Source organism: Saccharothrix sp. NRRL B-16348 (assembly GCF_001280085.1).
Lineage (GTDB): Bacteria > Actinomycetota > Actinomycetes > Mycobacteriales > Pseudonocardiaceae > Actinosynnema.
Genome location: NZ_LGED01000220.1, coordinates 172,053 through 219,117 on the forward strand (window position 1 = coordinate 172,053; position 47,065 = coordinate 219,117).

A 47,065-nucleotide genomic window follows, 5' to 3' on the forward strand; every position below is an offset into this window, starting at 1 on the left:
ACGATGTCCCGCACCCGGTCACCGGCCCGCGGCTCGGCCTGCCGCTCGCGGTCCTCCGCCAGCGCGTTCCGGTAGGCGGGTGACCGGCTGTCCCGCACCTTCAGGCCGAGCACGAGCACGGACACCACCATCAGGGCCGAGGGGATCGCGAACGACCACTCCAGGTGCTCGTCGATCAGGAAGATGCTGATCAGCGCCGCCACGATGGCCGTGACGCTCGACGCGATCTTGACCGCCGCGTTGGCCCGGCTGCGCCGCGCGGGCGCGATGAAGTCCGGCAGCAGCGCTTCGGCGATCGGCTTGAACGAGTTCGCGACCAGCGCGTACGCGAACATCACCGCGACCAGCAGCGGCAGCGAGGACGCGGCGTGCGGGATGGCGAGGAACAGCAGCGCGGCCACCGGCATCCCGACCACGAGGTACGGCATCCGCCTGCCCCACGACGTGCGGGTGTTGTCCGACCGGTTGCCCATCCACGGCTGGACGAAGATGCCGAGCAGGTTGTCCATCCCCATGAGCAGGCCGATGAGCGCGGCGCTGCCGATGTGCTCGCGGAGCAACGGCGGGACCTGCGACTCGTACAGGTTCCACGTCGACTCCTGGGCGAAGACGGCCAAGGCCACGAAGAACGTGATCCGCCCGGTCCGAATGCGCTGCGTGGTCGCCGTCGTCATTGGCGCAACCTTCCCTCCGCCACCGCCGGTGGTGGCGTGCCGCACGGTACTTTTGCTATAGCAAGATAGTCAACCGAGGCATGGTGATCCATGCCATGGCATGATTGGGGTCAGCCGGCGGCGATTTCGGCGGCGATCGCCGTGCCGAGGCCCTCGGTCGTGCCGGTGCCGCCGAGGTCGGGGGTGAGCACGTCCGGCCGCCCGTCGAGCACGCTCTCGATCGCGGCCACCACCCGTGCCGCCGCGGTCGGCTCGCCCAGGTGCTCCAGCATCATGGCGCCGCTCCAGATCTGCCCGACGGGATTGGCGATCCCGCGCCCAGCGATGTCCGGCGCCGAACCGTGCACCGGCTCGAACAGGCTCGGCCACGTGCGGTCCGGGTTGATGTTGGCGCTGGGCGCGATCCCGATCGTCCCGGCGCAGGCCGGGCCGAGGTCGGAGAGGATGTCGCCGAAGAGGTTGCTGGCCACGACCACGTCGTAGTGCTGGGGCTGCAGCACGAACTTGGCGGTCAGGATGTCGATGTGGTCCTTGTCCGCGACCACGTCCGGGTACTGCTCCGCCATCGCCGCCGCGCGCTCGTCCCAGTACGGCATGGTGATGGAGATGCCGTTGCTCTTGGTCGCCCACGTCAGGTGCTTGCGGGGGCGTGCGGCGGCGAGGTCGAAGGCGTACCGCAGCACCCGGTCCACGCCGATCCGGGTCATCACGGTCTCCTGCACCACCGTCTCGCGCTCGGTGCCCTCGAAGATCCGGCCGCCGATGCTGGAGTACTCGCCCTCGGTGTTCTCCCGGACGACGAGGAAGTCGATGTCACCGGGCTCCCGGTCACGCAGCGGGCTGCGCACGCCGCGCAGCAGACGGACCGGTCGCAGGTTGACGTACTGGTCGAACTCGCGGCGGAACCGCAGCAGGCTGCCCCACAGCGAGACGTGGTCGGGAACCACCTCGGGCCACCCCACCGCGCCGAAGAAGATCGCGTCGAAGCCGCCCAGCACCTCCCGCCAGTCCGGCGGCAGCATCTCGCCGTGCCGCAGCCAGTAGTCGGCGCAGGCGAAGTCGAACTCGGTGAACTCCAGCCCGAACCCGTGCGCCTCGGCGGCGGCCCGCAGGCACCGCAACCCCTCCGGGACGACTTCCCGGCCGATGCCGTCACCGGGGATGACCGCGACGCGATAACGTTGTGGCACAAGCGACTCCTTCGACCTCGACACGCCTGCCGTCCCACTCGACCACGAGCGGTCGTTCCACTGTGGTCCGGGCCGAACGGCGCGGCAAGGCCGACCGGGGCAACCTGTCCTTTCGCTCGGGGAAAGGCCCGCGACATGACCACGTCCATGGACGACCTGCGCTTCTTCCACGTGGTCGCGTCCAACGAGACGCTCACCGCCGCCGCCCGCGAGCTGGGCTGGTCGCTCCCGGTCGTCAGCAAGCGGCTGAAGGCCCTGGAGCACCGCCTCGACGCACGGCTGGTGCACCGGGGCACGCGCCGCCTCGTGCTGACCGCCGAGGGCGAGCTCTACGCGTCGCACCTGGACACGATCCTGGCCCAGGTGCGCCAGCTCGAAGACCTGATCACGCACCGCTCCGGCGACCTGCGCGGTTCCATCGTGGTCCAGGCGACGCTCGGCCTCGGGCGCGCGCACATCGCGCCGCTCCTCGGCGAGTTCACCGCGTCGCACCCCCGGCTGAGCGTCGAGCTGCGCACGTCGGCCCTCCCCCTGCGCCCGCACCGCCGCGAGTTCGACCTGGCCGTGCACGTGGGCACGCCACCGGACTCGACGCTGCGGATCCGCCGCCTGGCGAAGAACCGCCGCGTGCCGTGCGCCGCACCGTCCTATGTGGAACGCCACGGGATGCCGGAGCGGATCGAGGACCTGGCCGACCACGACTGCATCGTGCTGCGGGAGAACGAGGGCGACTTCGACCTGTGGCGGTTCGGGGACTCCCGCCACCCGCGCCAGGTGCGCGTGCGCGGCCGGCTGTCGAGCAACGACGGCGACGTGATCACCGACTGGGCGCTCCAAGGCCGGGGCGTGATCATGCGCTCGGAGTGGCACGTCCGGCCGCACCTCGACAGCGGCGCGCTGGTGCGGGTGCTGCCCGGCGTGCCGACGCCACCCGCCGACATCTACGCGCTCGTGTCCGACGACGTCCACGTGCCCCGGCGCGTCAGCGAGCTGGTGAAGCACCTCGCCGCACACCTGCCCGCGCGCATCGCCCCGGATACGCTATAGCACACGTGCCCGCGAGTTGCGTATCCGTTCGCTATGGCCTTCGGTACCATGGTCGGGTGACGGAGGACCTTCTCGCGACGCTGAAGAGCGACACCCTCGCCGACCGCGCGTACGAAGCCATCCGGGAGGCCATCACGACCGGTGGCCTGCGCAGCGGTGAGAAGGTCACCGAGCGTGGCCTGGCCGCGCAGCTCTCCGTCAGCCCGACACCGGTCCGCGAGGCGATCAGGCGCCTGGAGCAGGACGGCCTCCTGGTCCGCAGAGGTCCCCGCACCGTCATGGTCTCGGACATCGGCGACGCGGCGCTGGAGGACCTCGCCGAGGTGGAGGTGGGTCTGCGCGGCATGGTCGCGCGGTTCGCGGCACGCCGGGCGACCCCGGAGCAGCTCGACGGCCTCGACGCGATCCTGGACGACGCCGACGACCTGTTGATCCTCATCGTCCAGCGCAAGCAGTCCGGGCAGATCCCGCAGCGGCACCTCGACCAGTTGCTGGACACCGTGCAGCGGTTCAACGACGCGCTGGAGGCGTGCGCGGGCAACCCGGTGCTGACCCGGCTGCTTGAGCAGGCCCGCGTGTTCTCCCGGGCCGAACGCCGAGCCCGCCGGCTGGAGGTGATCGCGCACGACCCCACCTTCGCCCTCGACCGCTACTCCAGCCACCGGGCGCTGGTCCGCGCCCTGCGCGCGGGCGACGCGGAAGGCGCCGAATCCATCGTCGTCGCGGACGCCCGCGGCGGGATCAGCGACCTGCTCCACGCGCCCCGATCGGTCGACGGCGACTCCGCGGCGACCTGACCCTCGCCCCGCGGTCCATTCGGGTGTCGGGGCGGTTTGTTCGGGCCGTGTGGGTCCGGGTGGTGGGCAGGATGGGGTCATGGACGATCAGTACCCGCCGCCGGCCGCGGACCGCGGTGGTGCGGCGACCGTCGACCAGGTCGGTATCGCGTCCGGGGCGTCGACCGTGGTGCAGGCCGGACGTGACGCCAAGGTCGAGGTCAACTACGGGATCACCCTGCCGGTGCCGCCGCCGGTGGCGCTCGCCGGGCTGCCGCCGGCCGAGACCGCGTTCGCCGGCCGCTCGACCGACCTCGCGGTGCTGGCCGACGTCCTGCGCCCGGGGGCCGACGACCAGCCGACCGTGGCGGTGATCGCCGGTCCGCCCGGGATCGGCAAGACGACCTTGGCGCTGAAAGCGGCACGCGACGCGGTGAACGCCGGGTGGTTCCCCGGCGGTGTGCTGTTCCGGGACTTGCGGGGCTTCGCCCGGCAGGGCCGGGTCGAGCCCGAAGCCGCCCTCGCCGCCCAGCTGCGCGCCCTCGGCGTGGCCGGCGAGCACATCCCGCCCGACCTGGACGGCCGCTCGGCCCTGTACCGGTCGCTGCTGGCCGAGCGCGCGGACCGGGTGTTGGTGGTGCTGGACAACGCCGACCTGGCCGGTCAGGTGGCGCCGCTGCTGCCCGGCGACCGACGGCACCGCGTCCTGGTGACGAGCAGGAACACCCTCGACCTGACCTCCGCCCGGCACCACACCCTGGGCGTGCTCACCGGTGAGGAAGCGGTCGACCTGCTCTCCCGGATGCTGGCCGCGCACTCGGACGACCGGATCGCCAAGGCCGGGGACGCCGCCCTTCGGCTCGCCGAGTTGTGCGGCTTCCTGCCGCACGCGTTGGCGATCGCGGGCGGGTTGCTGGTCGGCGACTGCGATCAACCGGTCGCCGAGCTGGTCGACGTGCTGGCCGATCGAACCGAGCGGTTGGCCGAGCTGGCGACCGGTGAGCGTTCGTTCCGAGCCGCGGTCGACCTGTCCTACGAACGGCTCGACCCGCCGGATGCCCGGATGTTCCGCCTGCTCGCGGTCAACTCCGGACCGACGACGACCACGGGCGCCGCCGCCGCGCTGGCCGACCTCGACGAGCGTTCCGCCCGCCGCTCGCTCGATCTGCTGCGGCGAACGCACCTGATCGAACCCGCCGGGCCACGGGGGCGGTTCCGGTTCCACGACCTGATCAGGCTCTACGCCGAGGACCGCCTGCGCCGCGACGAGCCGGACGAGCTGCGCGACGCGGCCCTTCGCCGGCTGCTCGCCCACTTGAACCGGCTGATGGCCGCGGCCCCGCTCCACGACCTGCCGACGGCGCTGGTCGAGAAGAACGCGTTGACCGGGGTCTTCGAGTCGCGTGCCGACGCGTTGGCGTGGTTCGACGCGGAGCGGTCGAACCTGGTGGCGGTGGTCGGCCAGGCGTTCCGGGCCGGGCACCACGCCGACGTGTGCCTCGTGGCCATCCTCCTCGGCTACTCCCTGCAGACGCGGGGCGACTGGGACGACGCGCTCACCGTCCACCGGTTGGCGGTCGAGGCGGCGCGGCAGGCCGCCGACCCGGCGGCGGAGGGCAAGGCGCTGCTCGGCCTCGGCACCGCTTACCGGACCACGCGCGACTTCGAGCGTGCCGACACCGTCCTGCGGCAGGCGCTCGACGTGTTCGGTCGGACCGGTGACCGGGCAGCGGTCACGGCGGTCTCCCGGGAACTGGAGGGCAGCAGGCTCTCGGCGCACGTCTTCACCTCGTTCACCGAACCGGCCGACGACGAACCCGACGTGCCGGAGAACGCGTCCGAGCCCGCCCCGGAAACGGGTGTGATGGCCGCCGTCGCAGCCCTGGAGACCACGAGCAACGACGCGATGAAGCTCTTCCTCCAACGCAGGTTCGACGAGGCACGTGCCGCGAACGAGAAGTTGCTCGCCGGTTGCCGGAAGATCGGCTTGCGGCAGGGCGAGGGCGTGGCGCTCAGCAACATCGGCGACTGCCACTATCACCTGCGTCAGCTCGACCAGGCCATCGCGTTCTACACCGCGTCGATCGAGGCGTCACGCGAGGTCGGGAACCGCCACGGCGAGGCGCAGACGAGCAACAGCCTCGCCAACGCCCACCTGAGCCGCGGTCGACCGGACCTGGCCGTCGCGCAGTACGAACGCGCCGCGGAACTGTTCCGGGAGTTGCGTGACCGGTACGGCGAAGGGATGACGCTGTGCAACCTCGGCGCCGCCCTCGCCGCTCAGGACGAGCGCGAACGGGCTCGCGACTGCCTGCTGCGCGCGGTGGAGTTGCTCGACGGGCAACAACGGCACAAGGACGCCGCCCGTCCACGTGCGCTGCTCGACACTTTGGACAGGTGATCCCCGCGTGCCTGATGCAGCACGCTGGTGGCCTACAGCGGGTTCAGCCGGGGGTGTTGCAGCGCGCCTGACCGAACACCAAGTAGCCGCGCTGCACGCCGGAACTGTCGACGCTGCCGTCACAGTCGATGGCCAGGAAACCGTTGAACTCGGTGTGCTCCGGGTCGGCGTACCACTGGTACAGGCACGCGTAGCCGCTCTTGCACACCGGGATGGCCTGAGCTGAGGCCGGCACGAGGGCGACGACGCCGAGTGCCGCCACGACAGCGACCAGCAGACGACGGATCACGGTGGACCTCCTTGCTCCGGGAACAGGCCCCGAATGCGCCGTGCAGGACGGCGTTCAGGATGACAGCAGGACAGGAAACCTCAGCACCACCGATCGGCAGAGCGCTTCGGGACAACCGAAGCCGTGGACGGCGCCGGATCTGAACGGGTGGAGTGGCTGCACCGCGGTTCCTCGCAATCGGGCCGTCGTGCCCACGCAGGCCACGAGTACGTGCCGGTGCGGCACCGTAGCGGCCATGAGCGGTGGAACGCAGAGCAGCCGAACCGCGCGAACGGGTCTGTGGCCGGCCTGCTGCCGACGGAGTAACGCGCCGCGTCCATCAGCCGACATGGGCAAGCGAAGCACCTCGGAAGGAAACCCGTGAAGATTCCCTTAGCCGTGATCGTCACCGCTGCCGTGCTCCTCAGCGGCTGCACCCCGGCCACGACCGGCGCACTCGACACGACCCTGGATGCCGCCAGGTCCACGACGGTCATCCCGACCACGACCCCGGTCACCACCACGACCACCACCGCACCGGCCCCAGCCGCTCCCGAGACGTGCACCGTGCCGGACGTAGTCGGCATGGTTCACCAGAACGCCCAGGACACCATGCAAGCCGCCGGGCTGTACAACCTCCGAGAGCAGGACTCCACCGGCCAAGGCCGGGCGCTGGTCCTCGACCGCAACTGGACCACGACTGCGCAGAGCGTGGCTGCCGGCCAGGCCGTGGACTGCATGACCGAGATCCTGCTGTCGGCGAAGAAGACCGGCGAGTAGTGAGCCGACAGCGTCCGGTTGCCGCTGTCGCGGCGTAGCGCCGAGCAGCCGACCCGCGCCGGCTGCTCGGACCTGAGGGCTCAGCCGGTGAAGTCGTTGACGCCGAGGGCGAAGTCCCAGTGGCCGACCCCGTTGCCGGCGAGACCCACGGTGACCACGCCCAGTCCTTCCAGCCAGTGCGCCATTTTCAGGCCGCCGACGTCCAGCGGCCGGAGGTCGAGGCTCTGGATGAAGGCCGCCACGTCCGCCTTGGCTTGCGCGTCGTCGCCGGCGATGAAGACGTCGGGCCGGCCGTTCGCCAGGACGTTGCGGAAGATGGTGTTGAACGCCTTCACCACGCCGGCGCCGGCCGGGGCGACCTTGGCGACTTCCTGCGCGATCGAGGTCTCCTCGCTGTGGGCCAAGCCGTCGAACGTGGCGTTGAAGGGGTTGCTGATATCGACGATGACCTTGCCCGCGAGGGCGTCCCCGTAGTCGACGACGACCGGGACGACACCGTCGTGCAGCAGGGCCGTGATGACGATGTCCCCGGCCGGGACGGCGCCCCACTTGCCCGTCGTCGCGCCGCCGCCCAGCGCCTGGGCCAGGTCATCGGCCTTGGCCTGATCGCGGCCCATGACCTCGACGGTGTTGCCGCCCGCCACCGCGAGCGTGCCGATGGTGCGGGCCATGTTCCCCGTGCCGATGAGGGTGATGCTGCTCATGAGGTGTGCTCTCTCGTTCGTCGTGGGGTGCGCCCGCGGGGTTCAGATGGCGGTGGTGCCGCCGTCGGCGACCAGTTCCAGGCCGTTGACGTAGCTGGAGTCGTCCGAGGCGAGGAACAGGGCGATGGTGGCGACTTCTTCGGGGCGGCCCATCGTGCCGCGGGGGATGAGGGATTCGAAGGCGGCTTTGGTTGCCTCGTCGAACAGTTCTTCCTGTTTCGCGGTGGCGACCTGGCCGGGGGTCAGGACGTTGACCCGGATCCTGCGGTCGCGCAGTTCGTTGAGCCAGACGCGGGCCCAGGCCTGCTGGACGGCCTTGCTCCCCGCGTAGAGGCTCCAGCCGGGGAAGGCGCCGAGGGAGGCGTTGGACCCGGTCATGAAGATCGAGCCGTTGTCGTTGATCAGCGGCAGTGCCTTCTGCACGGTGAACAGGGTGCCGCGCGCGTTGAGCGAGAACGCGCGGTGGAACTGGTCCTCGGTGATCTCGCCGAGGACGGCGGGTTCGCCCATCCCGGCGTTGGCCCACAGCACGTCGATCGAGCCCTTCTCCCGCTTGACGGTGTCGTACAAGCGGTCCAGGTCGTCCAGGTCGGCCGCGTCACCCTGGACGGCGGTGACGTTGCGGCCGATCAGCTCGACCGCGGCGTCCAGTGCTTCCTGCCGCCGTGCCTGGATGAAGACGTGCGCCCCTTCCTCGACGAACAGTTTGGCGCCGGCCAGTGCCATGCCGGTGGATCCGCCGGTGATCACCGCGACCTTGCCGTCGAGCTTTCCCACGATCACTCCGTTGAGTTGAGGGGTATCCGAAGCAGTTCGGCTCTTATATACACCAGACTGTGTACGTAACGTAGCCGACGGCCGGTCGAGGCGCAAGCTAAGTACACCGAGCAGTACCGCACGGGCTATGCTGGAGGCATGGCGGAGTTGGAGAAGGGCCCCCTGGGCCGGCGCCGCGGCAGGGGCGCACGCGAGCGCATCCTCGGCGCGTCACAGCAGCTGTTCCGCGATCAGGGCATCAACCGCACCGGCATGGACCAGCTCTGCGCCGAGGCCCAGGTGTCCAAGCGCACCGCCTACCAGCACTTCCCCAGCAAGGACGAGCTCGTCGCCGAGTACCTGCGCCGATTCGATCCCGACGTCATGCCCGGGGTGTTCGACCGAACGGACCTCACACCCCGCGAACGACTCCTCGCCGCCTTCGACATACCCGCGTCCACACCCCTGTGCCCCTACATCTCGGCGGCCGTCGAACTGCACGACCCCCAGCACCCCGCGTCCCAGTACGCGCGCGACTACAAGACCGCCATCGCCGCACGGCTCACCGAAACCGCCCGCGAAGCCGGCGCCACCAACCCCGAACAGCTCGGCGAACAACTGGCACTGCTCATCGACGGCGCCTCGGCCCGCACCCGGGTCCTCGACAGCGACTCCTTCCCCACCGCCGCCGCCATCGCCGCCGTCCTCATCGACAACGCCCTCCCCGCGACATGAAATGTTATTGACTAACTTTTGTTAGTGGCTAACACTCAGTCGCATGAGTGTTGTCGTAGTGGGCGCTGGACCGACCGGGTTGGCCACGGCGTGTGCCCTGCGGACGCAGGGCGTGCCGGTGCGCGTCGTGGACGGGGCCGTCGCGCCGGCCACGACGTCGCGGGCGTTGGGGCTGCAACCGCGGGGCGGTGAAGTGCTGGGCAGGCTCGGGGCGCTGGGCGACCTGCCCCGACGGTCGGTGAGCATCCGCCGGGTGGTGATCCACGTCGGTGGTCGGCGTGCGGGCGAGTTGCGGGTCGGGCAGCCGACGAAGCTGGTGCGGCAGCCCGGACTGCTGGTGTCCCAGGCCGAGGTCGAGGCCCGGTTGCGGGCACGGCTCGGCGAGCTGGGCGTTGCGGTCGAGTGGGGCACCCGGGTCGTGGGCGTCGAGCAGGACGACGGCGGGGTGGTGTTGTCCACGTCGGCGGGCCACGTCGGCGCGGAGTGGGTGGTCGGCTGCGACGGCGCGCACAGCGTGGTGCGCAAGGCGTCAGGTGTCGGGTTCCCGGGTGTGCCGCTGGTCGAGGGTTTCGTGCTCGGTGACGTGCGCGTGGAGCTGCCGTTGCCGCGTGACGCGGTCGGGGTGTGGGTTCGGGGCGAGGAGATGTTCTCGGCGTTCCCGCTGCCGGACGGGGTGTGGCGGTTCATGGCGCCCGCGCCGGGCGTGGCGGTCGAAGACGTCCCGGCGTTCCTGGCGGCCTGCGCCGGACGCCACGCCGGTGTCCGGATCGGCGCGGGCGGGGAGTGGGTGTGGACGTCGGTGTTCCGCATCCACCGGCGCTTGGCCGGGACCTATCGGCAGGGCCGGGTGCTGCTGGCAGGGGACGCCGCGCACATCCACAGCCCGTTCGGCGGCCAGGGCATGAACACCGGGTTGGGCGACGCGGAGAACCTGGCGTGGCGGCTGGCCCTGGTCACCTCGGGACGCGCGGGGCACGGCTTGCTCGACGGTTACGAGGCCGAGCGCAGGCCGGTGGCGGCCGACGTGCTCGACTCGACCAGCGGCCTGACCGGCCTGGTGCTGGGCGAATCGGCCCTCGCCCGGGTGGTGCGCGACCGCGTGCTGTTCCCGCTCATGGGGCTGCCGCCGGTGCGGAAGCTGATCTGGGAGCAGGCGTCGCAGCTCAAGACCAGCTACGCCCAATCCCCTTCGGCAGACGACCGCGCGTCGGCGACCGGGTTCCCGAGTTCGCCCGCCACCACGAGTTCCGCTGGACGTTCGCCGCACCGGCGGGCCACCCGTGCCTGTCGACGGCGCGCGACCTGCTGGGTGACGTGCGAGAGGTGCACCGCGAGGGCCGAGCGCTGCTCGTCCGCCCCGACGGACACCTCGCGTGGCGCGGGAAGCCCGATCCGGACGCGCTGCGCCGAGCGCTGACGGCCATGCTTGACCGGTGACACCGGACCAGAACACGTCAGGCGGGTTGCGCGAGCAGCGCAAGGCGCGCACCCGTCGTGCGATCCAGGACCACGCCTTGCGGCTGTTCCTGAGCAAGGGCTACGACGCGACCACCGTGGAGGAGATCGCCACCGCCGCGGGCGTGTCGCACATGACCTTCTTCCGCTACTTCCCCACCAAGGAAGCCGTGGTGGAGGACGACGACTACGACCCGCTCATCGCCGAACTGGTCCGCGACCGGCCGGCCGACGAAAGCCCGCTGACCGCCCTGCACGCCGCACTGCGCACCGGCCTGGACGCCGTGCTCACCACCGACCGCGAGGCCGTCTACGCCCGAACACGGCTGGTCGTCACCAATCCGGCGCTGCGCGCCCGTCAGTGGCGCAACACCGCCACCACGCAATCCCTCCTGGCCCAGGCACTGGCCGACCGCGAGCGACAACCCGTCGACCTCCGCCTGAGGGTCATCGCCGCCGCGGCCACCGCGGCCCTCATCACCGCCTTGACCGCGTGGGTGGACGGTGACGGCGCCGACGATCTTCGGACGCTGGTCGACGAGGCGTTCGCGGCGTTGGGCACGGGACGCTGAACCACGTCGGCGCCTGGTCCCGCGCCACGGGACGCCCGACGAGTCGGCCGGCCCTGGCACCAACTTCCACTGGGCGTCGGTGTACGGCTCGAACGGGTACTGGTCGACGCGACCGGTGTAGTCGCGGAACCCTGACGGTGCGCGACGTCGAGGTCCGCTGCCCCGCGGTCGCCGAATCGTTGAGCGGTCAGGAAGGCAGCTTTCCGGCGGCGGCGGTTGCCAGGCGCTTGGCCGGTGGGCAGTACTCGATGCCCGGTCGATCACCCTTCACCGTCAGCTCCACCACGTCGATGTACGCCTGCTGCGGCAGGTTCGGCGGTAGGTGGGGAACACTGACGGTGCAGCTCTTGCTCGAGTCCGTGTCCAACTGCACGTAGGCGTTGCGACCGTCCAACTTGACCAGTTCGCCCTTGATCTCCTCCTGGGCCGAGTGCTGGTCGTAGCGCAGGCTGACGGCGGGTCCGCCGATCGTGCTGAGCCACTTGCACGACCAGTTCCCGAACACGTTGACGGCCGACGTGCGGTTGACCGAGGGCAGCGTGGCGAGCGCCTCGTCGTCCAGCAGGGCGCAGGCGTCGACGTGGGCGAGCGAGCCGGGCGGGAACGGGGTGGCCCGCCGGGGGATCATGCCGCTGCGGAGCACCTCCAGCACGGTGCTCGTCGCGACGTCGGCTACCGCGCAGAGGTCCAGCGGCGGGTTGCCCAGCTTCGCCGTCACTCGGACGGCGTAGTCGTCGTCCACCATCACGGTGCGGTCGCACTCGCCGCTCAGCCGGGCTTCCTCGACGACCTCGAGCGGACGCCCCTGCACGACGCGAGACGCGCGTGTGACCAGTTGGACCTCGATGTCCACGGGCTCTATGGCGCCGACGTCGACCAGGGCGTCACAACGGTTGAAGTTGCCGTAGGTGGTGAGCACCTGTGTCGGACCGAACCGGCGCAACTCCCGTTCGTCGATCAGCGCACAAGGGTCGGCGGTGCGCTCGTCTCCGACCGGACCGCCGGCGGGCGCGTGTTGTTGCGCTGCCGGCGCTTGGCGGTCTCCGGAGGACACCGCGACGCCGAGCACCGCGAGGCAGGCGACGGCCGCGGCGGCGCGGAGCAGGGGACGCCGCTTGGCCGGGGAACGGGCGGGGCCTGCGGCCGGCGGCGGGACCCAATCGCCCACGATGTCCTTGAGGCGTGATCGGACCTCGTCGGCGGTCGGTCTCTCGGTGGGACGCCGACGCAGCATCTCCGTCAGCAGCGGGGCCAGTGGACCCGCTTGGCGCATCGGCAGGACCTCGCCACGTCGAGCGCGTTCCAGCACCTCGTGCGACTCACCGCTGCCGAAGGGCGGGGTGCCCTCCACCGCCGCGTACAGCGTGGCGCCGAGCGAGAAGACGTCCGAGGCGCGGCTCGCCGGGTGCCCTCCCGCCACCTCGGGCGAGGTGTACGCCGGCGTGCCGCTGATCCTGCCGTCGTCGGTCCGGGTCACCTCTCGCCAGATGGAGATGCCGAAGTCGGTCAGCTTGGCCAGGTCGTCGTCGGTGACCAGGACGTTGCCCGGCTTCACGTCGCGGTGCACGATGTTCCTCGCGTGCACCGCGGCCAGCGCGGCCGCGATCTGCAGTCCGACCCTCGCCACCCGCTCAGGCGGCAGCGCTCCCCGCACCGCCACCGCCTTGTCCAGGCTCTCCGCGGGCAGGTACTCCATGACGAGCCAGCAGTCGTCGGCGTCGACGGTGTCGAAGATCGAGATCGCGTTCGGGTGGTGCACCTGTGCGGCGGTTTGGGCCTCGCGGCGGAACCGCGCCCGGTCGGTCTCGTCCGCCACCGCGTGCGGCCGCTTGAGCGCCACCCGCCGCTTCAGCTTCCGGTCGAACGCGGTCCAGACGACGCCGCCGGACCCGGAGCCACGTGCTTCTTCCAGTACGTAACGCCCGTCGACCACATCCCCCGTACGCACGGTCGGTAGTGTAGTGATCGCTCAGTGGTGTCGTCACGGAATTCACCGGAATGGTCTTGCGGAATCAGGTGTGCGTGATCGTCATTCGAAATGCGCCACCAGGGTGTCGTCGTTGTTGTCGCATGGCGTGGAATCGCCGCGACGTCGTTGACCTGCGCGTCAGCTGTCCGCCTTTCGGCTTCACGAAAAGGATTCGGGTCCGGCGGTTCAGCCTCGGCGCGGGCGGCGTCGCGTTTCCGCACAATTGCGGGCTACCGCGTTGCCACCCTGCCGCAGGCCGGGCAGGACTCACGGTTATCGACCATTCCGGTGGATAACCTGCCCGGACAGCCGATGACCGCCTATCGACGCCCGTGCCGATTCCACAGATCCTTGTCGCGGGGTCGGGAGTCCTCTTCCACGGCTTCGACCGCGCCGAGGAGGCCGCGGAGGCCGGCTTCGTAGAGCTGGGTCTCCGCCGGATCGGACAGCCACTGCTCGATCGGCAGGCCGGTGGCCGCCTCGTCCAGCCGGCCGGCTTCGGCCTCGGCGAGTTCTGCCCTGACCGTGAGTTCGAGTTCGTGCAGGAAGGCGTGGTCGCCGGTCGGGTTGCCGCCGCCCGTGCGATCCGGCCGGTCCCGGTAGTGGGTCGTGCCGAGGATCGCGTTCGGGCCGGGCAGGAGGGTGCGCTCGCCGAGCGAGGTGCCGAAGTAGCTCGCGTGCGGGTCCGTGACGACCGTGCGCGGGTCGTTCCGCGCGGCCAGGAGGTCGCGGAAGAACCGGTCCATCCGGAACTGCTCGGGACCGGCTACCTCGACGATCCCGTTCACCGGCGCACCCGCGGAGATCCTGCCGACCGCCTCGGTGACGTCGTCGCCCGCCACGGGCTGGAAGAGCACCGGCGCGAGTCGGACGGCGCCGTCGTCGGTGGCCGAGTCCGCCATGCGCGGCAAGAACTCGTGGAACTGCGTCGCGCGCACGATCGAGTAGGGCATCCCCGAGTTCTCGATCAGCTTCTCCTGGGCGCTCCTCGCGCGGAAGTAGCCGCTCTGCGGGGACTGCCCGGTGCCCACCACGGACAGTGCGACGTGGTGGCCGACGCGTGCCACCGCCTCCGCGGCGAGCAGGTTGCGGGTGGACGTCTCGAAGAGCTCCGCGGCGTCACCGGAGAACGGTGTGCTCGACACGTCGACCACGACGTCCGCGCCGGTCAGGGCGTCGGCGAGGCCCGCGCCGGTGAGCGTGTCCACGCCGGTGTCCGGTGCCGCCGCCACGACCTCGTGGCCGTGTCCACCCAGTCTCGACACGAGTTTCGACCCGATCAGACCGGTACCGCCGATCACCACGACCTTCACGACGACCTCCTGTCCGCCGGGCCGCCCGTCGCGGTCCCGACGCCAGCTCAGACAGGGCAGGCCGGCGGTCTGTGACAAGCCCGCGCGAAATCGCGTCAACGGCGGTGCCAGCCGTTCAGCTTGGCCGGGTTGAGCACGATCCACACGTCGGTGACTTTGGCGTCGACCTCCCGGAGGCCGACGACCGCGAGGGCACGGCCCGCGCGGCGCAGCGCCAGCCCGGTCCGGCCGTTGACCGACTCGATGGTCAACTCGGTGTCCGGCGGTCGCCCGCACAGCAGGGCAGCGACCAGCTGGGTGACGTCCTCCGCGCCGTGCACGACACCTGCCGCGGCAGGCACGAGTCCGCCGCTGTCGCACACGGCGACCGCATCGGCGTCCAAGGCGGCCCGGACCGCGGCGACGTCGTCCCGCAGGCACGCCTCGGCGAACCCCCGCGCGACGTCGTCAAGCCGGTTGAGCATCAACCCCTCAGCTCTGTCGCAGTCGCCCTTCATGACCGGGCAGCAGGGGAGATTGTGACGTCGGCGACTCCGACACGTCGGACACCGCCGCGATCTTCTCGGGGTTGAGCATCCACAGCACCCGGTCGATGCCGTCGGTCGTGGTGCTGACCGCGAGCACGCCGAACTCGACGCCGTTGCGCCTCAGCACGGCGGAGACCTGCCCGTTCGCGCTCACCCACCGCACGTCGAGGCCGTCCCAGAACCAGGTGATCGCGTTCATGAACTGCGTGACGGCAGGCACGCCCACGAGCACCTTGCGGGCGACGCCCAGCTTGCCGTTGCCGTCGGACAGGCTCGTCACGTCCGCCGAGAGGAGCCGTTCCAACGCGGCCATGTCGCCGGTGCGGGCGGCCGTGATGAACGTGGACAGCAGCTCCCGCTGCGCCGCGGCCGTCGCCGGCGTGCGCCGTTCACCCGCCATGTGCTTGCGCGCCCGACTGACCAACTGACGCACCGCCGGCTCCGTCGACTGCAGAATGTCGGCGATCTGCGCGTACGAGTAGTCGAACGCCTCCCGCAACACGTACGCCGCCCGCTCGTTCGGCGTCAGCTTCTCCATCAACATCAACGCCGCGAACTCCAGCGCCTCACCCCGCTCCGCACCCAGGTACGGATCCGCACTCGTGTCCACCGGCTCCGGCAACCACGGCCCCACATACGTCTCACGCCGCACCCGCGCCGACTGCAACGCGTTGATCGCCAACCGCGTCGCCGTCGTCGCCAGGAACGCGGCCGGGTTGACCACCACCGAACGATCACACGTCTGCCACCGCAACCAGACCTCCTGCACCAGGTCCTCGGCCTCGGTCGCACTGCTCAACATCCGATACGCGATCCCGAACAAACGCGGCCGCACGCCCATGAAGACAGCCGCGGCCTCCTCCAGGTCGTCCACACGCTCAACTTATCCCCTGCACCGGCCGCCTCCCACCCGGAGCGAGGGGCCATGCCGTTCACGTCACAACCGTCCGGCCTGTCCGGTCTTCAGCGGGTAACCCGAGAGAACAGAGGGCATCATGCGGAAGATCCTGCGGTCGGTGAGCCATGGCCGGCGCTGAGGGCAGGTCCGAGGGGACCGTCGGTGTACGCGTTCGGATGAACGCACGCTCAACCGAAGAGCCGAATCGCGTGTCGAGCCGGCTGGAGCTGCTGTTCGACCTGACGTTCGTGGTCGCGGTGGCGAGTGCGGTCAGGGAGCTGGCGCACACGATCGAGGCGGGTCACGCGTCGTCCGGCGTCCTCCCGTTCCTCGAGGTGTTCTTCACGATCTGGTGGGCGTGGATGAACTTCACGTGGTTCGCCTCGTCCTACGACACCGACGACGTCGCCTACCGGGTGATGACGATGCTGCAGATGGCGGGCGTGCTCATCCTCGCCGCCGGGGTGCCGGCCGCCGCCGAAGGTGACTTCCGGACGGTGACGCTGGGTTACCTCGTCATGCGGGTGACCCTGGTCGCGCAGTGGGTGCGAGCGGCGATCGAGGATCCGGTGAGACGGCGCACGGCGCTGCGCTACGCGGTGGGCATCTCCGTCCTGCAGGCGGGCTGGCTGGTGTGGCTGTGGTCGGCGGAAGCCGGCGTGCTGTCCGGCGGCGGGCTGCTGCCCGGCTTCGTCGTGCTCGCCGCGTTCGAGCTCGCGGTGCCGCCGTGGGCGGAGCGGAGGAACCGGACGACCTGGCACCCCCACCACATCGCCGAGCGGTACAACCTGTTCACGGTCATCCTCTTCGGCGAAACCCTGTTCGCGGCGTCGACCGGTGTCGCCACCGTCGTGCGGGACGGGTGGACGTCGTCGCTGAGCGTGGTCGCGGGATCAGGTCTCGTGCTGATGTTCGCGTTGTGGTGGCTGTACTCGCTCGAACCGGGTGGCGAGGCGCTGGCCGCGCTGCGGCACCGCTCGTACCAGTGGGGCTACGGCCATTTCGGGTTGTTCGCCGCGCTCGCCGCTCTCGGCGCCGGTCTCGAGGTCGCCGTGTCGCAGAGCGGGCACCACGCGGAGATCCCGGCGACCACGGTCGGTTACGCGGTGGCGATACCGGTCGCCGGGTTCCTGGTGCTGCTGTGGGCGGTCCACGCACCGTTCATCCGGCGATCGGTGGCCGGGCACATCGGCCCGCTGCTCGGTGCGGTGGCCGTCGTGCTCGTGCCTCAGGCGGCACCGGTCGTGGGGTCGGCCGGCGCCGTGGCCCTGATCGCGGCGGTCTGCGTCGTCGTCACGGCGCTGACCGTCGTGTCCCGCCAACGGCGGGCCGTGGAGCTGAGGTCGTAGCCCTCACTCGTGGAACCCGATCCGCCGGTGCGTCCCGTCGCACAACGGCTTGTTCGACGAGTGACCGCAACGGCACAGCGTGGTGCGGTTGCGGGCCTCGACCGGCTGCCCGTCGGCGCGTTCGACGGGGACCCGGCCGGTGACCCAGAGGGCACTGGCGAGGCCGTTCTCCTCCTCCAGGACCGAGATCGCGGGCTGGAGGTCCGGTTCGACGGTCTCGCCGGCGCGGGTGAGGCTGTAGGAGTACGAACCGGACGGGCAGTGGTCGATCAGGCCCATGATGTGCGACCGGACGTCGGGGTCGGCGGAGTCGTCCAGCATCTTGGCGATCGGCCGGGTGCGACCGATGCAGAACGCGGCGTGGACGCAGAGCTCGCCGACCCGGTGCGCCGAGATGCCCACTCCGTCGTGGGTGTGCCGGAGTTCCGCGTAGGGCGGCATGGTCGGCGCTTCGCTGCCGTCGAACGGCTTCCCGTCCGCGTCCGGCCGGGCGTGGCTGCCGTCGCAGAACGGCTTGACGCCGGAGCGCCCGCACCGGCACAGCGCGTACGTCTCCTCCGTGGGGATGTCCTCGTGGGTCTGCCACGTGAGGGACTGGCCGTCCTCAGAGACGATCTTCTTCTTGCGGCGCAGCGGGACCTGCCCGTGCACCAGGTAGGGACCGTTCTCCAGCACGGTGATCCGCCGGGACTCCCCCGTGCTCCACCGGCGCCGCTCGGGCGGCACGTACTCGAAGGTCGGGCCCGCGGTCGTGCGACCGTCGCCGCTCGGCGTCGTCATGAGGGCCTTCGCCTGCGCCCGCAAGGCGTACATCATGCCGGTGGCGACGCGCATCAGCGACGGGCTGCCGTTGAACGTCTCTTCCAGCAGGTGGAGGAGAGTGCAGTAGGTGTGGTTGAACTCCTCCTGGGCCAGGCGCACCGCGCTGCCTGCCGGGTGGTCCGCGGTCCTCGGGTTGTGCCGCATCGGCAGCACCCCGTCGAAGTCGACCGTGATCTCCTCGCCGGTCGGCCCGGACCGCGGTGTGTCGCCGGTGCGGTACCGGCGGCCGAGCCGGAGTTCCTGGAACCGGTAGTAATGCGCGACTTCTTCGCGTTCCGGGTGGAAGACGTCGTGGTCGCCGTCCCACACGTCCGTGCGGGCGGCGCCCTCGCCCTGCTCGACGATCTCCGCCAACGCGGCCAGCGCGGACCGGAGGTCGCGCACGGCGATGACCTGACCGCCGCCGCCCCTGAGGTGGAACTCGCCGACCTGCCGTGCCGGGTCGCCGCGGAAGACCTCGGCCTCGCCGAGCTCCGCGCACAGAGCCCGGATGCCGGCCTCGATCGCGGCGTAGAACTGGCCGATCGTCCGGTACTCGTCGGACTGCGGCGGCGCGTCGGCCGACGCGGGCTGCTCGATGCGCAGGAACAGGTCGAGGGCTTGCGGCCCGAACGGTGCCAGGTGGACCTGCACGGACCGGTCGCCGTGCGGCAACGGGTGCGGGTACGCGGGCAGTAGCCGCGGGGTGTCGAGTTCGGGCCTGCCGCCCACGGCGTTCAGCAGGTTCGCGGCCAGGGCCAGGTGCAGCATCTCCTCTGCGAGAACGCTGCCGACCACGTGCACGGCCTCGCCGTTGCGTTCGGGGTCCAGCGAGTACAGCGCGCACAGGTAAGGGGGGATGGTCGCGTGCTCGAGTTCGATCGCCCACTGCAGGTGGCGGCGCAGATCATCGAGCGTGTCGATCGCGTGAGCTCCTGTGGTGCCCAATTCCGGAACCTCGTCTCGGTGGTGGACGGCTGTGGTGAACAGGTGACCGGACAGGCCTTCCGGTTGTGACACGCCGGAATTTCCGCCGGCCGTGTCACAACCGGGACGGCTGTCCTGTCTGAGCTGGTGACCGAGTTCCCGGAGTGGCCGGGTGCGGCAGTGCGGAGGCAATGTCATGAAGATCGTCGTCATCGGTGGTACCGGTCTGATCGGCTCGAAGCTCGTGCGGAAGCTGGCCGAGCACGGCCACGAGGCGGTGCCCGCGTCACCCAATTCGGGGGTGAACACGCTGACCGGCGAGGGCCTGGACGAGGTGCTGGCCGGTGCCCAGGTCGTGGTCGACGTCTCCAACTCGCCGTCGTTCGCCGACGACGCCGTGATGGACTTCTTCCGCACGTCCACCGGCAACCTGCTCGCCGCCGAGGAGAAGGCGGGCGTGGGCCACCACGTGGCGTTGTCGGTGGTCGGCACCGAACGGCTCGCCGAGAGCGGCTACTTCCGGGCCAAGATCGCGCAGGAGCAGCTGATCAGGGACTCGGGGCGGCCTTACTCGATCGTGCACGCCACCCAGTTCTTCGAGTTCGTGCGCAGCATCGCCCAGGCGGCCACGGTCGGCGACGCCGTGCGCCTGTCGGACGCCCTGATCCAGCCCATCGCGGGCGAGGACGTGGCCGCCGCCGTCGGCCGCACCGCCGTGGGCGCTCCGCTCAACGGCGTCGTCGAGGTGGCCGGACCGGAGCAGTTCGGCCTCGACGAGCTGATCCGCACGGGGCTGGCGTTCCAGGGCGACCCGCGCGAGGTCGTGACCGACCCGGACGCACGCTACTTCGGCGCCCTGCTGGAGAAGGACACACTGCTCCCCGGCCCCGACGCGCAGCTGTCCACCACCCGGTTCGAGGAGTGGCTCCCGCTCAACCCGCCGCCGGCCAGGTAGCCGATGACGACGGATGGGCTCACGGGCAGACAGGAAGAGCGATGAACCACACCGAACACCAGATCGCGACGTCCGTCCTCGTCATCGGCACGGGCGGGGCAGGCCTGCGCGCCGCGATCGAGCTGGCCGAGCGCGGTGTCGACGTGCTCGCGGTCGGCAAACGGCCGAAGTCCGACGCGCACACCACGCTCGCCGCCGGCGGCATCAACGCGGCGCTGGCGACGATGGACCCGGACGACTCGTGGCAGCAGCACGCGGCGGACACGCTCAAGGAGAGCTACCTGCTGGCCGATCCCGAGACCGTCCGGATCGTGACCGAGAACGCCGCCCGCGGCATCGCGGACCTCGAGCGGTACGGGATGCCGTTCGCCCGTGAGGCCGACGGCACGATCTCGCAGCGGTTCTTCGGCGCGCACACCTACCGCCGCACCGCGTTCGCCGGCGACTACACCGGACTGGAGATCCAACGCACCCTGGTCAACCGGGCGGCGCAGCTCGACATCCCGATCCTGGACACGGTGTACATCACGCGGATCCTGGTGCGGGACAACGTCGTCTTCGGCGCGTACGGGTTCGACCTCGGCAACGGCACGCGTCATGTGATCCACGCGGACGCGGTGATCCTGGCGGCGGGCGGGCACACCCGCATCTGGCGCCGCACGTCGTCCCGCCGCGACGAGAACACCGGCGACTCCTTCCGGCTCGCGGTGCTGGCGGGCGGCCGGATCCGGGACGCCGAACTCGTCCAGTTCCACCCCTCGGGCCTCATCGCGCCGGAGAACGCGGCGGGCACGCTCGTCTCGGAAGCGGCACGCGGCGAGGGCGGGGTGCTGCGCAACGTGCTGGGCGAGCGGTTCATGTCCCGGTACGACCCCGAGCGGAGGGAGCTGTCCACCCGCGACCGGGTGGCGCTGGCCGCGTACACCGAGATCAAAGAGGGCCGCGGCACACCGGCCGGTGGCGTGTGGCTCGACGTCTCGCACCTGCCCCGGGAGACGATCATGCGGCGGCTCCCCCGCGTCTACCAGACCCTGCTCGAACTCCAGATGCTCGACATCACCCGCGAACCGATCGAGATCGCGCCCACGGCGCACTACTCGATGGGCGGTGTCCGGGTGCGCCCGGAGGACCACGGCACCGACGTCGACGGCCTGTACGCCATCGGCGAGGCGGCGAGCGGCCTGCACGGGGCGAACCGGCTCGGCGGGAACTCGTTGATCGAGCTGCTGGTCTACGGCCGAATCGTCGGCGAGGCCGTCGTGCGGTACTCACGCGACCTGGCAGCGCAGCGGCGGTCGTCGTCGGCGACGGCGGAAGCGCGGGGCGAGGTCGACGAGCTGCTGGCGGCCGACGGTTCGGAGAACGTGCGTGCGCTGCAGCGCACGTTGCGCAACACCATGACCGAGCACGCCGGCGTGGTGCGCGACGAGACCGGCTTGCGGAAGGGGCTGTCCGAACTGGACGACCTCGAGAACCGCATGACGGACGTGGGCGTGCACCCCGACATCGCCGGGTTCCAGGACTTGGCGCACGCGTTCGACCTCAAGGCCTCGGCCCTGGCCGCACGCGCCACGCTCGACTCGGCACTCGAACGCCGTGAGACCCGCGGCTGCCACAACCGTTCCGACTACCCGGAGCTCGACGAGTCGCTGCGGGTGAACCTGGTCTGGTCGGGGCCGGGGCAGGTCGAACGCGAAGGGCTGCCGCCGATCCCGGACGACATCGCCGCGCTCATGGGCGAGGTGTCCACCGTCGGCAAGCTCGTCGAGTGAACCGCTGACACACCATCACACAGGTGAGGTCCCCGGCCGCGTCGCCGGGGACCTCACCTGTGGCTCGTCCGGCCCTGTCACGGCCCCGCGGGGCTTGGCTCGGCCCGCACGACGGCGACCGGGCACGGCGAGTGGTGCAGCACCGCGTGGCTGACGGAGCCGAGCAGGAGACCGATCGCGCTGCCCCGGCCGTGCGACCCGACGACCACGAGCTGAGCCGCGGTGTCCGTCGCCTGCTCGATCAACGCGTGCGCGTGCCGGTCCCGCACGACCACCCGCCGCACGTCGACGTCGGGGTACTGCTCGCCCCACCCCGCCAGCCGTTCGGCGAGCAGCCGGGCCTCGTCGGCCTCGATGGCGTCCCAGTCCAGCAGCGGCGCCGCCGCGGCCTCCAGCACGGTGTCGGTCCAGGCGTGCACCGCGATCAGGGACGCCTTGCGGGCGCTCGCCGCCTCGAAGGCGAACTCCAGTGCCGCCTCGCTGAACGGCGAGCCGTCGACGCCGACCACGACCGGGCCCGCGTCGGCCGACCCTTCCCCGCGCACGACGACGACCGGGCATTCCGCGTGCGCGGCCAGTCCGATCGCGATCGACCCGACCAGCAGGGAGGAGAAACCACCCAGGCCGCGATCACCGATGACGAGCAACCCCGCGTGGTGCGACGCAGCCATCAGCACCGGCACCGGGAAGCCGTCGACGACCTCCTCGGAGAGCTCGACGCCCGGCGCGGCCTCCGCGGCCGTCTTGGCGGCGGCCGTGACAGCGTCCTGGGTGATGCCCAGCAGCGTCTCGCGGTGGTGTCCGCCGAACCCGGGGTCGCCGACGTGCCGTGCCTCCGACCAGCCGAAGGCGCTGATCAACCGCAGCGGGACCTCGCGGCGCGCGGCTTCGCGTGCTGCCCAGCGGACAGCGTCGAGCGCCGACGACGACCCGTCGACGCCCACCACGACCGGCAGGCTTCTCTCGCGCCAGGTTCCCATTTCGCGCTCCTGTCACAGACCTGCTCGAATGAAGGGTGCGTTCGCACGTTCCCGCGCGGAGGTCACGCGGGGACGTGCGACAGCTAGGACAGGACCGGGTGCCGTCTTGTGACACGCTCGGCGCTCCGTGGTGCTTCTAGTGCACCTGATCGGTAGGCCGCAGCAGGATCTCGTTCACGGCGACGTGCTCAGGCCGGCCGACCGCGTACAGGACGGCGGCGGCGACGTCCTCGGCACGCAGCGTGCGCATCGAGCCGGCCATCTTCTTGGCCATGTCACGGATGTCGTCGTCGACGATGTGGTCGGCGATCTCGGTGTCGACCATGCCGGGCTCGATCGTCACCACGCGCACGCCCCGCCCGGTGACCTCCTGCCGGAGCGACTCGGCGAAGGCGTTCACACCGAACTTGGTGGCCGCGTAGACGCCGCCCATGACGGACGCGACGCGGCCGGAGGTGGACGAGATCTGCACCACGGTTCCCTTGCGCGCCAGCAGGTGCGGCAGTGCGGCGTGCGTGACGTAGAACGACCCGAGCAGGTTGGTCCGCACCATCCGGTCCCACTCCCCGGTGTCGGCGCCGACGATCGGGCCGCCCAGCATCACGCCCGCGTTGTTCACCACGACGTCGAGGCCGCCGAACCGGTCGACCGCGGTGACGACGGCCTCGCGCACCGACTGCTGGTCGGCGACGTCCAGCTCCAGCGGGATCACCTCGCCGTCGGCCGTCGCGGCCAGCTCCTCGAGCCGGTCGACCCGGCGCGCGCCGGCGACGACCTTGACACCGGCCGCGGCCAGGGCGCGCGCCGTGGCCGCGCCGATGCCCGACGAAGCCCAGGGCGCGGAGGTCTCCGTGACGGAGATCGCGGAGCGGGCGGGCATCGGCAAGGGCACCGTGTTCCGGCATTTCGCGACCAAGGAGGACTTGATCGCGGCGGTCGTCGAGGACCTGCTCGACGACCTGATCACGGCGGCGGTCGCCCGGTGCGACGCGACCGACCCCGCGGCGGCGCTGCGGGAGTTCATGACCTACGGCGTCGACCGGCTGGCGGGCAACCAGGCGCTGTGCGACGTGGCGAGCGGCTCGGTGCGGCACCCGGACGTGCAGGCCGCCGTCGTGCGGCTGGGGGACGCCGCCCAGGCGCTGGTCGACCGGGCCCGCCTGCGCGCCGACGTCACCGGGCGGGACGTGGTCCTGCTGATGACCGGCGTGCACCAGGCCGCCGCCCCGCTGCGGGACACCGAGCCCGACCTGTGGCGGCGCTACCTGGACCTCCTCTTCGGCGGCCTGTTCGACACGACGGACCCGGCGCCGCCCAGCGCCTGATGACCTACCGGCTCACCCCTTCACGGCCCCCGCGGTGAGGCCCTCGGTCAGGAACCGCTGCCCGAACCCGTACATGATCGCGACCGGGATGCTGATCAGCAGCGAGGCCGCGGCCAGCTGCCCCTGCGGCACGACGTCACCGAAGATCATCGACTGCATGCCGACGGGCAGCGTCTTGTAGCCGTCCTTGGTGATGAACACGAAGGCGAACAGGAACTCGTTCCACGCGTTGGTGAGCGTGAACAGCGCGACCGCGAGCAGGCCCGGCTTGGCCAGCGGCAGCACGATCCGGATGAACGCACCGAACCGCGTGCAGCCGTCGACCAGCGCGGCCTCTTCGAGGTCGGCCGGGATCGACTTGAAGTAGCCGACGAGCAGCCAGGTCGCGAACGGCAGGGTGAACGTGGGGTAGGCGAGCACGAGCGACCACAACGAGTCGTTGAGCCCGATCCCGCTCATCATCTGGTACAGCGGGATGAACAGCAGCGCGCCCGGCATCACGTAGGTGAGCAGGATCGTCACCGTGAAGCTCTCCGAACCCCGGAACTTCAGCCGCGCCAGCGCGTAGCCGGCCAGCGCCGCGCAGACCAGGGCGATCACGGTGGACGCCACCGACACCAGGATCGTGTTGACGTACCAGGTGCCGAACGCCCGGCCCGTGAACAGGTTGGTGAACTGCTCGGTGCTCCACGGAGTGGGCCAGAGGTCGTCGGTGCGCGCCACGATCTGGTTGTCGGACTTGAAGGCCGTGACCGTCATCCAGTAGAGCGGTGCGAGCACGAAGCCCAGCAGACCCACGAGCGCGATCCCCGTGCCCGTGCCGCCGACCAGGCGTGCGGCCAGCTGGTTGCCGCGCGCGGCGAGCGCGGAGACGACCCGTCCGACGGCGGCGGCGAGCACCACGAACACGCCCAGCACGAGCGCGGCCTTCCACACGATCTGCGGCGACGCCCAGACCAGGACGAGGACCGAGCCCACGACGACCACCCACGGCAGCGCCCGGCGTTGAGCGGGGGTCAGCCGCCTGCGCCCCAGGTCCCCGGCGCCCGGCTGGTCGCCGCGTCGCATCATCCGCACGAGGATCACCACGAGGACGGCGATGATCGGCAGCATCACCAGCGTGACCGCGGCGCCCGCGCCCAGCTGCAGCTGCTGGATGGCCTTCGAGTAGGCCACCATCACGTACGGGGCGGTGGCGTCACCCGGTCCGCCCTGGGTCATCAGCCAGATCAGGTCGAAGTTGTTGAACGTCCAGATCGACGACAGCAACACCGTCACGATCATGACGTTGCGCAGCCCGGGCAGCGTGATGTGCACGAAGCGCTGCCACGGCGAGGCGCCGTCCACCATCGCCGCCTCGTAGAGACCGCCGTCGATGGCCTTGAGCCCGGCGAGGAACGTCACCGCGAAGAACGGGATGCCCTTCCAGACGTTGACCAGGATGACCGCCGGCATCGCCAGCGCCGGATCGGACAGCCACTCCGCGGGCCACTTGTCGACGAGCCCGATCGTGGCGAGGGCGGGCCCGATCCCGGAGTCGGTGAGCAGGACGTTGACGCTGCCGAAGATCGGGTCGAACAACGACCGCCAGGTGAAGGCCGTGACGACGGTCGGCACCACCCACGGCAGCAGGATCACCCCGGCGACGATCGCCCGGCCGCGGCGCATGTGGTGCAGCATCAACGCCGCGATGAGACCGAGGGTCACCTTGAAGATCTCGGCGTACGCGGTGAAGACGAACGAGTTGAGCACGCCCTTGTGGAACACGGCGTCGTCGATGAGGGCGGTGTAGTTGTCCAGCCCGACGAAGACCGTCTCCGCACCGTGGCGCTCCGTGGCGCTGGTGAAGACCGAGCTGACGATCGGGAACAGGATCAGGCCTGCGACCAGCACCAGCGTCGGCCCGATGAACGCCGCGGCGAGGCGCCAGTCGCGCCCGAGCCACCGCTGCGACGTGGTGAGCGAGGACGACGTGCCCGGCGCCGGACGGGCCGGCGCCGGACGCGGGCGCAAGACGGTCACTGCTTGTAGCCCTGCTGCTCGAAGACCTGGACGATCCGGGCGTGGGTCGAGGCGACGGCCTCGGCCGGCCGGGTGCCCTGGATGACCGCCTGCATCATGTCGGTCAGCAGGTAGGCGGCGGTGGCGGCTTGCTCGCCGGGGCTCGGCGCCTGGGGGAACGCGTAGCCGGTCTTGGTGGTCAGCGGGAGCGGCACGCGGGTCTGCTCCCGCAGCGCGGGGAAGGCCGGGTCACCGCTGGTGTAGTACGGGTCGGAGTCCCACACCTTGTCCCACGCGGGGTTGACCAGGCACGGCGCTCCCTTCGCGACACCGAGCAGCGCGCTGCCGCCGACCATGAACTTCGCCACCAGCTTGGCGAGGTCGGGGTTCTTCGCCCCCTTGAACACGACGAACGAGTTGGACTCGCCGAACGCGAGCGGCCGGTCGATCGCCGGTCCGGTGGCGCCGTTGAACGGGTGCGTGTTGGCGTAGACCGGGTTGTTCTTGGTCTTCGAGTCGGCGTAGACGCTGAACTGGTTGAGCGTGAGCCCCAGGATCTGGGCCAGCCAGTTCTCGTTGTTGCTGGAGTCGGTCCAGCTGCCGATCCCGGGTGGCAGCATCGGCGCGTACTTCGGGTTCGTGTAGATGTCGCCGATGAACGTGACGGCGGCGACGGTCTCCGGCGAGTTGAACACCACCTTGGTGCCGGTGTTGTCCGCGATCGCCCCGCCGTAGCAGTTGATGACGTTGGTGATGAAGCCGTTGGCGTCGCCGGAGCGGTTCACCGTGATGCCCCAGCCGAAGCGCTTCTTCGCCGGATCGGAGACCTCCAACGCGTTGTCGCGCAGTTCCTCCCACGTGTAGTGGGGCTTGAGCGGGAGGCCCTTCTCCTCGTACCAGTCCTTGCGCAGGTACATCGCGGTCGCGATGAAGTGGTACGGGATCGCGAACCAGCGCCCGTCGAACACGCAGAAGTTGGTCGCCTCCGTCGCGGGCTCACCGTAGAGCGCGCGCATCTCCTCGACCACGTCGGTGACGTCGGTGAGGGCGCCGAGGTTGTGCAGCTGGCCGACGAACCGCCGGTCGCTCAGGAAGGCCATGTCGCGGGCGGTGCCCGCCTTCACCTCGGTGTCCATCTTCGCGACCATGTCGCCGGCGTCGCCCGAGACCAGGTCGTTGTTGATCGTGGTGCCGGTGGCCTGCGCGAACGCCTGCAGCGACCTGTCCAGCGCCTGGTTGGCGGTCTCCGAGTACAGCTTCTGCGAGAGCATCCCCACCGACCCGCCGCGGAGCGAAGCCGCCTGGTCGAGCAGCGCCTGCGGCACCTGGACGTCGACCTGGGGCGCGGCGGGGCCTCCCCCGCACCCGACGAGGCTGAGCACGCCCAGCGCGCTCATCCCGAGGAAGGTGCGCCTCGATAAGTCCGTCTTCTCTTCCATGACCACTCCTCTCGCGTCCGATCGTGCGGACGCTTACCGACGGGGCGACGTTGCTACCGGCGGGACAGCGAGACGAGCGCCGCGCTGCCGGGTCGTTCATGCGGCGAAAGGGACAGCGTCGACAGCGCGAAAGACTGTCGTGTGGGTGATGAAGTGGATTTGGGCGACGTGGTGCACGCCGGCGTCGAGGCGCTCGACCGCGAGCCCGGTGCCGATCAGCCCCAGCCGGATCGGCGGGATCGCAGGTGCCGCCATGCCTCGTCCGCCCTTGTCATCGGTCCGGATCTCGGTCGTGCAGTGAAGTCGTGCGGTGAAGTCGTGCGGTGAAGTCGTGCAGGGCGCTAGCGCCGCCGGTCGGCCCGCTTGGTCTTCTGCTCGTTCTCCGCGAGGAGCGTGGAGTAGTTGTTGCTCAGGTGTCTGCGCATCGCCGTGCGGGCCCCTGCCGGGTCGCGCGCGACGAGCGCCTCGTAGATCTCCGTGTGCTGGGCGGTGGCACGGTGCAGCCCGGCCGGCGCCTCGTTGGTGACGCGTCGGCTGGTCGTGCCGAGCCAGCGGGCGGAGTACATGATCCGGTCGAGGATGCGGTTGTCGGCAGCCCGGCAGATCTCCATGTGGAACTCGTGGTCGACCTCGAGGTAGGCGTCGGGTTCCGACTCCAGCTCGGACATGCGGTCGACCTGGACCTTGAGCCGGTCCAGCGTCTCGTCGGTGGCGCTCGCCGCGGCCATCGCGGCGAGTTCGGGCTCGAGCAGCGCGCGCAACTGGTGCAGCTCCCGCAGCAGCTCGCCGACGGTCTCCGACGGCAGCCACTCGACCAGCAACGGGCTCAGGTAGTCCCACTCCGCGCGGGGGCGCACGACGACGCGGCGGCCCTGCGCGACGTCGACGATGTCGAGGGAGGCGAGGATCTTGAGCGTCTCCCGCGCCACCACGCGCGACACCCCGAACTCCCGGGAGATGTCGAGTTCCGACGGGGCCCGGCCGTCCTCGATCCCGCCGCTGACGATGCGCCGGGTCAGGTGTGCCGCCACCTGCACCGGGAGAGTCCGGACCTTGACAGCGTCCGGAGACTCTTGTCCCCTTTGCATGTCATCAGCTTATAGGACAAGTTGGGTACCGCGACAGTCCTTTCAGGCACGACCCGGCGGCGGGAGAGCAATGCGGATCGTGAACGTCACGACGGCGGTGGTGGCCTACCACGGCCAGGCGACGCTGGTGCGGATCGACACCGACGAGGGCCTCAGCGGTTTCGGCGAGGCCAATCCCGATGCCGGCGCGGGCGCCGTCGTCGGGATGATCGACTTCCTGGCGCCGCTCCTGATCGGCGAGGACCCGCGCAACGTCGAGCGGTGCTGGGAGAAGCTGCGCCGCAGCAGGGTCTTCGCGGGCCCCCAGGGCGGGGTGTTCGTGATCGCCCTGTCCGGGATCGAGCTCGCGCTGTGGGACCTCGCGGGCAAGGCCGCGGGCCAGCCGGTCTACCGGATGCTCGGCGGGAAGTTCCGCGACCGGATCCGCCTCTACGCCGACTGCGGCGACGGCGACGACCCGGCGGGCTCGATCGCCGGGTGCGTCGACCGGGCCCAGCGGATGGTCGCCGAAGGCTTCACCGCCATCAAGTTCGACATCGACGACCTGCACCACCCGGCCAAGTTCGACGCCTTCAACCACACGGTCAACGCCGCCGAGCTGCGATCGATGGTCGAGCGCGTGGCCGCCGTCCGGGAGGCGATCGGACCGGACGTCGACCTGGCCATCGACCTGCACGCCCGCTACGACGTGCCGAGCGCGTGCCGGATCGCGTGGGAACTTGAGCCGTTCCGCCTGATGTGGCTGGAGGAGCCGCTGCCGGCGGAGAACGTCGACGCGCTGGTGCGGGTGCGCGCCCAGACCCGCACACCGATCTGCGCCGGCGAGAACCTCTACCTGCGGTGGGGATTCCGCGACCTGCTCGAACGCGGCGCCGTGGACGTCATCGAGCCGGACGTGCCGAAGTGCGGCGGCCTCGCCGAGGCCAAGAAGATCGCCAACCTGGCGGAACTCCACTACATCCCCTTCGCACCGCACCTGGTGTCGACGCCGCTGGGCACGATGGCCACGTCGCACCTGTGCGGCGCGATCCCCAACTTCTTCGTCCAGGAGTGGCACGCCCTGGAGGAGCGCGAGGTGTGGGACAGCTACGTCCACGCCGCCGACGGGAGTGGCTCGATCGTCAAGGACGGCTACATCACGCTTCCCGACACTCCGGGCATAGGCGTGGAACTCGACATGGACGGCGTCCGTGCACACGCCGTCGCGGGCTACGGGGTGTTCGAGTAGCGGAGCGTCGAACTGCTGCTCTGCGAGGCGCACCAACAGGTGCCGGGCGCTGCTGGATGGTTCGCAGGTTCACTGACCGCATTTTGCGTGGCTCGGTCTACCCAAAGTGGGGTCACAGGGCCAGAAGGCTGAACGTGGATCTTCGTTGCTCACGCTCGTCGTCGGCTCGCGATGTCCTCCCCAGACAGCAAATCTCGGGAGGATCAGTGATCGAGCTCCGAAGACGCAGCACCGCCCTAAGCACGACCAGACGTCACAGACCGGGTCGTTTGGCGGCGTTGGCAACGGCCGTGGCGGTGGCGCTGGCGACCCTGGTCGCATCGCCGGGTTCCGCGTGGGCGGGTGTCGACGACTACCCGGCCGAGTGGCGCAACGCCGCCATGGACTCGCGTGTCGACTCGTGGGGCTACTACAACCGGGAGTGCACCAGCTTCGTCGCCTGGCGCCTGCACGCCCGCAACGGCTTCGAGATGCCCCGAGCCATCGGCAACGCAGGCGGCTGGGGCACCTGGTTCGCCGCGCGCGGCTACGCGGTGAACGGCACGCCCGCCGTCGGCTCGATCGCCGAGTCGTCGGGGCACGTCGCCTGGGTCGAGGGAGTCCACGGCGACGGCACGGTCACCATCGAGGAGTACAACTACAACTACCAGGGCACCTACCGCCAACGGCGCGTCGCCGCCTCGACGTTCCGCTACATCCACGTCAAGGACATCACGTCGGGCGGGTTGTCCGACGGCACGTTCGTCCGTGACGCCGACACCGGTGCCGTCTACCGCATCGCGGGAGGCGCGCCGCTGTACGTGTCGACCTGGTCGGCGTTCGGCGGTTCCCAACCGTCCATGAACCTGAGTCACGCCGCGGTGCTGGCCCTACCCCAGTACCCGCGTGACGGCACCTTCGTCGTGGGCACCGCGCGCGGCGAGGTCTACCGCTTCGCCGGCGGCGCACCGCTCTACGTGTCCACCTGGTCGGCTTTCGGCGGTTCTCAACCCACCGTCGCGGTCGACCAGGCGGCGATCGACAACGCGGGCGCGGGCGATGTGTGGGACCACGTCCGCTACCACCCCGCCGACGGCACGTTCGTCACCGGCACCGCTCGCGGCGAGGTGTACCGCTTCGCCGGTGGCGCACCGGTCTACGTCTCCACCTGGGATCGCTTCGGCGGACCGCAGACCACGGTCGCCGTCGATCAAGCCGCGCTCGACAACGCCGGCGCCGGAAGCGTCTGGAACCACGCCCGCTACCACCCGGCCGACGGCACGTTCGTCGTCGGTACCGCTCGTGGCGAGGTGTACCGCTTCGCCGGAGGCGCACCGCTGTACGTCTCCGCCTGGGATCGCTTCGGCGGACCGCAACCCACGGTGGGAGTTGACGACGCGGCCCTGGACAACGCCGGCGCCGGGAGCGTCTGGAACCACATCCGCAGCCACCCCGCCGACGGCACGCTGGTCAACGGCAGCCCACGAGGGGAGGTCTACCGCTTCGCCGGCGGCGCACCCCTCTACATCTCCACCTGGGACGCCATCGGCGGACCGCAACCCAGCGTCACCGTCGATCAAGCCGCGCTCGACAACGCCGGCGCCGGAAGCGTCTGGGACCACGCCCGCTACCACCCCGCCGACGGCACGCTGCTGAGCACCCATGACGACCGCGTCTGGCAGGTGATCGACCGCGCTGCCCGACACGTCCTGTCCTGGGACGAGGTCGGTGGCCCACGCCCCACCGTCCGCATCGATCTCGCCGCCATCCAGAACGCGGGCCTGCCAGGCGTCTGGAGCCACCTCACGGGCCACATCTCCTGACGGACACCGGTGTGGTGGGTCGGACAGCCGATCCACCACACCGTGACCGCGCACGTCGGGCGTGGCGCCGCTCCCGCGAGGGTCGCCGCGGCGATTCGAATGGCTGTCCAGGTTTCATGCGATCCGATCTGGAATCGTCCACTCCGGCAATGCCGGCACCTTTCGACGCGTCACCAAATCCACAGCCATCATCCCGACTGGACAGATTCTCCGCGACGGGCCCTGTGCGTAACGACATGTGGACAACGCTCGATGTTCGCCAGGTGAGCAACAAGACCTCTTTCGTCGTGCGCAGCGGGCAAGTCCGCGCGTCATCCGCAATTCTGGTACTTGTCTCGTTATCGGGTTGCGCCGTCGCGGGTGACGCGACCCCTCGGCCCGAAGACGACTACCTCTGCTCCACGTCGACCCAGCAGCGGTCCGTGGCGTACGACAAGGTCGTGGCGCTCGACCCGACGTCGGACTGGCTCTACCCCGGTTCGATCCTGCGGCCGGACCGCGCGGTGGCAAACCGGTTCGTCGCTGTCGGCGGTCCCGCTCGCGCTCCGCTGACCTTCTCGGTCGGCAACCAGTTGCAGCTCGGCGGAACGCACTCGGCGACCTTGGACAGCCCCGCCCTGTCCACCTACCGCGACGCGTTGAGCGGTCTGCTCGGCGCCGGTGTGTCCGGAGCGACCGTCGCGGACGTGGCGTGGGACAGCATGGAGATCACCGAAGCGAGCCAGGTCGGCGTCTTCTTGGGGGTCGACGCCTCCGCCGTGCCGATGGCGAACGCGGGCCTGGGGTTCCGGTGGCAGGACGAGTCCGTCCGCAGCCGGGCGCTGATCAGGTTCACGCAGACCTACTTCACCGTGGACGTCGACAAGCCGACCGCGCCCGCCGGCTTCTTCGCCCCGGAGGCGCCCGCGGCGGAGGTGGACCGACTGATGGGGCAGTCACCGGTCTACGTGTCGTCGATCGCCTACGGTCGCACGGCCGTGATCGCCTTCGAGTCGACGTACAGCGAGAACGAGGTCAGGGCGGCGTTGAACGCCAAGCTCGGTTGGAACTTCGGGCTGACCACGGTGGGTGGCGGCTTCGGGGTGTGGCACGAGACGGCGTTGAGCAACACCCGCTTCAGCGGGTACATCCTCGGCGGCTCCGGCGCGGACGCGGCCCGTGCGTTCGACGGGCTGGACGCGGTCAAGGACTACATCGCGAACGGGGGCGACTACTCCCGATCGTCGCCAGGGGCGCCGATCTCGTACCAGCTGACGAATGTTCAGGACAACACCACCGCGAGGGCCGGTGACACCGTGGCGTACCCGGCGCGTCAGTGCGACCGGGTCCGGGGCGAGGTCACCGTGCGGCTGCGTGAGGTCAGAGTCGACTCCGACGACAACCTGGACCTGTGCGGAGCGGGGTTCGCACGAAACGGCAGCGAGCGGGTCACCCTGTTCGACTTGGACTGCGAGCAGGGGCGCGAGATAGCGGTCGAGCCGGGCAAGCCCTGGCAACCGGACGTCAAGCAGGTGCTCGCCGTCCTGACGAAGGACGGCCAGACCGTCGACCTGAGCATCCGGTTGGTCGAGTCGAAGTGGAACGGGCTCGTGGAGATCGAGAACAAGGTGGAGAAGATCCGGTTCGAGGACGGCTGGCAGGGGGTGCGCGACATCAAGCTCACCCACGAGGACCGGGCCTTGACCGTCGTGGTGGAACTCATTCCGGCCTGACCCGACCGCGCTCTGGGAACTGGAGAACGACATGGGGTTCGTGAACAGGATCCGGACGGTCCACCTGGCGAACAAGGCCGAAGCCGAGCTGGCCGGTTACCAGAAGACCGAACGGCCGCAGCTGCTCGACAGCGCGATAGCGGGGCTCGAGCAGCTCGTCCTGCCGGAGTTCACGCCGCCGGGTGAACCTGCTGCCGCCGGCAGGCACTTCAGGTTGGCCGACGCGCTGCGCATGCGTTACGAGAGCTTGGAGGACGCCGCTGATCTGGACAGGGCGTTGCGGCACGCCGAGATCGCGGTTGCCCTGCCGCCGGCCACGGACGACGTGCGCGTGGGATCGCTCCTGCTGCACGCGACGATCCTGTACATCAAGGCAAACGGCAGTGACGCGCCCGGGGACGTGGCTGCGGCGCTCGCCGCGTTCGACCTCGCACGGGCCGCCGTGCCCGAAAGCGGGTTCCCGATGCGGGACGTCGTGTCGAGCGCGATCGCGAGTCAGAGCGCGGTCATGCTGGCCGCCAGGTTCCGCCACACCGGGGACGTCGCGGACCTGGAAGAGGCCAGGATCCGGAGCACGGCGGCGTTGGAGGGCGAGTTCTTCAGCGAGGCCGACGCGGACGCGGCGTTGAGCAACCTCGCCCTCGTGCTCGGCGACCTGGCCGAACTGCGTGCCGACCTCGATCTCGCGGAGCAGGCGGTCACGCTGGGCGAACGCCTGGTCGATGTCGCGGGCCTGCCGGCGGCCCGGCGGTCGACGCTGCTGGCCAACCTCGCGCGGTTCCGGGAACTCCGCTACGAGCTGGGAGGCGACCTCGCCGATCTGACGGCCGCCGCGGACGCCGCCGCCGCGTCGACCGAGAGCCTGGCGCCCGACGACCACGCGGCGGTCGCGCTCGTCCGGCTCAACACCCTGGCCGCCGTGCTGATGCGGCGCTACGAGGCGGAGCGCTCGCTCGACGATCTCGAGCGCGTGAAGGTGCTGTTCAACCACGTCGTCCGCCACCCGGCGACGCCCGAGGCGGACCGCCGGTCGGCCCTGACCAACCTCGCCTGGGCGTTCCGGACCCACTACGGGGTGACCGGGGAGGTGAAGGTGCTCGACGACGCGCTGGTGCTGGTCTCGTACGCGATCGCCAAAGCGGAGGAGCAGGCGGACGGGGTGGACCCGGACGACCCGTCGTTCCGCTGGACGCTGGACCAGCTCGGTGTGCTGCTCCGGCTGCGCTACGAGGCGACCGGTGACGTCGAGGACTTGGAGGCCGCCGAGACGGCCGGCCGCCGCGCCTCGAACGGGTCGCTCCACGACCCCGTGGAGCACGGCGGCCACGCCGTCAACCTGGCCACGATCGTGCAGGCGCGGATCGCTCGCGGGCTCGAGCCGGACGAGCACCGGGCAGCTCTGGACGAGACCGTCACCCTGCTGCGCGCCGGCCTCGCGGTCACCGCGGGCGGACCGGATCGCGTGGGCGTGCAGGCCAACCTCGCGGACGCCTTGATCGAACGGCACGCGCTGCTCGGTGACGGACGCGACCTGGCCGAGGCGCTGGCCCTGTGCCGGGACGCGTCCGCTTCGACGGCGGGCACCCCGCAGCAGCGCGTGCGCGCCGCCCGCACCCTGGGGATGACCGCACCGGACCCGCACGACGCCCTCCAGGCGTACCGACGCGCCCTCGACGTGCTGCGCGACGCCGTGCACCCGGCGATCGAGCGCGCGGCACGGGAAGCCGTCCTCCACGAGCACCGGGGACTCGCCGTCGAGGCCGCGTCGAAGGCGATCGCCGCAGGTGACCCGTCGGCCGCCCTGGAACTGCTGGAACGAGGCCGCGGCGTGTTGTGGTCGCAATCGTTGCGCTTCACCGCGGACCTCGCACGGTTGCGCGTCGAACACCACGAACTCGCCGAAGACCTCCTGTCGGTGCACGTGGACCTGGACCGCCTCGCGACGTCCGGCCCGACCAGGTTCGGCGGCGCCGACTCGCGAGCCGACCTGCGACGGGCGTTGTCCACGCGCCGCACGTCCCTGCTGGAGCACATCCGCGGACTTCGCGGGTTCGAGTCGTTCCAACGCCTGCCCGACGCCGCCGCGCTGGCGGGCACGGGTTCACGCGGGACCGTCATCGTCCTCGTGATCGCCGAACAGCGGTGCGACGCGCTGGTGGTCGACGGCGCAGGCGTGCGATCCGCGCCGCTTCCGGTCACCCGCGAGGACGTCCACGAGCTGGCAGCGGAGATGCTGACGACGATCGACGACATCTACGACCCGGAGAGCGCCGTCGTCAACGCCCGGAAGACCTTCGCCGCACAGCTGTCCCGGCTCTACGACGCGGTCGCCGGTCCGGCTCTCGACGCGGCCGGGATCCCGTCGCACGGCACGGCGGACGACCTCCCGCGTGTGTGGTGGTGTCCCACCGGCGTCCTGGGCCTGCTCCCCGTGCACCTGGCCGGGACGCACACGGGAACGGGCAACGCGGTCATCGACCGGGTCGTGTCCTCCTACACGCCCACCGTGCGGGAACTGCTCGCCCGTGGGGAGTCCCAGGTCGACGTTTCGTGGGACGACGTGCTGGTGGTCAACCCTCCGCACCTGGAGGGGACGGCGGAGCTGGAGGGAGCCGGCGCCGAGGCGCGGGACGTGGTCGATCGCTTCCCCCACGCCCGTGCGCTGGTCGGGGAACAGGCGACCGCCGACCGGGTTCTCGACGCCCTGAGCACGGTGTCGTGGGCGCACTTCGCCTGCCACGGCGTGCAGGACCTCGACAACCCGTCCCAGGCGGGGCTCGTGCTCAAGGACCGGGCGCTGTCGTTCGACGAGATCGCGGCCGCCGCCACTCGCCCCGGCGCGGCGGTGGTCTTCTCGGCCTGCGACACCGCGCGCGGTGGGCTGCCGGTTCTCGACGAAGCCCTGACGCTCGTGGCCGCCGCGCGGTTCGCGGGTTTCGAGCACGTGGTCGGTTCCCTCTACTCCGCGCACGACCTGGTGACGGCACAAGTCATGGCGCGCTTCTACACCGCGCTGAGTGCCGCGGAACCGGGAACCGACCGGGTTGCGCGGGCGCTGCACGCCGCAGTGCTGGCCGTGCGCGCGGATCAGCGGGGCAGGGCGCCGGACACCTGGGGCGGCCTGGTGCACGTCGGGTGGTGAGGCTCATCGCCCGCCGGACCACAGCCACGCGGGACCGCTGTACCCGCGGGTCTTGACCCGGTGCCGGGTGAACGCCGCCGGATCGGGCTCGGTGTGGCCCTCGCCGACGACGAAACCGTGCAGGACGTCGGACACCATCGCGGCCACGTCCGCGGTGCCCGGGCCGTCACCGGCAACGGCGGCGCGCAGCGGGGCGCAGTCGACCAACCGTCCCAGTCGGGTCGGCACGCCGTTGCCGAAGCCGAAGGCGGCCAACCCGACCGGGCCGATGTCGATCGCGAGCCGCAACCGCATGTGGTCCTGGTAGTCGAGGTTGTCGGTGTTCAACCGCGCCCACGTCCCGCTCAGGAGGACGTGCAGCGCACGTCGCACGTCCAGGTCGGGTGGCAGGAACGCGACCAGGCCGTCGCCGGTGCCCTGGTGATCGGTGTCCGCCAGGACGAGGCCGAGTTCGCCCAGCACGTCGTCGACCACGACGGCCAATCTGTCCTGCAAGGACTTGCGCCGAGCCGGTTTCCTCCCGCTGTAGCCCACGATGTCGACGACGAAGCCCATCCGGACCGTGTTCTGCGCCCGCGTGACCCGGCCGGCCGGAACCCGGTGGGCACGTGCCGTGGCCGGATCGTGAAGCGGGGCGGGTGCGGGTGCGGGACTCAACGCCCTGATCCGGCGGACCAACTCGGCCGAGTCCTCCAGCCCGGCGACCACGTCGGCGAGTTGCCGCACCAGCCACTCGGCTCGGCCGGTGTCGTGGGGCAGGGTGCCGCCGATGGCCACGCGCATGTTCTCCCCGGCGACGGCGACGGCGCGCGACATGTCCTTGACGCGTGACGCGGTGTGCACCAGCTTCGCCTCGGCGGCCTGCAACTCGTCCGCCACGCCGAGCGCGGTGAGGTCGTTGCGCGACCGGCGCACCAGCTCGTCGGCGGCGGTCCGCAGCCGGTGCAGCGATTCCTGTTCCGCGCGGAACACCCGAACCTGGTACCTCATGTCGCTCGCGTGCGCCAGGTACCGGGCGAGCGGCGGTATCGCCGGATCACCGGTGCTCCACGTCCACGCGCTCATCTCACGATCCCGGTCGGGATCGGCCACGACGACGAGATCGCGCTCGGCCCCGGCGCCCGCTTCCGGCTCCCACACCGCCATCCCGTCGCGGAGCACCGCGCCGTGAACCGGACCGGGGTGCTCCCGACCGGACGGCAGGGAGGCCTCCGCGGCAGCGGCGATCCGGGCGAGGGCGGTCTGCGTGACGCCGTCGTACTTGCCCTGGAAGACTCGGACCTCAGCGGTCGCCTTGCCGGCGAGATCGGCGCGGATCTCCCTCCACCACCGGGAGAACTCCACCCACCCGGCCGGCGTGGCGGACCCGATCCGCCGTGTGCTCTCCTCGGTGGGCAGCGGAGCGCCCAGGACGAGCGACAGCACCAGCACGTCCTGGTGGCGGCGGACCAGTGCCTGATAGGCCACCAGCCTGTCCTCCACGGCCGCGGCGGGGCCTTGGCCGAGCGACGACAGATCCTGCGGCAGGTCGACGGCCAGGCCGGTGGCCCCGATCGGCTCGTCCATCCGCAGCAGGGTGCGGCAGCGCTGCCACAGTGCGCGCAGGGCGGCGTGTGCCGCCGCGGCCCTGGGCCCGACCGCGGGCACGAAGAGGTGGACGACCAGCTCCTGGTCGGTGATCCCGTCAGTCATGGCCCTCCGCGGTGTCCTCGGAGAGCGACCGGTCCACGTCGAGCCCGTCGACCACAGCTCCGACGAGTTCCAACACGTCGTCACGCGCGGAGGTCACGGTCGCCTCCGCGTGCCCCACCCGCGTGTACCGGGCCGGGCCGGTGAGCTCCAGTTCGAGCACCGCGTCGCGGAAACCTTCCGCGTCGTCGGTGTCCAGTGCGGCGAGGAGGTTCCGGAGGAACGCCGCCACGACATCCCACCGGGGCGGGACGAGTTTCCAGGAGACGATGTCGTCCAGCACCGCGCGCGCGTCCTCGATCAGTTCGGCGTCAATGCGGTCCGCTGTCACCACGACAACCTACTCGGGCGGGGTGACCTGTTGATCCGAAAAGTGCGGCGACGGGCACGGCGGCACTTCCGTCGACAGCCGGCACGTGAGGCTCGTGCTAGCCGATGTGGATGAACGGCGCCCAGTGCAGGACACCGATCGCGCGGACGGCGGGGAACGGGGAGCCGGCGCACTCGTCGCGAATGCGGCGAACCGACCGGTGCAGGGCCGTCGCGGCAGCTTCGGGGCGGCCGGTGAACTCCCGGTAGAACGCCCGGACCACCTTGGCCGCGACCGCGTCCTTCGTCGTCCATCGGGTGGCCACGACCTGGGCGAACCCTGCCTGTTGGAGCGAGCCCGCGGCGTGCACGGGCTCATCGGCCAGGTCGATGCGGCCCGCCGCGCTCTCGCAGGCGCTGAGGAACGCGAACTCGGCATCCGGCAACCGAACAGCCCCGATGCGGGTGCCGGTGACCGGACCTGTCGCCTGGTGGTCATGCGTGTAGAGGACGGCGTCTTCGCCCAGCGCCGGGTTCTGCCCCGCGTGCCCGGCGAAGTGCAGCCACGGGTGCCGGGGCAACTCCGCCAGCAGTCGTTCCGCGGTGGCGTCCTCGTCGAGCAGTTCAGTGCCTGCGCCGACGGTCTCGACAACCGATCGGAGCTCGTTCGGCACGTTCGGCAGGTCGGCCAGCCCGGGGGTGCGGGCCAAGCCCACGGCCAGCACCGAACGCTTCGTGGCAGTTGTCCGGGGGCGCGACCTGGACTCCGCCAACGCCCGCAGCGTGGGGGTGTAGGAGGACACGACCCGGTCCAGGGTCGAGTCGGTCGGCGCGGTGGCGCCCCACGGGTAGTGGCCTGCCGCGTGCACGGGCAGGAAACCGAGGAAGCCGGTGGGGCACCAGCGGACGTGCCTGCCTTCCGCGACGTCCGCGCCGGCCCGGTCGTAACCCAGTGCGGTGAGCACAGGCTCCACGCACGCCAACCACAACCAGCTCAGGACGCCGCGCACGGTCTCGGTGGCACTCATGCGGACGTCGAGCGGGTACGTGCGCGCGTCGAGTCCGATGGCGACCGAGCCGAGGAAGGGCGCGACCTGGTTCGTCACCGCCGCCGAGGTCAACCGGGGCAGCGGCAGCACTCGGGCCCGGCCGCCACCGAGCAGGACGGCATCGCTGCCGAACCTGCTGACGTTGAGCACGACCACCGGCTCGCTGCCCACAGCGGCGAGCAACGCGTGGAACGAAGGACGCAGGAAGCCCGGGTCCACCGCGCGGATCCGGGCGAGCACGTCGCGCCTGCGGGTCTCGAGCGTGCGACGGTGGTCGAGGTCGTCCAGGGCGGCCAGTGCCTCGTCCCGGGTGAAGGACTCGGGCGCGTGCGGATCGGGTGGCAACCGGGCCAACGCCCGGTCGACGGACTCGTACTCGCCGACCAGGTCGGGGTGGGCGGCCCGCAGCCGGTCCAGCGCCACCCGTTCGAGGTGGACGTGCTGCACCAGGCTGCCTCGGCCACGTTCGAGCACCTCTACGGCGAGGTCGACCCTGCCGTCGTGCAGTGCGCATGCCGCCGCGTCGGATGCCAGCGCGTGGAAGTCGCGCAGGTCCCTTTCCCGGTCGTCGCGTCGCCATGTCCTGGGCGACAACTCGACCAGCTCGTCTACCGCGGCGGAGTAGCGCTCCCACGCGCGCCGCCAGTCGCCGCCCTCGGCCGCTCGTCGGCCGAGGCCGGCCAGGAGTCGCACCCGGTCACGCTGGGGCGTCGCCGAGGACGTCAGCACTCGGTCGACCAACGGCGCGACAACCGGGTCGGAGTGGTCCGTGCGCAGCAGGATCTCGATCAAGTTCGCGGTCAGTGCGGCGGTGGCGTAGCCGTCGGCTCCGGCCGCCAGCAGGGTGCGAACCAGTGCTTCGGGCTCGGCCAGGACCGTCACCGGGTGCCCGGCGTCCACCATCGCCAACCGTGTCACCGCCCAGTTGGCGGCCAGGAGCCGGCGGGCCGGGCCGTCCGCCGACAGCCGCGCCAGCTCCTCGCGCTGGAGCACGTCGGCACGGGCGAGGGCGTCAGGGTCGACCCCGCGCCGGTGGCGGCGGCGCAGCACGGAGGCGAGGTTGTTGACCATGACCGCCCGGTACGAAGAGGACGTCGGCACGTCGGCCAACGCGGCTTCCAGGTACGACTGCGCCTCTGCCAACCGTTCGCCCGCCTCGGCGGACGCGGTCGTCGTCTCGGCGATCTCGATCAGCACGGTGCCGAGCATCGCGCGGGCGGCGGGCTGGAACGTGTCGGACTCGGGAAGTCGGACGAGGGCTTCCTCCAGCATCCGCCGCGTGCCGATCAGCAGTCCGGGGACGCCCGTGACCCGCCAGCGGCGCAGCATCCGGTTGGCGAGGTTGACGATGACGCCGCCGTAGTCGATGTCTCCCGGTCCGATACCGGCGACCGCCTGTCGGGCCAGTTCCACGGCCTCGTCAAGCCTGCGGTGGTCCCCGGTGAGCGTGTGCTGGGTGTCGCGCACGTTGGCCAGGGCGTTCAGGCAACTGGTGGGTCGCAGCCCACTGGCGCCGCAGATCCGCAGTGCCTCCTCCAACACCTCAGCCGCCGAGTCCGCCAGCTCGACGTCACCGGTCGACTCGGCCAGCTTGCCGCGCGCCGTCCCGAGGGCGTGGAGGTACAGCACCCGGTGCTCGGTGGAGGAATCAGCCGCCGCGGCCTTCTCCGCGTGCTGGACCGCCTCCCGCAGGGCAGTGGTGTCCTCGCTGTGTTCCCACCAGGTGAGCAGGTGGTTGCCGAGCTGGTGGTGGGCCATGGCGATGTGGGAGGGCAACGCCGTGAACGCGGTGGCCTCGCGGCACAACCGGATCGCCTCGATCAACGGTGCCGCGTCGCGGGTGGCGTGGTGCCGCAAGGCCAGAACCGTGGACCAACCACCGCTGATCACGCAGCGCTCGTCGGCGGTGACCGCGCCGTCGAGTGCCGCGCGGTAGGTGGCTTCCGCTCGGGCCAGGTCGCTCAGCCGACCGGTCCGCTCGTAGCGGTCGGTCAGGTTCAGGGCCAGGTTGTTGAGCAGTTCCGGCACGCGTCGGGGTTCTGCCGCGGGCGAGCGGGCCGCTGCCTCGGCCGCCGCGACCGCCTGGTCGAGCAACGGCACCGGCTGCGATGACAGGGCGGCCAGGTCGCGCAGCACGCGGGCCAGGGTGCCCTGCGCCTGCACGAGGAGGTCGGGAGTGGCGGTCGGGTGCGCGATCACGGCCTCCAGCAGCCGCCGGGCCTCGTGCAGGGCGTGCTGATCGGCGGTCGCGCGGTAGCGCTCCAGCAGGACCGTCGCGGTGACGACATCGCTGTACATGTCCGTCAGTCCTCCACGCCCCATGGAGTGATGACGTCACCGTCGCGCCACAGCGGGCTCTCCGGCATGGTGAACAGTTCGAAGATGCGGTCGACCTGCTTGCGCAGCGCGACGTGGCAGTTGGGCGCCCACGCCCACAGGAAGTCGATCATGTCGTCGGCCAGCCGCATCAGCGCGTCGGGTTCGTCGTCGACCGAGCTGAAGCGCGTCTGGAAGGCGGCTCTGGCGTTCACGGCGTCCAGCTGATCGAAGAACGCGTTCGCTCCGCCCACCTCTATCATGTCCGCCGTCCGCACGCCGAGTTGCGCGACGTTGTAGTCGCTCGCCGGTTTGCCCAGGGTGCGCAAGACGTGTTCGTAGAAAGCCGGGTACAGAGCGGGGATGTCCCGTGGACCGGGCACACCCTGTTCGAGCACGAGGTCGATCGCCCCGACGAACCGGTTCGCCTCCCGGGCGGTGCCGAACGTCACCGGGTACAGCCCCGGTCCGTCCATGGCGGCCAAGTACCGGCCGTCGGGTCTGACCAGCAGCCGCGTTCCGCGCAACCGGTCCCAGTCGGCCGATTTGATCGTGCGACCGCGTTTGACCTGGAAGATCCGCTCGCTGGTCACGACGGCCACCCCGAAGGAACCGTGCGCGTCGTAGCCGAGGACGAGCACGCGTTCACCGGGGTTCAACGCGGCGAGGAGTCCGACCTCCTCGCGCGCCACCCGTTTGCGCGAGGCGCGGTCCTCGTTGGCCAGCTTGGCCAGCAGGTCCGGACTGGGGTCGACGGCGCCGAACAGGCCCATGTCACTCCTCGGTGATCGAATCGTCGGCGGAGCGACGAGCGGCCCGGTCGGGCACCCACACCCAGCCGGTGGTGTCCAGTTCCTTCTCGCGCACCGCGACGGGCCGGAAGGCGAAGTCCGGTTCCAGGTAGCCGTGGGCGACGACCTGGGTGTGCAGCCAGTCGGAGACGATCACGGCGAGGTCGCCGGACTCGACGGCCCGCAGTTCCCGGCAGTCGACGAAGCGCTTCAGGTCGACGACCAAGGGGCCGCGGAGGCCACGCCAGCCGTTGTCGGCCGCTTCCCCGCCGGCGCCCACGATGCCGAAGTCGACCGCCATGCGGATCCGCATCCGATCGGTGTGGTCGGCGTTGTCACGAGCCAGGGCGGCGTCGGTCGTGCCGATCAACTCCCGCAGGGCCGCCGCCGTGTCGCACCCGACCGGCAGGAACGCGAACCCGCCGTCTCCCGTGCCTTCACGGATCTGGTCCGCTACCGGACCGACCCTCACCAAGACCTCGTCGAGCACTCGACCGAGCCGCCGGTTCAGGCCCTCCCGCTGCCGGGCAGACCGCCGGCCGTAGCCGACGACGTCCACGACCACGCCCAATCGCGCGGTCAGCCCGCCCCTGTCGACGGTCGCGGGCGGGCGCACCTCGATGCGGGCGCGTTCGACCATCGGGCGCAAGTGGTCCAGGTCGTCGGTGATCGCTTGGACGAACCAGTCCGCGAACTCGCGGTCGTCGTCGAAGAATCCGCCGTGCGGCGCGTCCACCGGTCCGAGGTGGCGCGCCAGGTTGTCCCGGATGATGACCGCCGACCGCAGCAGGTCTTCCAGCCTGCCCGCGGTGAGCCGCACCTCGGTTTCCACATCGCGCAGGGTGTGGTTCGCGCCGCGCGTCAGGGCGGACTCCAACTCCTGGCGCAGGTCCCGGGTGTGCTTGCCGTGGTCCCACACGCGGGCCTGGTAGCGAATCCTGGCCGCCTGCACCAGGTACCTGACCAACGGCGGGGCCGCTCGCACGTCGCTCCACCACGTCACGGCGGTGGCATCGGCGTCGTGGTCGGCGGACGCCAGCGCGAACAGCACGCGGTCGGGTCGGGCCGCACGCGCGACGGGTGATTCCCACACCGCCAGCTTTCCGCTGGGCACCCACGTGCCGGTTCGCTCCCAGCCCGGTGGCAGCGGTGCGGCGGTGGTCGGTGCGAGGTCGCGGATCAGCCGCCCCGCCGAAGCCGTCGACGACACCTCTCCGCACACGGTGGCCGAATAGAGCAGGCACGTGCCCAGCCACGCCCCGGCGGACACGCTCCCCGCCACCCGTGACCAGCTGCCTGTCGCCGAGTCCCAGTCACGAGCGGGCAGGAGCAGGGACAAGCCGACGGCATCGTGGGTGAGGTGCCTCGCGACGATCTGGGTCCGCCCGGCGCCGTCCTGACGCGCCACCACCGGCGCCGTCCCGAAAGTCCCGTCCAGCACCGAGGACAGCTCCGCGTCCAAGCCCGCCACGGGCCGATCCAGGTCGAACGCCCGCACACAGGCATCCCACAGCGCGGAAAGGCGGGTTCCGGCTTCCTCGGCGAACGGTCCTTCGGTCGGCGCGAACGAATGCGCGATCAGGTCGAGGTCAACGAGGTCCGCGCGGTCCACCGTTCTCCTTCGCCCGCAGGACGTGCACGAGGTGGTCCACTCGTTCCCGCACCGGCAGGGGGATCGGCTTCGCGTCCGCCGGCGCCGAGCCGATCCGGACCGTGCGGCCCGGGTCCAGGTCCAGCAGCACCCACAGGTACTGCGGGAGCACCGCGCTCCCGTCACGCGCGGCGGCGGTCACCATCTGCGCCAGCACCTGCTCCACCTCGCCCCAGGCGGCGTCGTTCAGCTGCGCGTTCAGCAATTGCGACAGATGTGCAATTAACGCGGCTATGTCTTCTTCGTCTGCGTGCGGCATGACACCCGATTCTCGCCGTCACGAGCTGCGTGCGGTTTTCACGGCTCACGACAACTGATCTTCATCCGACTCGTGGGCAAGTGTGAACCACGCCAAAAGGAGTTTGTCCGCAGTTTTGCGGTAGTAGCGATCACGGTCTGACCAGTGACAGTCGATTCACCGTGAGGTACGTTCCGGGCGCGCGTGTCGTCACTCCGCAAATGCAAGAGGCGGATTGAACGCCGACCGCTCACGCCGAGGCGCCGGCGGTCAGTCCACGGTGTCGGGCGCGGGCTGGGGATGGTGGGTCGTCGCCCACGAAGCGAGGAAGCGCAGTCCTTCGTGGGATCGCGAGTCGGGTTCGGCGATCCAGATGATGAGTTCCTGCTCCGGGTCGGCGCTGCAGGTGAGGACGTCCCAGTCGAGGGTGAGTTCGCCGGCGACGGGGTGGTTGATGCGCTTGAGGCCGCCGGCGCGGGGTGCGACGTGGCGGTCTGCCCACCAGTGGCGGAACTGGTCGTCGTGGACGGACAGGTCACCGACGAGGGCGGCCAGCCTGGGGTCGTCCGGGTGGGCCGCGGCTCGGCGGCGCAGGCCGGCGACGGCGTTGCGGGCGGAGGCCTCCCAGTCCGGGTACAGCGATCTCATGGCGGGCTCGGTGAAGATGTGCCGGACGTAGTTGCGCTTCTTCTCGGGGATGGCCGCGAAGTCGGTGTTGAGCAGGGCGGCGGCCATCGGGTTCCACGCCAGGATGTCCAGGTGACGCCCGACGATCATGCCGGGCGTCACGGTGAGTTCGTTCAGCACGGTGAGCAGCTGCGGCTGCACTTTTCGGGCAGTCCGCCGTGGTCGGCTGACCTGGCGTCCGGCCAGCTCGTACAGGTAGTCCCGCTGGGCGTCGTTGAGGTGCAGGACGCGGACCAGGGATGCCAGCACGGACGTCGACGGGGTGATGCGGCCCTGTTCGAGGCGGGTGTAGTAGTCGGTGCTGATGGCGGCGAGCACGGCCACCTCCTCCCGGCGCAGGCCGGCCACGCGCCGCCGCCTGTCGGCCTCGGGCAGGCCGACCGCACGGGGGCTGAGCTCGGCCCGGCGGGCTTTGAGGAACTCGCCCAGCTCGTCGAGGTGCGCGCTGCCGGTCATGCCGGCCAGTGTGCCACCGCCGGGCAGCCGCGAGGGTAGGACAGTTCTGTCCCTGGATAAGCCTTTCCCAGGACAGAACTCTCCTCTTTCCGGGCGAAATGCGCGGTGGCAGGGTCGGTGACGTCGAACCACTCCACCCTGAACGGCGCGCTATCGCGTGCCGTCGCATCACGCCCAGGAGACAACGAAATGCGCGCAACGGTGATTCACGCCCCCGGTGACATCCGGGTGGAGAACGTGCCGGAGCCGGAGATCCTCAAACCGACCGACGCGATCATCCGCACCGTCGCCACCTGCGTGTGCGGCACGGACCTGTGGGCCTATCGCGGCCTCGACCCGGTCGGGGAGCCGCACCCGATGGGCCACGAGTACGTGGGTGTGGTCGAGGAGGTCGGCGGCGAGGTCACGTCGGTGCGGCCGGGCCAGTTCGTGGTCGGCTCGTTCGCCACCTCGGACGACACCTGTGCGAACTGCCGCAACGGCTACCCGTCCCACTGCGTGCGGCGCGAGTTCATGAGCACCTGCCAGGCCGAGTACGTCCGCATCCCGAACGCCCAGGGCACCCTGGTCGCCACCGCCGGACAGCCTGCCGAGGAGCTGGTACCCAGCCTGCTGGCCCTCTCCGACGTCATGGGCACCGGCTGGTACGCCGCCATGGCCGCCGAGGTCCGACCCGGCGCGACCGCCGTCGTCGTCGGCGACGGGGCGGTCGGGCTGTGCGGGGTGATCGCGGCCAAGGAGCTGGGTGCCGAGCGGATCATCGCCATGAGCCGGCACGAAGGCCGCCACGCGCTCGCGCTCGAGTTCGGCGCCACGGACATCGTCACCGAGCGCGGCGAGGACGGCATCGCCCGCGTGCAGGACCTGACGAACGGTGTCGGCGCCGATTCGGTGCTGGAGTGCGTCGGCACCCCGGAGTCGATGCGGCAGGCGCTGCAGTCGACCCGCCCCGGCGGCAACGTCGGTTTCGTGGGCCTTCCGCACGGGGTGGACCTCCACGGCGTGGAACTGTTCTTCTCCCACGTCGGCCTGCGCGGTGGACCGGCGCCGGTGCGGGCGTACCTGCCCGACCTCATCGACCGGGTGCTCGACGGCCGCATCAACCCCGGCAAGGTCTTCGACCTCGCACTTCCCCTCGACCAGGCCGCCGAGGGCTACCGCGCCATGGACGAACGCCGCGCCATCAAGACCCTGCTGCGACCCTGAACGAGCCATCCGGATGTGCGGACCACCACGCTCGTCCGCGCTGAACCATCCATTCAGGAGAGACAACGGGGTTCGCCCCGGTGGTGC

General features: G+C 70.8%; 39 protein-coding genes and 1 pseudogene (1 of these 40 running past the window's edge). 17 read left to right on the forward strand and 23 right to left on the reverse strand.

Annotated features, from left to right (window positions below):
- Positions 1–674 carry the 5' portion of an MFS transporter gene (locus ADK67_RS31605; protein ID WP_053720202.1) on the reverse strand. 598 nt of this gene lie to the left of the window's left edge, so only the first 674 of its 1,272 coding nucleotides appear in the window; its start codon is at positions 672–674; the stop codon falls past the left edge of the window.
- Positions 675–784: 110 nt separating this feature from the next.
- Complete coding sequence (locus ADK67_RS31610; RefSeq protein WP_053720203.1) at positions 785–1,864, reverse strand: tartrate dehydrogenase; 1,080 nt, start codon at positions 1,862–1,864, stop codon at positions 785–787.
- Positions 1,865–1,999: 135 nt separating this feature from the next.
- Between ADK67_RS31610 and ADK67_RS31615 the strand changes: the two genes are divergently transcribed.
- The 3 genes from ADK67_RS31615 to ADK67_RS31625 all read left to right on the forward strand — a co-directional run bounded on the left by ADK67_RS31615 (position 2,000) and on the right by ADK67_RS31625 (position 6,088).
- Positions 2,000–2,911 carry a LysR family transcriptional regulator gene (locus ADK67_RS31615; protein ID WP_053720204.1) on the forward strand — a complete coding sequence of 304 codons (912 nt, stop codon included), beginning with the start codon at positions 2,000–2,002 and terminating at the stop codon, positions 2,909–2,911.
- Positions 2,912–2,967: 56 nt separating this feature from the next.
- Positions 2,968–3,708 (forward strand): GntR family transcriptional regulator, encoded by a 741-nt coding sequence (locus ADK67_RS31620; RefSeq protein WP_053720205.1) that lies wholly within the window; start codon positions 2,968–2,970, stop codon positions 3,706–3,708.
- A 79-nt stretch (positions 3,709–3,787) separates the two neighbouring features.
- Positions 3,788–6,088: a tetratricopeptide repeat protein gene (locus ADK67_RS31625; protein ID WP_053720206.1), complete on the forward strand. Its 2,301-nt coding sequence runs from the start codon at positions 3,788–3,790 to the stop codon at positions 6,086–6,088.
- A 43-nt stretch (positions 6,089–6,131) separates the two neighbouring features.
- Here ADK67_RS31625 and ADK67_RS31630 read toward each other — a convergent pair whose 3' ends face one another.
- Positions 6,132–6,377 (reverse strand): hypothetical protein, encoded by a 246-nt coding sequence (locus tag ADK67_RS31630; protein WP_053720207.1) that lies wholly within the window; start codon positions 6,375–6,377, stop codon positions 6,132–6,134.
- 360 nt (positions 6,378–6,737) lie between these two features.
- On the opposite strand from ADK67_RS31630, the gene ADK67_RS54015 reads away from it, so the two are divergent.
- Entirely contained in the window at positions 6,738–7,136 is a 399-nt protein-coding gene (locus tag ADK67_RS54015; RefSeq protein WP_231648432.1) for a PASTA domain-containing protein, read from the forward strand.
- 80 nt (positions 7,137–7,216) lie between these two features.
- Here ADK67_RS54015 and ADK67_RS31640 read toward each other — a convergent pair whose 3' ends face one another.
- Positions 7,217–7,840, reverse strand: a complete 624-nt coding sequence (locus ADK67_RS31640; RefSeq protein WP_053720208.1) for an NADPH-dependent F420 reductase — start codon at positions 7,838–7,840, stop codon at positions 7,217–7,219.
- A 42-nt stretch (positions 7,841–7,882) separates the two neighbouring features.
- Positions 7,883–8,617, reverse strand: a complete 735-nt coding sequence (locus ADK67_RS31645; protein WP_053720246.1) for an SDR family NAD(P)-dependent oxidoreductase — start codon at positions 8,615–8,617, stop codon at positions 7,883–7,885.
- Between the two features lie 138 nt (positions 8,618–8,755).
- Between ADK67_RS31645 and ADK67_RS31650 the strand changes: the two genes are divergently transcribed.
- The 4 genes and pseudogenes from ADK67_RS31650 (at position 8,756) to ADK67_RS31660 (ending at position 11,358) form a co-directional block, all read left to right on the forward strand.
- The gene (locus ADK67_RS31650) at positions 8,756–9,331 is read left to right on the forward strand and encodes a TetR/AcrR family transcriptional regulator (protein ID WP_053720209.1); all 576 of its coding nucleotides are present in this window, start codon (positions 8,756–8,758) and stop codon (positions 9,329–9,331) included.
- 43 nt (positions 9,332–9,374) lie between these two features.
- A pseudogene (locus ADK67_RS31655) lies at positions 9,375–10,307 on the forward strand (FAD-dependent monooxygenase); the annotation flags it as partial.
- A gap of 347 nt (positions 10,308–10,654) precedes the next feature.
- Positions 10,655–10,768, forward strand: a complete 114-nt coding sequence (locus tag ADK67_RS55140; RefSeq protein ID WP_331459350.1) for an aromatic-ring hydroxylase C-terminal domain-containing protein — start codon at positions 10,655–10,657, stop codon at positions 10,766–10,768.
- The gene (locus tag ADK67_RS31660; RefSeq protein WP_053720210.1) at positions 10,765–11,358 is read left to right on the forward strand and encodes an acyl-CoA-like ligand-binding transcription factor; all 594 of its coding nucleotides are present in this window, start codon (positions 10,765–10,767) and stop codon (positions 11,356–11,358) included. The genes ADK67_RS55140 and ADK67_RS31660 overlap by 4 nt, the downstream gene beginning before the upstream one ends.
- Positions 11,359–11,545: 187 nt before the next feature.
- Here ADK67_RS31660 and ADK67_RS31665 read toward each other — a convergent pair whose 3' ends face one another.
- The 4 genes from ADK67_RS31665 to ADK67_RS31680 all read right to left on the reverse strand — a co-directional run bounded on the left by ADK67_RS31665 (position 11,546) and on the right by ADK67_RS31680 (position 16,041).
- On the reverse strand, positions 11,546–13,306 hold the full coding sequence (locus tag ADK67_RS31665; protein WP_053720211.1) for a serine/threonine-protein kinase: 1,761 nt from the start codon (positions 13,304–13,306) through the stop codon (positions 11,546–11,548).
- A 341-nt stretch (positions 13,307–13,647) separates the two neighbouring features.
- Entirely contained in the window at positions 13,648–14,640 is a 993-nt protein-coding gene (locus tag ADK67_RS31670) for an SDR family oxidoreductase (protein WP_063797788.1), read from the reverse strand.
- 95 nt (positions 14,641–14,735) lie between these two features.
- Positions 14,736–15,104, reverse strand: coding sequence for a hypothetical protein (locus ADK67_RS31675; RefSeq protein ID WP_053720212.1), 369 nt, complete (start codon positions 15,102–15,104; stop codon positions 14,736–14,738).
- Between the two features lie 7 nt (positions 15,105–15,111).
- A complete protein-coding gene (locus ADK67_RS31680) occupies positions 15,112–16,041 on the reverse strand; it encodes a sigma-70 family RNA polymerase sigma factor (RefSeq protein ID WP_063797789.1) in 930 nt (309 codons plus the stop codon).
- A gap of 233 nt (positions 16,042–16,274) precedes the next feature.
- Here ADK67_RS31680 and ADK67_RS31685 point away from each other — a divergent pair, with 233 nt between their 5' ends.
- Positions 16,275–17,414 carry a low temperature requirement protein A gene (locus ADK67_RS31685; RefSeq protein ID WP_231648434.1) on the forward strand — a complete coding sequence of 380 codons (1,140 nt, stop codon included), beginning with the start codon at positions 16,275–16,277 and terminating at the stop codon, positions 17,412–17,414.
- Positions 17,415–17,417: 3 nt separating this feature from the next.
- Here the strand turns inward: ADK67_RS31685 and ADK67_RS49530 are convergent, their stop codons facing one another.
- Positions 17,418–19,163 carry a ferritin-like domain-containing protein gene (locus ADK67_RS49530; RefSeq protein ID WP_231648435.1) on the reverse strand — a complete coding sequence of 582 codons (1,746 nt, stop codon included), beginning with the start codon at positions 19,161–19,163 and terminating at the stop codon, positions 17,418–17,420.
- Positions 19,164–19,338: 175 nt separating this feature from the next.
- Here ADK67_RS49530 and ADK67_RS31695 point away from each other — a divergent pair, with 175 nt between their 5' ends.
- Both ADK67_RS31695 and ADK67_RS31700 read left to right on the forward strand, forming a co-directional pair.
- Positions 19,339–20,097 (forward strand): SDR family oxidoreductase, encoded by a 759-nt coding sequence (locus tag ADK67_RS31695; protein ID WP_053720214.1) that lies wholly within the window; start codon positions 19,339–19,341, stop codon positions 20,095–20,097.
- A gap of 41 nt (positions 20,098–20,138) precedes the next feature.
- The gene (locus ADK67_RS31700) at positions 20,139–21,869 is read left to right on the forward strand and encodes an L-aspartate oxidase (protein WP_053720215.1); all 1,731 of its coding nucleotides are present in this window, start codon (positions 20,139–20,141) and stop codon (positions 21,867–21,869) included.
- Between the two features lie 77 nt (positions 21,870–21,946).
- Here ADK67_RS31700 and ADK67_RS31705 read toward each other — a convergent pair whose 3' ends face one another.
- A complete protein-coding gene (locus ADK67_RS31705; protein WP_053720216.1) occupies positions 21,947–22,849 on the reverse strand; it encodes a universal stress protein in 903 nt (300 codons plus the stop codon).
- Positions 22,850–22,985: 136 nt separating this feature from the next.
- Complete coding sequence (locus tag ADK67_RS31710; protein WP_053720217.1) at positions 22,986–23,729, reverse strand: SDR family NAD(P)-dependent oxidoreductase; 744 nt, start codon at positions 23,727–23,729, stop codon at positions 22,986–22,988.
- On the opposite strand from ADK67_RS31710, the gene ADK67_RS31715 reads away from it, so the two are divergent.
- Positions 23,701–24,174 carry a TetR/AcrR family transcriptional regulator gene (locus ADK67_RS31715; RefSeq protein WP_197289706.1) on the forward strand — a complete coding sequence of 158 codons (474 nt, stop codon included), beginning with the start codon at positions 23,701–23,703 and terminating at the stop codon, positions 24,172–24,174. The two genes, ADK67_RS31710 and ADK67_RS31715, sit on opposite strands and share 29 nt — an antisense overlap.
- A 12-nt stretch (positions 24,175–24,186) precedes the next feature.
- Here ADK67_RS31715 and ADK67_RS31720 read toward each other — a convergent pair whose 3' ends face one another.
- From ADK67_RS31720 to ADK67_RS31730, 4 genes are all read right to left on the reverse strand, one after another.
- A complete protein-coding gene (locus ADK67_RS31720; protein WP_053720219.1) occupies positions 24,187–26,196 on the reverse strand; it encodes an ABC transporter permease in 2,010 nt (669 codons plus the stop codon).
- Positions 26,193–27,614: an extracellular solute-binding protein gene (locus ADK67_RS31725; RefSeq protein ID WP_053720220.1), complete on the reverse strand. Its 1,422-nt coding sequence runs from the start codon at positions 27,612–27,614 to the stop codon at positions 26,193–26,195. The genes ADK67_RS31720 and ADK67_RS31725 overlap by 4 nt, the downstream gene beginning before the upstream one ends.
- 96 nt (positions 27,615–27,710) lie before the next feature.
- Positions 27,711–27,869: a hypothetical protein gene (locus ADK67_RS51405; RefSeq protein WP_157620961.1), complete on the reverse strand. Its 159-nt coding sequence runs from the start codon at positions 27,867–27,869 to the stop codon at positions 27,711–27,713.
- Positions 27,870–27,955: 86 nt separating this feature from the next.
- A complete protein-coding gene (locus ADK67_RS31730) occupies positions 27,956–28,651 on the reverse strand; it encodes a FadR/GntR family transcriptional regulator (protein WP_053720221.1) in 696 nt (231 codons plus the stop codon).
- A 121-nt stretch (positions 28,652–28,772) separates the two neighbouring features.
- On the opposite strand from ADK67_RS31730, the gene ADK67_RS31735 reads away from it, so the two are divergent.
- The 4 genes from ADK67_RS31735 to ADK67_RS31750 all read left to right on the forward strand — a co-directional run bounded on the left by ADK67_RS31735 (position 28,773) and on the right by ADK67_RS31750 (position 36,586).
- A complete protein-coding gene (locus ADK67_RS31735; protein ID WP_053720222.1) occupies positions 28,773–29,930 on the forward strand; it encodes a mandelate racemase/muconate lactonizing enzyme family protein in 1,158 nt (385 codons plus the stop codon).
- A gap of 269 nt (positions 29,931–30,199) precedes the next feature.
- A complete protein-coding gene (locus tag ADK67_RS54830; RefSeq protein WP_053720223.1) occupies positions 30,200–31,732 on the forward strand; it encodes a CHAP domain-containing protein in 1,533 nt (510 codons plus the stop codon).
- Between the two features lie 422 nt (positions 31,733–32,154).
- A complete protein-coding gene (locus ADK67_RS31745; protein WP_053720224.1) occupies positions 32,155–33,444 on the forward strand; it encodes a thiol-activated cytolysin family protein in 1,290 nt (429 codons plus the stop codon).
- A gap of 31 nt (positions 33,445–33,475) precedes the next feature.
- Positions 33,476–36,586, forward strand: a complete 3,111-nt coding sequence (locus ADK67_RS31750) for a CHAT domain-containing protein (protein ID WP_053720225.1) — start codon at positions 33,476–33,478, stop codon at positions 36,584–36,586.
- A 3-nt stretch (positions 36,587–36,589) separates the two neighbouring features.
- On the opposite strand, the gene ADK67_RS31755 is transcribed toward ADK67_RS31750, so the two are convergent.
- From ADK67_RS31755 to ADK67_RS31785, 7 genes are all read right to left on the reverse strand, one after another.
- Complete coding sequence (locus ADK67_RS31755; protein ID WP_053720226.1) at positions 36,590–38,278, reverse strand: CATRA conflict system CASPASE/TPR repeat-associated protein; 1,689 nt, start codon at positions 38,276–38,278, stop codon at positions 36,590–36,592.
- Positions 38,271–38,606, reverse strand: coding sequence for a CATRA system-associated protein (locus ADK67_RS31760; protein ID WP_157620962.1), 336 nt, complete (start codon positions 38,604–38,606; stop codon positions 38,271–38,273). Before ADK67_RS31760 ends, ADK67_RS31755 begins: the two co-directional genes overlap by 8 nt.
- 97 nt (positions 38,607–38,703) lie before the next feature.
- The gene (locus ADK67_RS31765) at positions 38,704–41,931 is read right to left on the reverse strand and encodes a CHAT domain-containing protein (protein ID WP_053720228.1); all 3,228 of its coding nucleotides are present in this window, start codon (positions 41,929–41,931) and stop codon (positions 38,704–38,706) included.
- 5 nt (positions 41,932–41,936) lie between these two features.
- Complete coding sequence (locus ADK67_RS31770) at positions 41,937–42,722, reverse strand: hypothetical protein (RefSeq protein WP_053720229.1); 786 nt, start codon at positions 42,720–42,722, stop codon at positions 41,937–41,939.
- A gap of 1 nt (position 42,723) precedes the next feature.
- Positions 42,724–44,352: a CATRA conflict system CASPASE/TPR repeat-associated protein gene (locus tag ADK67_RS31775; RefSeq protein WP_053720230.1), complete on the reverse strand. Its 1,629-nt coding sequence runs from the start codon at positions 44,350–44,352 to the stop codon at positions 42,724–42,726.
- Positions 44,330–44,596, reverse strand: a complete 267-nt coding sequence (locus ADK67_RS31780) for a CATRA system-associated protein (protein ID WP_053720231.1) — start codon at positions 44,594–44,596, stop codon at positions 44,330–44,332. Before ADK67_RS31780 ends, ADK67_RS31775 begins: the two co-directional genes overlap by 23 nt.
- 303 nt (positions 44,597–44,899) lie before the next feature.
- Positions 44,900–45,772: a helix-turn-helix transcriptional regulator gene (locus ADK67_RS31785; protein WP_053720232.1), complete on the reverse strand. Its 873-nt coding sequence runs from the start codon at positions 45,770–45,772 to the stop codon at positions 44,900–44,902.
- Positions 45,773–45,961: 189 nt separating this feature from the next.
- Between ADK67_RS31785 and ADK67_RS31790 the strand changes: the two genes are divergently transcribed.
- Positions 45,962–46,978, forward strand: coding sequence for a zinc-dependent alcohol dehydrogenase family protein (locus tag ADK67_RS31790; protein WP_053720233.1), 1,017 nt, complete (start codon positions 45,962–45,964; stop codon positions 46,976–46,978).
- Positions 46,979–47,065 lie beyond the last annotated feature (87 nt).

Bases quoted from the DNA above. Each gene is read 5' to 3' on its own strand.
- ADK67_RS31765 (WP_053720228.1), bottom strand. From the start codon at position 41,931: ATGTACAGCGATGTCGTCACCGCGACGGTCCTGCTGGAGCGCTACCGC.
- ADK67_RS31705 (WP_053720216.1), bottom strand. From the start codon at position 22,849: ATGGGAACCTGGCGCGAGAGAAGCCTGCCGGTCGTGGTGGGCGTCGAC.
- ADK67_RS31695 (WP_053720214.1), top strand. From the start codon at position 19,339: ATGAAGATCGTCGTCATCGGTGGTACCGGTCTGATCGGCTCGAAGCTC.
- ADK67_RS51405 (WP_157620961.1), bottom strand. From the start codon at position 27,869: ATGGCGGCACCTGCGATCCCGCCGATCCGGCTGGGGCTGATCGGCACC.
- ADK67_RS31785 (WP_053720232.1), bottom strand. From the start codon at position 45,772: ATGACCGGCAGCGCGCACCTCGACGAGCTGGGCGAGTTCCTCAAAGCC.
- ADK67_RS31625 (WP_053720206.1), top strand. From the start codon at position 3,788: ATGGACGATCAGTACCCGCCGCCGGCCGCGGACCGCGGTGGTGCGGCG.
- ADK67_RS31790 (WP_053720233.1), top strand. From the start codon at position 45,962: ATGCGCGCAACGGTGATTCACGCCCCCGGTGACATCCGGGTGGAGAAC.
- ADK67_RS31755 (WP_053720226.1), bottom strand. From the start codon at position 38,278: ATGACTGACGGGATCACCGACCAGGAGCTGGTCGTCCACCTCTTCGTG.
- ADK67_RS31675 (WP_053720212.1), bottom strand. From the start codon at position 15,104: ATGCTCAACCGGCTTGACGACGTCGCGCGGGGGTTCGCCGAGGCGTGC.
- ADK67_RS31770 (WP_053720229.1), bottom strand. From the start codon at position 42,722: ATGGGCCTGTTCGGCGCCGTCGACCCCAGTCCGGACCTGCTGGCCAAG.
- ADK67_RS31725 (WP_053720220.1), bottom strand. From the start codon at position 27,614: ATGGAAGAGAAGACGGACTTATCGAGGCGCACCTTCCTCGGGATGAGC.
- ADK67_RS31640 (WP_053720208.1), bottom strand. From the start codon at position 7,840: ATGAGCAGCATCACCCTCATCGGCACGGGGAACATGGCCCGCACCATC.
- ADK67_RS31750 (WP_053720225.1), top strand. From the start codon at position 33,476: ATGGGGTTCGTGAACAGGATCCGGACGGTCCACCTGGCGAACAAGGCC.
- ADK67_RS31650 (WP_053720209.1), top strand. From the start codon at position 8,756: ATGGCGGAGTTGGAGAAGGGCCCCCTGGGCCGGCGCCGCGGCAGGGGC.
- ADK67_RS31735 (WP_053720222.1), top strand. From the start codon at position 28,773: ATGCGGATCGTGAACGTCACGACGGCGGTGGTGGCCTACCACGGCCAG.
- ADK67_RS31700 (WP_053720215.1), top strand. From the start codon at position 20,139: ATGAACCACACCGAACACCAGATCGCGACGTCCGTCCTCGTCATCGGC.
- ADK67_RS31710 (WP_053720217.1), bottom strand. From the start codon at position 23,729: ATGCCCGCCCGCTCCGCGATCTCCGTCACGGAGACCTCCGCGCCCTGG.
- ADK67_RS31615 (WP_053720204.1), top strand. From the start codon at position 2,000: ATGACCACGTCCATGGACGACCTGCGCTTCTTCCACGTGGTCGCGTCC.